Source organism: Roseateles saccharophilus, from assembly GCF_004342485.1.
Classification (GTDB): Bacteria; Pseudomonadota; Gammaproteobacteria; order Burkholderiales; family Burkholderiaceae_C; genus Pelomonas; species Pelomonas saccharophila.
Genome location: NZ_SMBU01000006.1, coordinates 165,477 through 213,057 on the forward strand (window position 1 = coordinate 165,477; position 47,581 = coordinate 213,057).

Genomic DNA, 47,581 nt, shown 5'->3' on the forward strand with positions numbered 1-47,581 from the left:
CGCTGGAGCCGCCGCGGCAGGCGGCAACCCCTTCAAGGCCACCACGCCCAATATGGGCGCCGGCGAAGGCAGCGAGTTGCGCACGCCGCTGCAGTTCGAGGAGGCGGCGCGGACCAACCCTCTGGCGGGCAGCCAGGTGCTGTTTTCCCGTTGCCGCCGCGCCCCGTTCGATGCCGCCGGGCTCTACCTGCCGCTGGCCGGCCAGGAGCACGACGCGATCGTCGGCGACACCCTCTTCGCCTACCCCGACGGCTCGACCTGCTTCAACCCGCAGAACGAGCAGAACATCGTCGTCGACCCGGCGAACGGCCGCCACCTGGTGACCTCGGCCAATGAATACCGGGCCAACGCGCATGTGGCCTATGTCTCGATGGACCGCGGCACGACCTGGGCCAATGTCGTGCTGCCGGGCTGGACGCGTGACACGGGCGGCGCTGGCCTGTTCGGCTTGCTCGACGTCTGCGGCGACCCGGTGCTGGCGTTCAGCCGCGACGGCGCGCGCCTCTACTACGCCGGGCTGGTCTGCAACATGGACAAGTACCCGCGGCAGATCTCCGGCGTGGCGGTGGCCGTGTCGACCGACGGCGGCATGCATTGGGACGCGCCGGTGATGGTCAGCGTCGCCGCCGCGGGCAACTTCTTCCAGGACAAGGAGTGGATAGGCGTCGGCAACGACGGCACGGTCTACGTCACCTGGACGCGCTTCTACCAGGGCCCCAAGGGCGCGGGCTATCTGCGCTCGCCCATCGTGATGGCCAGCTCCAGGACCGGCGGCAAGTCCTGGTCCGCGGTCAAGGAGGTGTCCGACGAGGCCCATCCCTACAACCAGGGCTCGCAGGTCGGCATGGCGCCGGACGGCACGCTCTACGTGGCCTACGAGGGGGCTTCGCCCGCCAGCGGCTTTGCGCAATCCGCGCTGGTCGTCGCCCGGTCGGTGGACGGCGGCACGATCTTCGCCAACACCGAAGTGGCGCGGGTCTTCGATGACGCCGACTGCTACCCGATCCAGCGGCCCGGCGCGCAAGACCGGCAGACGCTGTCCTTCATGCAGTTCCGCATCAACAGCTATCCGTCCATGGCGATCGACCCCAGCAACGGCACGGTCGCGATCGTCTGGGCCGACAACGAAGGCGCCGGCAACTGCGGCAGCGGCGCGGCGGCCTTCGCGGGCACGACGTCCAACCAGGTCAAGCTCGTCACCACGGGCAATGGCACGGCCTGGTCGGCGCCGCGCACGCTCACCACGGGCGCGGCCGACAAGGTCTACCCCTCCGTCGGCGCCAACGCCGGCCGCATCGTCGTGGGCTTCTACACGCGCGAGTATTCGCCGCTGCCGACCGCAGCCGATCGCCGCTGCGGCATCGCCGAGATCGACACCGCCACCGGCAGCGTCCTGCTGCCGACCGATCCGGCCCGGCGCGACGCGCCCGTGTGCATGGACTGGGCCGTCCGCTCGTCCAGCGACAACTTCGCCACGCAGACGCGCGTGTCGGCGCAGTCGTCCAACCCCTACATCCTGTTCGCGGGCTCCTTCATCGGCGACTACACCGGCACGGCGGTCGACGCCGCCGGCATGGCGGTGACCGTGTGGACCGACTTCCGCGGCAACCCGGGGATCACGAAACCGAACCAGGACGCGGTGCTCGGGATCGACTACTGATCGACCCCGGCATCAATCGCCGCCGCGCCGATGCGGCGGCGCTTCTCCGCGGCTCGTGCCGAGGACGATACTTCCCACGGGCAATCCGCCCGGAAGCAGAAGATCCTCATGATTCGCCGCCTGCCCCACATCGCCGCCTCGTTGTTCGCCGCAGTGGCCCTGTCGGGCTGCGGCTATCTGGGCAGCATCGCCACGGGCCATCTCGACATCGAGCAGGCCGAATTGCAGGCGCGCATCGCGCCGCGGTTTCCGGTGCGCAACTGCAAGCTCGTCATCGCCTGCCTGGACCTGTCCAACCCGGTGGTCGTGCTCAGGGAGGGCGAGGACCGCATCGGCCTCACGGCGGACGTGAGGCTGCTGCTGGGCACCCGCGAGAGGACGGGGCGCATCGGCCTGTCCGGCCGGCCGCGCTATGTGCAGGACGGTGGCCAGCTCTTCCTGGACGACCTGCAGATCAGCACGCTGGAGCTGGCCGGCTTCCCGGCCGAATACGCCGAACTCGTGAAGGCCAATGGCGCCGTGCTGGCCCGGCAGGCGATGCAGTCCCACCCCGTCTACACGCTGGACGCCAACACGGCCAAGGGGGCGTTCGCCAGGCAGGCCGTGCGCGACGTGAAGGTGGTCGACGGCAAGCTCAGGGTGAGCTTCGTCGGGGCGGGCGGCTAGGGCCTCACATCGCCTCAAGTCACCTCAGGTCACCTCACATATGGCTGTCGTGCAGGGCGCCGCCGCTCAGATCGGCCATGCTGGGCGTGACGGCGGAAAATTCCAGCGCCCTGCCGCCCCATTGCGCGGCGAAGTCCTGCGCCCCGCGCAAGGTGCCGAAGCTGGCGATCGTCGGTCCCATCGATCCCTGGCGCCTGCTCCCCACCACGTAGAAGCCCGTCTTCGCGGCTATCCAATGGCCGCGCGGCTGGTTCCAGTCGGCCTGGGCCATGTCCTGCACGAAGGCGGCGCTGATGCGTCGGACCTGTTCCGGCTTGAGCAGCAGGGCGAACATCTCCACGGTGTCGCAGCACCAGTGCGCCTGGGTGTCGCCTTCGAAATAGAGCTGAGCCTTGGGGCCGGTGTAGTCGGACAGCTGCATGCCGTCGAGGTCGCACAGCGCGCCGGAGTCGGGGTCGTGGGCGACGATTTGCGGCTTCGCGGCTTCGCCGCATGCGGCCAGCAAGGGCATCAGGGCGAAGGAGGTGAGCCAGTGGCGACGGGTCAGCATGACGAGGAACTCCTGAACTTCCAAGCGGCCAGCAGCAGCGGCGCGACGATCCAGCCCAGCATGGCGGCAGTCAGCACGCCGGGGCGCATGAGGGCGTCGGGCACGACGCTTGCCAGTCCGTACAGGCCGCGCATGTCCTCCATCGAGAACATGTTGAGGATACGGAACACATCGGTGGGATTGAGTAGCAGCACATAGCCCAGCACGTCGCCGGACAACCAGGCGCCGAGCTGGCCGCTGCTCGCGACGAGCAGGCCGAGCAGCAGCAGGTCGAAGACGAGGACGAAGCCGAACCACAGCACCATCGCGACGCCCGAGGCGCGCGCGCGTTCGCGCGCCACCACGGACAGGAGCATGGCCAGGCTCAGGAAGGCCAGGCCCAGCAGGGCCGAGCTCAGCATGAAGCCCAGGTAATGGAAAAGCCCGGCCCACGCAAAGGCACGGTAGACGAGCACCCCGACGATAGAGAAGCCCGCGAAGCTGGCGGCCAGCAGGGCCGCCGCCAGGCCCAGGTATTTGCCCAGCAGCAATTCCAGGCGTGTGATGGGCAGGGCAAGCAGCAGGTCGAGGGAGCCACGCTCGCGCTCGCCGACGATGGCGTCATAGCCCAGCAGCAAGGCCATCAGCGGCACCAGATAGATGGCGAGGCTGACCAGGCTGGTCACGGTGACCTCGACCGAGCGCAGGCCCACCTGTCCCTGCTGCGCCCCGCCGAAGTAGGCGATCGCCATCGAGAACACGGTGAACAGCAAGGCCGCCACCAGCGCCCAGCGGTTGCGCAGGCGGTCGCGGAACTCCTTGCCGGCCAGGGCGCCGATCATTTGCAAATGGATCATGTCAGGCCTCCACGCTCGAGAACGCCAGGGGCGCAGGTCCTGCCGCAACAGCCAGGGCGGCAGGGGACGACTCCCGCCGTGTACTGAAGAACATGTCTTCGAGCGAGGGTTCGTTCAGGCTGAGATCGTCCAGCCTGGACGCCAGCGGCGCCAGCAGGGCCAGGACCTCCATCTTGAGCGGCCTCGGACAGCGGATGGTGCAACCGTTCGCACCGCCAACGACCGTCACGCCGGCCAAGGGTGCCAGCAGCGTCCGCAGTGCCGGCTCGATATCGGCGCCCGCCCGGAGCTCGATCATCACCGGCAAGGCCAGTTGCTCGCGCAGGTCCTGCACGCTGCCGACCGCCTGCAGGCGGCCTTCGGCCATGATCGCGAGTCGATCGACGCGGGACTGCAACTCGCTCAGCACGTGCGAGGTGATGATCAGCGTGACGCCGCGCGCGCGCAGTTCACCGAGCTGGGCGAAGAAGTCGCGGCGCGCCGCCGGGTCCAGCCCGTTCGTCGGCTCGTCCAGGAAGAGCACATGGGGCTCGCCCAGCAGCGCCTGTGCGAAGCCCAGGCGCTGGCGCATGCCCTTGGAATATTCACGCACCGGGCGGTTCGCCGCCGCCGCCAGGCCCATCCGTTCCAGCAGGCCGGCGCAGGAGCGCAGATCGGCCTGCTTGAGGCGGGCGAAGAACTGCAGGGTCTCCAGGCCGCTCAGGTTGTCGTAGAGCACCAGGCTTTCGGGCAGGTAGCCGATATGGCGGCGCACTTCGCGAAACGCGCGCCCCGTGACCGCTTGCCCGGTGATGCGGATCGAGCCCGCGCTGGGCGTCAGCAGGCCCAGCATCATCTTGAACAAGGTGCTCTTGCCGGCGCCGTTGTGGCCGATGAGGGCGAAGAGCTCGCCCCGCTGCACCGTCAGGTCGATGCCATCGACCGCGCACAGGCGCCCGAAGCGTTTGCTGACGCCATTCAGGGCCACGGCCGCGGTGGCCCCGCTGTCATTGGAAGTGCCGGCCATTCCATTGCCTCCACGAAGGGTTGAACGGTTGCATCTGCGGGTGGGCGTCCACCACGCTGGGGACGCGCAACACCGGGAACTGGCGGCCCACCACGCGCAGCGCCTGCACCGCCGGGCTGCCCATCAGGATGCCGGTGGCGGGGTAACGCCACATCAATTGATCCACCATGTCATTGGCCTCGTAGGGCAGGTCGCCGACGCCGTCGCCGTCGCGATCCCAGCCCAGGTAATTGCTCCAGTGGTTGCCCTGGCCGGGCGCACCACCCCAGCGCTCGTCGCGCGCGCCGACATAGCGGACCTGCTCGCGGTTCGAGATGAAGTCGTTGCCCTGCACCACGTTGCGGGTGGAGCCGGCGGACAGGTGCACGCCCACGCGGTTGCCGACCACCAGGTTGCCCTTGAGGGTGATGTACTCCGCGTCGTAGATGAAGAAGCCGCGGTCGTTGCCGGCCACCACGTTGTTCTCGATCACCGAATCCTGGATGGTGCGCAGCATGATCCCGTGGTCCGAGTTGCCCCAGGTGCGGTTGTTGCGAACCACCTGGTTGCGCACCTCCATCAGGGCCAGGCCGCCGCGGTTGTAGTAGCTCTCGTTGTCCTCCCACAGGTTGTAGTAGGAGTTCATGTAGTGGGTGCCGTAGCGGCTGTGGTGCAGCCGATTGCCGCGGAATTCGGCGTGGTGGGAGACGTCCACGTAGAGGGCGTCGCGCACGAAGCTGATGTTGTTGCCGACGATGCGGGCGCCGTTCGTGTTGTAGAGCTGCACGCCGTTGCCGCGCTGCGAGGAGGCGTGGTCGCGCTTGCCGACGATCAGGTTGTGCTCGACGTGCACGTCGTTGGCTTTCTCTATCCACAGGCCGAACAGGTTGTAGACCAGATCGCAGTGCTGCACGACCGCCCGATGCGAGCCCGGCTCGATGTAGATGCCGGCGTTCTGCGCCTTCAGGTCATCCCCGGAGTCGCGCACGATCAGGCCGTCGAGCACCACATCCGTCGCGGCGACGCGCACGGTGTCCCCTTGCTGGCCGCCGCTGATCGTGGGGCGGTTCAATCCGCGCAGCGTGAGCGGCTTGCCGATGCGCAGGCCACCGGCATAGAGCCCGCGCTCGATCTCGATGACATCGCCAGGCGCCGCCTGGTCGATCGCCGCCTGCAAGGCCTCGCCCGGCTTGACCCGCCGGGTCGCGGCCTGGGCGACGCCGCAGGCCAGCAGGGCCAGGCAGAGGAGGATGGACCGGCGCCACATGGCGTTCACCCCAGCCAGCCCAGGGCCTTCAACCCCAGGAACAGCACCGCGCCCACCAGCAGGTTCTTGAAGCCGACATAGCAGAGCATGTCCATGTTCGTGGCGCGGCGGTAGTTGGCGCGCCACCAGGGGCCTTCCTTCACATAGCGGCGGCCGGACAGGCGGATCAGCACCTCGTAGACGCTCCAGCCGAACCACCAGGCGATGATGGCGCCCTGCGAGAGCCATCCCATCGCCGCCAGCACCCAGGCCACGCTGGCGGCCAGGGCCAGGGAGATGCCGGCCACCTGGAGTGCGCGCTGCGAATGCCAGCCCTCGGTGCTCCAGGGCCAGAAGTGGTCGCGCAACTCCATGACGATCCAGCGCAGGCCGCGCACATCCGTCTTGTGGGGCGGCTGCGCCGGCTCGGTCGCCATGCGCGGGTCCGGCCCATTCAGCACCGGCGCGGAGGCGGGCACGGGATGGATGGGAATGAAGTAGCCGTCGCGCCCGATCGGGGTCAGCGCCAGGCCGTCGCGCTCGCGGCGCTTGCGCTCCTTGGCCAGGGGCGGGCAACCCTTGGTGTCCGTGTACAGCACCATGCAGTCCAGGCAATGCAGGCATTCGCGATGGTCGATGCGGCCGTCCGCGTCGATGGCCTGCGCACCGCAGCCGACCGCGCAGGCCTTGCACTGGTTGCAGTCCGGCTTGCGGCGCAGCCCGAACCAGCGGAAGGTGCTGGGCATGGCCAGCGCAGCGCCCAGGGGGCAGAGATATTTGCAGTAGGGCCGCTCGATGAAGATCGATACGCCCAGCAGCAGCGCGACGAACAGGCCATAGGGCCAGGGGCGATGGCTGATGCCGACCAGGAAGGTGGTCTTGAACGGCTCGACCTCGGCCAGCTTCTCGGCCAGGCCCATGGAGAACATCGATACCGTCAGCAGGCTGAAGAAGAGCGCGTATTTCAGCCACTTGAGCCGGTGATGCCAGGCTTGCGGCAGGCGGCCCTGCCAGCGCTTCAGGCCGATGCGGCCGGAGACCTTGTAGATCGCTTCCGACAGGGAACCGAAGGGGCACAGCCAGCCGCAGAAGAGGCCGCGCCCGAACAGGAACACCGTGACGATGATGAAGATCCAGAACAGGAAGATGAAGGGGTCGCTCAGGAACAGGGACCAGGTCCACTGGAACAGCAGTGCATGGAACCAGGTCAGCACCTGGGTCACGCTGGGCTGGGCCAGCACGCCGAAGCCCACGAACACGATGCTCAAGGCCCAGGCCGAGTACTTGAACAGGTTGACGGGCCATTTGTTCTTGTGCGTGCTGCGGCGCGTCAGCGCGTCACGCATGCCGTAGACCACGCCCACGGCGACCAGCAGGCCGGCAAACAGCGCGATGGCGAGGCGTCGGCCCTGCCAGGCGCGCACCCAGGGCTCGTCGGCGTCCTTCACCTCCGGGCGGCCGCCCTGCAGCACTGCCGCCGGCAGCCAGTACTTGGCCTCGAACTTGGCGAAGCTGCGCTGGCCGGTGGCGCGGTCCACGCGGTTGCCCAGGAAGCCGAGCTTCCAGGGGTAGGCGGGTGAAAAGGCCTTGGACCGGATGATGAAGATCGCGGCCTCGGTATAGCTGGGAGCCCCTTCGGCCTGGATGCCGTAGAGGTTCAGCGCATCGAGGTCCCGGAAGGTGAAGGAGTCGCCGCCCTGCGTGACCTGCACGCGGTCGAAGATGCCGCCGCGCACGAAGCCGGAGCCCTTGAACGATTCCTGCCCGGCGGTGCGGATCACGAAGATCGCGTGTTCGCCGGGCTTGAGGCGGGCCTGCAGGCTGTCGAAGCCGGCGGCGCCCAGGATGCTGCGTGCCAGGTCGGGCTGGTTCAGGTCACCGAACCAGAGCTCGATGAAGGGCTCGCCACCGCGTGGAAGGCCGACCTGTTCGGGGCGAACCGTCAGCGCTTGAACCAGACCCTGCTTGACCAGTTCTGGCCAGCGCCAGTGCGCCCCGGTGACGGCGAAATGCGCTGGATCGCGCACGGTGGGCGCCAGGATGCCGACCTGGCGGGCGACGGCCGCGCCGGACATCGTCACCACCTGGTTCTGCGCAATCACGGTGACCGTGGCGCCCGAGATCGCATCGACGCCCACCACGCCTTCTTCCGGCCGGGAGGGGCCCACCTCGATCTTGTCGGCGACCGACTTGCCGACGTACTGCTGGTTGAAATTGAGCAGGGCCGACTCGGGAATGCCGAGCAGCAGGATGGGTTCGGAGTGCTTGAGCACCTTCAGTCCCACGAAGCGCCCGGCCAGGTCCAGCCCGATCAGCGTCACGACCGGCTTGCCCGAATAGGCAGGCGTGTCGGTGATGTCGGTGGACAGCATCACATAGCCCAGCAGCTGCCGCTTGCCCGCGACGGCCTCGCCATAGGCCTCCACATAGGGCGGGCTGCCGACGCGCTCGGAAAAGCTGCGGGCGCCCGGGAAGACGTCCCGGCAAGGCAGGAGGGCGCACATGTCCTTGGCCGTCGACAGCTCGGCCGGCAAGGCGGCTTCGTAAGACCCCGCCCACGCCGGCAACGCAGTGACCAGCCCGGCAAGGGTCAAAAAAAGCGCGGCCGCCAGGGCCGCGAAGTGTCGATGAATGGCTCGCATGCTTCTCCCTGCCGGAGCCGCCGGGGCTCGAGACCGGCGGCTCCGTTTACTGCTCAGTAACCCGCTCCACGACTGATGGGAGCTACACATTTCACTGACTCGCTGCCCCGTTCGCCGCCCCTGAACGCAGGAAGCGAGCCGAACCCGGCGGCACCCGGTGGCCAGGCGGAGCCTGATCCACGGGTGCGCCCCCTTGAGGGGGCCGGCGCAGCCGGTAGGGGGTGGGGTTAATTTCAGGCTTCAACAATCATTCGCGAACGCATCTCCAGATGCAGCGCGTGGCAGAAGTTGGTGCAGTACATCCAGAACACCCCAGGCTTGTCGGCCACGAAGTTCACCGACGCCGTCTCCAGCGGGTTCACGATGAACTGGATGTTGTATTTGGGGATGGCCACGCCGTGGGTCAGGTCCTCGACCTTGTCGAGGTTGGTGAGGATCAGCGTGACTTCGTCGCCCTTCTTCAGCTTGAACTCGCGCAGGCTGAAGGCCGGGGCCTGCGAGGTCAGCTTGACCACGACCTTCTTGCCGTTGCGGGTGACGCCGGAGTCCTTGGGGTCCTTCACCGCGAGCGGGAAGTCGTCCAGCGCATAGACCTGCTTGGGCGACAGCAGCTCGCGCTTGAAGATGATGAAGTCGTGCGGCTCGCCGCGCACCGGGTGGTCGGCCAGCAACTGCATCTTGTCGCCGGAGATGTCGATCAGCTGCTCGTTCTCGGGGTGCAGCGGGCCGACGGGCAGGAAGCGATCCTTGGAGAACTTGCAGCCCACCGCCAGGTATTTGCCGTCGGCGGCCTTGGTCTCCGACTGCGATGCGTTCAGGTGGCCGGGCTGGTATTGCACGTCGACGCGGTCCACCACGTACTTGACGCTCTTGTCGCCGGCGTGAAACTTGATCGCGGCGTCCACATTCCACTTGACGACCTGGCTGTCAAGGAACAGCGTCGTGTAGGCGTTGCCGCGGCCGTCGAAGGCCGTGTGCAAGGGGCCCAGGCCCAGCTCGACCTCGGCGACGATGGCGTCGTCGGTCTTGGCGAGCTTGCCCTCGAAGTAGTCGAGCATGCGGCTGAGTTCGATGACAGTCGCCGTCGGCGACAGCTTGCCCGCGCAGATGAAGTACTTGCCGTCGGGGCTCGCATTGACGCCGTGCGGGTTCTTGGGCACCGACACATAGGCCGTGAGTGCCGTCTTCGGGTCCTTGTTGGCCTCGTGCGTGCCGTCCACCACGGGCACCTTGGAGTCCCCATAGGTCTTGAACTTGCCGGCCTTCACCGCGGCCTCGATGCGCGCCACGTTGAAGAACAGGCAGGCGTCGCGCTCGGCGGACATCATGTCCTCGTAGTGCACGCCCATCTCGGTGTTGTACTGGTTGGTGGCGGCCAGCTTGCCGTCGTACGAGGTCGCGACGAGGTCGCAGTTACCGTCGATCAGCGCCTGCCAGCGCACTTCCATCGTTTCGGCGTCCACGCAGCTGAACAGCGAGCGGTACTTGCTGCCGTCTTCCGTGCCCACCGTATTGGGCAGGGGGGTGGCGAACTCGCCGCCGCAGAACACGCGGGTCGTGTGGTTGATCTTTTCATCCACCGGGTCGCGCTTGTCCGGGAAGATGCCGTGGAAGCCCTGGACGTTGGGCAGTTCGGTGATGTGATCGCAGATGAAATAGTCGAGCCGGATGCGTGCGAGCCGGCTGTTGATCTTGTCGTTGACCCAGGCATAGCGGCCGTCGTAGTTGCCGTCCTTGTAGGACGCGTGCACGTGGTGGGTATCCGCCACGGTGTAGCGCAGGCTGCCATCCGGCTTGGTGCCCATCACCTTCTTGGATTCGTTGGTGATGCCCCAGCCCACCAGCGCATCCGGGTTGAAGCAGGGGATGCGATGAATCTCGCGGCCCGAGGGCAGGCCGAGCACCCGGACGTCGCCGGTATGGCCACCGCTCCACAGGCCGTAATAGCTGTCCAGTTCACCGGGCTTCAGGTGGATGGCGTCTGATGCGGCATGCGCGGTGGCGCCCGTCGCCGCCGCCGGTGCGGCGGTGCCGCCGCCGGACTTGTCCGTGCAGGCCGCCAGGCCCGCCGCCAGACCGGCCAGGGCAGCGGAGTTCATGAACTTGCGGCGACCCAGTCCCGTGGCGAGCTCAGGGGTTTTTGCTTCATTGCTCATTGCGATTCCTCGGACGTTGTGTTGCCCCATGACCGGGGCGTTGCGCTTGCTTGTTGCGCGGTTTGCGATCAGCGGGCTGCATCGTCGGAATTTCCGGGTGCGGCGACTTTGATTGACATCAATAAAATACATTTGGAATGCATGTTTAAATGCCCGGCAACGATCAACCGGAGCCCAACGACATGTCCAAGCTGACCCTTTCCCTCTCTTCCCTTGTGCTCGTCGCGCTGCTGGGCGCATGCAGCAAGACCGGCGGGCCGGCTCCCGAGACCACCCCGGCGCCTGCTCCGGCCACTGTCGCCGAGACGGCCCCCGCAGCCAGCGCCGCGCCAACGCCGGCTGCCAACGAGAACGGCCTGGGCAAATCGGTGTTCGGCAAGGTGTGCTCGATGTGCCATGCGGCCGGTGTGGCGGGCGCCCCCAAGCCGGGTGACCATGACGATTGGGGCCCGCGCATCGCCCAGGGCAACGACGTCCTCTACAAGCACGCGCTGGGGGGCTTCAACGGCAGCAAGGGCAGCATGCCGGCCCGCGGCGGCAACCCCGGCCTGAAGGACGAGGAAGTGCGCGCCGCCGTCGACTACATGGTCTCGCTGTCCCGCTGAACGGTCGACCGCGACCTTCGCCTTGCCACCGATTCCCCTCAACAACAGGACGTATCCCGTGGATGTGCACCGCCGACGCTTAGCGGCCAGCTTGCCGCTCCTGGTCACGGCCTTGTACCTGAAGCCTGCGCTGGCCGACCCGTCGGTCCACCAGGCCAGCCGCAACCTGATGGGCACCCGGCTCGACATCACCGTGCAGGGGTCGGACCGCCGGGCGCTGGCCGCAGCCGCAGACGCCGCCTTCGCCACGATGGCACAGCTCAGCGACAGCCTGAGCCGCTTCAATCCGACCAGCCGCGTGAACGCCCTGCACCTGATGGCGGGCGTGCGCCCCCTGTCCGTCGACCCGGGCCTGATGTCCGTCCTGCAGCAGGCGCAGCACCTCGCGCAACTCAGCGAGGGCGCCTTCGACATCACGGTGGGCGCATATTCGCAGTGGAACTTCGAGCCCGGGCAGTTCCGCCTGCCGACGGCCGCTGAACTCACGGCGGAGGCTCGCCTGGTCGACCACCGTGACCTCATCCTCGACTCAAGGCAGGGCACGGCCTACCTGCGCCGTCGCGGCATGCGCCTGGACCTGGGCGGCATCGCCAAGCTGCCGATCCTGGAAGCCGGCCTGCAGACCCTGCGCCGGCACGGTGTCCGGCACGCCATGCTCAACGGCGGTGGCGACGTGCGCGTGATGGGCGGCCTGCTCGGCCGGCCCTGGCGAATCGGGCTGCGCGATCCGCGCTCACCCTCGCGCATGCTCGGCAGCGTGGCCCTGAGCGACGGCTGGGTGGCCGCCTCCGGGGATTACGAGCGCTGCTTCGACCGCGATGGCAGGCACTACCACCACATCCTGGATCCGCGCACCGGATGGCCCACCCGCGGGCCTCACGGCATCACCCTGGTGTCGCGCGACCTGCCCGACATCAACGGCATCGGCGCCGCCATGATGGTGGCCGGCTCGGCGTGGGCCAGGTCCAGCCTGGCCGCGCGTCCGGGGGTGGACGCGCTGATCGTGGACCGCAACCAAAGCGTCTGGACGAGCGGTGGCATGCCTGCGTTGCTGCATGCCTGAAAGCCCGCTTCGCTCGCGCACGCCTGCGCTCGTTGGCGTGGGTTCCTGCGGCCGAGGTGGTTCCAGGGCACGGCCATTGGCTGGCCAACTGAACCGAGACAACCCCATGAAGAAGCTTCACCGTGTCGCCGCCATGCTGGCGCCGCTCGCCCTCGCCCTGCCTTCGCTGTCCTGGGCCTGCTCCAGCTGTGGCTGCACCCTCAATTCGGACTGGGCCAGCCAGGGCTTCAAGGCCGAGGAAGGCCTGAGCCTCGACCTGCGCTTCGACACCTTCATCCAGAACGACATGCGTACCGGAACCGGCCGCGTCAACACCTCGGGCATCACGTTCCCGACCGACCAGGAAATCCAGCAAAGGACCACCAACCGGAACACGACGCTGGCCGCCGACTACGGCTTCAACGCGGACTGGGGCATGGCGGTGCTGCTGCCCTACTACGACCGCCCTCATTCGACCATCGCTCCGGGCGACACCGACATCTCGACTTCGCACTCGTCGAGCATCGGCGACCTGCGGGTGCTCGGGCGCTACCAGGGGTTCTCGCCCGAACGCGACTGGGGCGTGCAGTTCGGCCTGAAGCTGCCGACGGGGCGCACCGACGTGAACTTCAGCAACGGCCCGCAGGCCGGCCAACCCCTGGACCGGGGCCTGCAGCCGGGAACGGGGTCGACCGACCTGCTGCTGGGCATCTACCGCTTCGGCTCCATCAACGAGAACTTCGACTACTTCGCGCAGGCGCTGCTGCAGGTTCCGTTGACGTCCAAGGACGCCTTCAAGCCCGGCGTGGGAGCGAATCTGACGGCCGGCGTGCGCTACCTGACCGACGGCCCCGTGGTGCCGCATCTGCAGCTCAATGTGCGCACCGAGCGCAGGGAGACCGGGGCCAACGCCGACGCGGGGAACTCCGGGGCCACGCTGGTCTACTTGAGCCCCGTCGTGACGTGGAGCATCACCGAGAAGCTGAAGGCCTATGGCGTCGTGCAGCTGCCCCTCTACCAGCGCGTGACGGGCTACCAGCTCGAGCCGAAGTACAGCGTCTCGGTCGGCTTGCACCACGCCTTTTGAGCGCCGTTCAGCGTTGCCCTAAGCCACCGCGACACCCGAGTAGGCGATGCGCCGGATCGGCGTGAACAGCGCGCCCAGCGCCACCACCACCAGCAAGCAGCAGGCAGCGACCGTGAACAGCTGCGTCACGTCCAGTACGCGCAGCGCGGCGCCTGCCGTGGCCGAAGCCAGCGGGGCCAGGCCCATGACGATGAACATGAACAGCGCCATCGAGCGGCCCAGCATGGCGGGCGGGATGCGATTTTGCAGCCAGCTGTAGACGGCCACCTGCACGAAGCCGCCCAGCGCGCCCAGCGGCAGCAGCAGCAGCGCGCCCTGCCAGGCCGCCTGCACATGGCCGAAGACGAGGAAGACGCCGCCGGCGATGCTGTCGATCAGCAGCACCGTGCCGCCCAGCGTGGACAGCCGCCAGTGCGGCCTCAGCCCGGACACCGCCATGCCGGCCAGCGCGCCCAGGCCGTGGGCGGCGAGCATGACGCCCAGCGCCGCGGCACCGCCGGGCAGGCGCTCGCTGGCCAGCACCGGCAGCGCGACCTGGATGGGCCCGCCGACGAAGAAGGCGATGGCCGCGAAGTAGAGGAAGAGGGCGCGCAGCTCGCGGTCCTGCCAGCAGGCGCGCATGGACTCGGCGATGGCGGCGAGCACGGGCTGGGCGGCCTTGGGCTCGCGCGCCGTCGTCTGCACGCGTGCCAGCGTCCAGGCCGACACGGCGAAGCTGAAGGCGTCGAAGCCGAAGGCCCAGGCCAGGCCGCCGCGGCCCAGGCCGGGGGCGCCGCCGGTGGTGACCAGTAGGCCGGCCAGCACCGGCCCGAGCAGCAGCACGAGCTGGCGTGCGCCCATCAGCAGGCCGTTGGCCGGCTGGAGCAGCGCGGGCGGCACGGCCTGCGGCAGGATGGCACTGCCGGCGGGGTAGCTGAAGGCCGTGGCCAGGCCGATGGCCAGCGTCAGCGCATAGATGGTCGGGAGTGTGACGTCGCCGCTCGCCGTCAGGGCCGCCAGCGCGCCGAGCAGGGCCGCGTTGAGCCACTTGGTGAGCCACAGCATGCGCTTGGGCGAGTGGCGGTCCACCAGCGCACCGCCGACGAGGATGAAGAGCGCGCGCGGCAGGCTGCCCAGGGCCAGCACGGTGCCCAGCACCAGCGGGTCCTTGCTCAGCGTCAGCACCAGCCAGGGCAGGGCCAGCAGCGTGAACTGGTCGCCCAGCATGGACAGCAGGCCGCCGCCGAGCAGCCAACGGAAGTTGGTGTTGCGCAGCAGCGTGCGGCGCGGGTCGGGGGCGGACGCGGTATCGGTGGTGGTCATGCCTTTTCCTCAGGGGGCATCGTCGCGCGCGAGAGGCGCAGGTAGGCGAACAGCTCCGGTGTCACGCCGGACTGACGGGCCAGTTCGGGCTCGGCTTCGTACATGCGCTGCATCGTGTCCTTCATGCCGGGGGCCATGTCGAGGAAGCGCTTTTGCAGCACCAGCCAGCGCCGCACCAGGGCCTGGACCTCGGGCGCGCCGGGGTCGCGGCCGGCGTCCATCGCGGTGCGGGCGGCCTGGATCAGCTTCGGCCATTCCAGCTCGACGGCGTCGCGTTCCGCCTCGGGCATGGCCTCCCAGCGCTGGCGCAGCGCGCGCATCTGGTCCGGGCTGAACCAGCGCTCCTGCACGCGCCGGATCGCCATCGCGTCGAGCAGCACCTGCAGCGCATCGCCGCCGTCGCCGTGCAGCTCCAGCCGCTTGGCGGCATTGCGCAGCGTCTGCAGCAGCGTCTCCTGGGCCAGCAGCTGGGCCTCGATCTGCTCGATCTGGGTCTGCAGCACGGCGGCCAGCGGCTGCGGCGCCTCGCCGTCGAGCATCGGCGTTATCTCCTTCAGCGACAGGCCGGCGTCGCGCAGCGCCAGCACGCGGTGCAGGCGCAGCACGTCGGCCTCGCCGTAGCGGCGGTAGCCGGCCTCGCTGCGGCCCGAGGGGCGCAGCAGGCCGAGTTCTTCGTAGTGGTGCAGGGTTCGCACCGTCAGGCCGGCGCGCTTGGCCAGCTCTCCCACCGTGTAGTCCATGTCCGGCCCATGTTCAGGAATGGGCCGGATGATGAAGCCTGACGTGACGTGAGGGTCAAGCGCCGTGTGAACGGCGGGTTGGGTAGTCGCTCGGGATGCCTCCTCCTTACACCCTGTCCCTCGACCCGGTGACCGCGCACCCGGAACGGTCCGGCGATGTAAGAACCTGGCCTTCCAGCGGACCAAGCGCTGCACTTCGGCCCCGGGCCACGAAAGCGCCTCGCACCCATCAGGCCTGATTCACGACTCCTCGGGAGCTTCCATGAAACTGCAGCGATCTCTCCTTTCCACCCTTGTCGGCGCGACGCTTGCGGCGCTGGCCAGCGGTCCGGTCTTCGCGGCCGACGACGATGCCACGCACGGCCCCGTTCGCGCCACCCTGCTGGTGACCAGCACGAACAACGCGACCGCCAACAACGTCGTCGTGTTCCGGCTCGACACGAGCGGCGCGCCCGCGCTTTCGTATGTGACCTCGCTGGCGACCGGCGGCGCCGGCGGCGCTGGCGGCAATGCCGGCCTGGTGCAGTTCCACGACGGCCTGGGCGCGGTCGCCAACCACGGCTCGAACTCCGTGACCCAGCTGATCCGCGAGGGGGATTTCGTCTATGTGGGCAAGAGCATCGGCCTGGCGCCCGGCTGCACGGGCCCGGTCTCGGTGGCCCTGAAGCACGAGCACCTGTATGCGGTGGGCGCCAACTGCGCCGAGGCCCACGCCTGGCCGTCGGGCAAGCTGGACGGCTCGGCCGTCGCGCTGCCCGATGCCTCGTCGGCGCAGATCGTGGCGGGGCGCAGCTGGGCGGCCGTGACGATGAAGTCGGGCTCTGTCACCCAACTGCCGCTGACCCGGCAGGGCGGGCTGAGCGGCACGGCCAGCATGGTCGCGCTGCCGGCCGGCGCCAACGACACGCCCCTGGGCGCGGCCTTCTGGGGCGACGTGCTGGGCTTCAACCCCGCGCACAGCCCCAACAGCCTGGCCCTGGTCGACCGCGACCGCATGGTCTACCCCATTGCCGGCCCGACGCCGGCCTTCCCCAACGGCAATGCACCATGCTGGCTCGTCAAGGGCCCGGGCAACCTCTGGTATTCGGGCAACACGCCGGCGCATGCGATCTCGATCTTCTTCAGCGACGGCATGGGCGGAGCTTTCTACAAGTCGGTGCCGCTGCCGGGGGCGCCGACCGACCTGACGATCTCTGCGGACGGCAAGTGGCTGGCCGCCATCTACACCGCGGCGGACGGCGGCCATATCGCCGTGTTTTCGATCGACGCCTATGGCGACCTCAGGCCGGCGGCTACGACGGGTGCCATCGGCGTGCCCAGCTTCAACGGCGTGGCCTTCAGCCAGTAGCCCTGGCGCGAACGCCGCCCACCCGTCTCATTCGCGCCCGTTCGGGCGCGGAGGAGGCGGCGGCGTGCGCGCGCCCGCCGCGACATGGCGCGTGAGCAGCCTGCCCGCCGAGGATTTCCAGACGTCGACGACGAACTGCGTCGTTGCGCCGCGTCCCTGCCCCATGTCGAGCAGGAAGCTCACGACGGCGACATCGCCGTCCTCGGTCACGCTGAGGTCGCGCACCCGGCTCTCGCGCTTGCGGCCACCGAGCGCGCTCAGCAGCCAGGCATCGCGTTCGAGCACATCCGGGCCGGCCGATGAGCGCGCGGTGAAGCCATCGGCGAGCAGCGCCTCGACCGCCGCGCGGTTGCGCTGATCGAGTGCCGCCGCGAGTGCGCGCTCGCGCTCCAGGTAGAGGCTGACGCTGCGCGTGGCCGTGCCCCGCATCGGCCCGCCACCCGGCTGGGAGAACGCCAGCGCGGGCGCCAAGCCGGCCAAGCACAAGGCCCCGAGCAGGACGCCGCGCCGCATCATCAAGGGTGCCATACGTCAATGGCCATCCAGGCAACCCTTCTGGCCCGACGAGTTCGGGTATCCGGTCCCCGCCGTGAACGCGGCATTCGACCACTCACCCTGCAGCTTCCACTGGCTGCCGTTGCTGAAGGTGACGGACGGCACATTGAAGGTCCAGGCGCACTTGTCGCCGTTCTCCTGGCCTGAACCGTCGTACCAGGCGCCCGGGCTGGCCGGGTCGGTGCGCGCCTCGGACAGCTCGTGTGCGCTGACGTTGGCCAGCGCGGCCAGGCCCTGCGAATGCCCGGTCGTCGTGTCCGACGGGTCGCAGCCGGCATCGCCGTCGAGCTTGAAGAAGAACGCGAACTCCACGCGCTGCGCGCCGCAGGTGCCGGAGCTGTGCCAGGCGCAGTAGCCGGCGCTGCCGCGCGGCACGTCGGTGTAGACGGGGTAGTAGCCGTTGCCCGAGGTCTCCAGCGGTACCAGGCCGTTGGTGATCGCCTTGCACACCTCCGCGAGGATGGTGCTGGTGTTGTTGCCGCCGGAAGCTGCCGACCCATCGACGCGCGAGGGGGCCGAGCTCGTCGCCGCACCGACCTGCCCGCTCGTGTCGGTGTACTCGTCGCTGGTCTTGCTGTAGTTGCTGGCGCTGAAGCCCGCGTAGAACGAGTCGATGCCGGTGATCTTGTCGCCGCTGTAGCCGGGCCAGCTTGTGCCCCAGAAGATCGGGTGGATCTGGGCCGTCTGCATGATGACGCCGCCGTGGTAGCTCATGTTCGGCGAGCGGCGCGCGGCCTTCAGGTCGCGCTGGTAGTGCTGCAACGCGCCGCTCATCTCGCGCGACCAGTGGATGCCCTTCATCGGCGGCTGGTTGGGGGCCGTCAGGTCCTCGACATTGGGGTCGTAGGGGCTGATGTACTGGGCTTCGGTTGCGGCCCCGTGGGCAACGCCCACGAAACCGGCGATCACGCTCGTGACCAGAAATGTCTTTCTCAGCATGGGGCCTCCAGAAGTGGTGGAAGACGCGCGCCCTGCGCCGGACATTCCTCATCCCCGGCATGGTCAGGGGCGACCATCGAGGTTTGGGCAGGTCGGGCCAGCATACTGCCGCGCCTTCCGTCTGTGAGCCCCGTCCCTTTCCCTGGTTCGTGGGGGGGCGTCGCTGCGCTGCCTGGCCTACTGGCAGCCGGTCGCCGGGGCGCGGAAACCCGGGAAGGGGTTCAGGTCGCCCATCAGCGTGTAGCGGCCGATGTTGGCGCTCGCCGACTGCGTCGGTTCGGAGACCGTGTTCGGCGCGGTTCGCAGGAACCAGGGCAGGAAGACTTCGTCCTCCGGGTGGTAATAGCCGTCGGCGCTCTGCGTTCCGTTCGGGTTCGAGCCCTGCTGATAGGTGTTGACGCCCATGGCGAAGCCGATGCCCACCACCGGGTCGCCGGTCTCGAGCAGGGTGGTGCAGCCGTACTGCGGCGCCGTCGGTGTCAGCCAGGGTTGCACGGCGTTGTTCACGAACGGGTCGTCGGCCCATTCGGCGATCTCATGGCTGAGGGCATGGATGTCTTGCAGCGCCCAGCTGGTCCCGCCGTTCGGCCGTGCGAACAGGCCCGGCTGCACCCACGAGGCCCAGACGAAGGTCTGCACTTCGGCATTGCCGTTGCTGTTCGTGCTGCCGCCGCCGTTGCCGGTGGCCTTGGTGCCGTGGTAGCCGATCACGCAGCAGTTGGATGGGTTGTTGCCGTCGTAGAGCATCACGTTGTCGGTCAGGAACATCGCCAGGTGTGTCGGGTCGGCCTGGTTGCGCAGGTTGTTGATCTGCGATGACCACCAGCCGATGTCGACATCGGCGAAGACGACGCCGCGCCCGCTCTGCCGCAGCGTGCCCTGGTTGGCGGGAACGCTGATCGTCACCGCCGGCAGCACGTTGGGCAGCAGGATCAGGTGATAGCTCGACTGGCCGGCCTGATTGAATTGCGCCCGCATCGTGGCGTCCTGGAGCTGCAGCATCTGCCCGGCGTCACCCTGCGACAGCAGGCCGCCGGGGCCGCGCGGATGGTTGGCGGCACCCGCGGTTGCGAACAGCGTGGCGCCATAGTCGTTGCCCTGGAAGACCGGCGAGGCGAGGGTCGGCGCCAGCACGTCGCTGCCGCTGAAGCTAAGGCCGCCGATGTTGACGATGAGCGGGACGATGTCGACCTGGATCACCACGGTGCAATCCGGGCCGGCACAGCTGTAGGGGTTCGCGCCCACCATGTTGTAGCCATAGCTGGCACCGTTCGTCGGGTCGGTCATCGAGCCCCACCAGTGCGGGATGGTGCGCGTCGTCGGGAGCACCGTCGCGCCGCCGACCGCGACGCTGCGCGGCTTCAACGTCGAGTCGTCGACGATCTGCGGTTCTATCGCCGCCACGCCGGAGTAGGCATGGGCCGGGAAATGGAGGGCCGCCAGCATTGCAGCGCCTCCGATGAACCTGAACAGGTTGCTATGGGACATGGGCCACCTCTGCATTGAACAGTTGACGTCCACTTGCGCGGCGCTGAGCCGGCGGGCACTGAGGACGAATGACTCGTTCGGCGCGTCGGCTAAGGCTGAACAACATGCCAACACGTCGGCGAAAAATCAGTCTTGCATGAATCCCTTGACCCGAGTCACCCGGGTCAGGGGGCGGGCAAACCCAGAATTGACGGCGAACCGCCCATGCCGCGCGACGCTCTGCCCACAGCGCCACGAAGAGGCGCGCCGCCCAAGCCCGGCGCACGCTTGCGCCCTTTGTGCCCGCCGACGGGGCAGATGGCCGGGCGATGGCGGCGTTCGGGGCTGGCATGGGGTTTGCACCAGTGCAGTTGCCGAGGCGACCGGCCTCGGAGCACCCAAGGAGTACCCCACCATGAAGACCTGGACCTATCTGCGACCCCTCACCCTGTCGGCCGCCCTGCTCGCAAGCCTGACGCTCACCGCGCCCGCGAGTGCCCAGGAACCCACCGTGCCCGTCGGCGCCGAGCGCCTCATGCTGCGCAGCGCCCAGGGCGAATATGTGCTGGACGACGGTCGCACGCTGAGGGTCCATGTCGGCGTGCATCGCCTGGGCGTCAGCGTCGACGAGAGCCCGATGGAAACCTGGCGTGCCGAGGGCGCCGAGCTGCTCGTCAGCCCCGACGGCATGCGCCGCCTGCGCCTGTTCCGCAGCGGCGACGGCAGCGTCGACCGCGTCGCGCTGGAGACGGATCGCCTGCGTTAAACCATAGCGTCAGGGGCGCGGCCTGCCGTCCATCCAGGCGGCGCGGATGCCGCGCCCGCAGTCCACCGAGGCGATCGCCGGCTTGTCGCTGGGGTCGCCGCTCATCACGCCGTGGCGCTGCTCGCGCGCGACGATGCCGTAGAAGCGCTTGTCGGCGCTGATCCACGGGTAGAAGCCGAAGGCGCCGGGGCTGCTGAAGGCGCCGTCGCCGACCTGCGGGTCGTCCTCTACCCAGTGGCCGATGCTGTAGTGCCAGCTCTCGGTTTCGGGGATGGGCGTCTTCACGGCCTCGCGCGGACAGGGCTGCGGGTTGGTGCAGACCGCATGCTGGCCGAGCAGGCGGCCGATCTGCAGCTGCTCGCCCATGGCCGCGCGCAGGAAGCGGCCGTAGTCGGCCGCCGAGCTCCTGCCGCCGCCGGCCGGCTGGGCCTGGCTGTAGTCGAAGCGCCAGTCGCCGCCCAGCGCGGGCGCGAGCGTCTGCCGCACGGCCAGGGCCAGGCCATCGGGGCCGAAGGCGCCCAGGCCCATCAGCACCGCATGCTTCTGCATGTGGCCGCCGTTGTAGTCGAAGCGGCCCTCGGTGGCCGGGTTCTGGCGGCCGCGGCCGTTGATGAGGCTGTCCTGGCAGGCCGCCACGCTCTGGCTGGGCCGGCAGACGTGGAAATAGGTGTAGCCGGACTTGAAGTGCAGGAACTTCACGTCCTCGGCTGTCAGCTGGCCCTGGCGGCGCTCGGCGACGAAGCCGGCGTAGATCCACTTCGACGCCGAGGCGATGGCCATCTCGGTGCCGCGCTCGGGCGCGCCGTCGCCGGCCTTGCCGCCGGTGAGCGGCTGGCTGGCGTTGCCGACCTCCCAGTAGAAGGGCTGGGCCGCCACGCAGGCGGCCGACTTCTCGGCCGTGAGCCGCGCGGCGGTGGCGCGCTGCTGCGGCGTCGGCTCGGCGTGGGCGGCGAGCGGGGCGGCGGCGATCAGCAGGGCAAGGGCGGTGAGGCGCATGAAGGTCTCCGGGGTTGTGAGGGTGGACCCATGCTGCCCAGCCGCGACGCAGCAGAGGTTGCCACGGCCGTTGCAGTGCTTGCAGGCCCTGACGCGCCGGCCGCGCTTGCAACGGTTTGTCATTGTTTTCCAACGGCGCGATGTGCAGGGGCGTCCCTAACATGCCGGCATGAGCCGCATCCTGATCGCCGATGACGAGGCCGAGCTGCGCGGCCTGCTGCAGCGCTATCTGACCGAGCAGGGCCACGCGGTGCGCGCCGTGCCCGATGCGGCGGCCGCCGCCCAGCTGCTGGCGCGCGAGCGCTTCGACGTGCTGGTGCTGGACTGATGATGCCCGGCGAGGACGGCCTGGCGCTGTGCCGCCGCCTGCGCGCCCAGGGCGAGGCGCCAGCAGCAGCTCGGCGCCCACCTGGGGCCGGCCAGCGAGGCGGCGGTGCGCTTCGGCGCGTTCACGCTCTACCCCGTGCAGTGGCGGCTGGAGCGCGACGGCGCGGCGGTGGAGATCAGCACCGTCGAGTTCAAGCTGCTGCGCGCGCTGGCCAGCCAGCCCAACCGGCCGCTGGGCCGCGAGAAGCTGCTGGCGCTGGCCCATGGCGACGAGCATGGTGTCAGCGACCGCAGCCTGGACGTGCAGGTCATGCGCCTGCGCCGTCTCATCGAGGTCGACCCCGGCACGCCGCGCCACATCCAGACGGTCTGGGGCCTGGGCTATGTCTTCATTCCGGAGCCCGGCGCGAGATGAGGCTGATCCCGTCCACGCTGTTCGCGCGCAATCTGCTGCTCATCGCGGCCCTCGTCGTCGGCGGCCAGGTCGTCAACGCGCTGGCCTACCGCGAGCTCATCGCCAAGCCGCGGCTGGAGCAGTCGGCCGAGGCCACTGCGCGCAGCCTGCAGGCGGTGGCCGAGGGCCTGCGCCTGCTGCCCGAGGCGCAGCGCGCCAGCTTCGCGGCCCGTTTCAATGCGCGGGCCGGCTCCGGCCAGCCGGAAGCCATGCCCGAACGGCCCTCGCTGATGGAGCGTGCTTTCATCGACGAGCTGGCCGCCGACCTCGGCCTCGCGCCCACCGAGCTGGCCTGGCAGCGCGAGGCCGGCGGCCTGATCGCGGTGCGCCTGCCCGACCTGCCCTACTGGCTGGACGTGCCCTCGGTGCAGCCGGCCCGCCGCTTCGCGCGCACCTGGCTGATCGCCAGCGGCGTCAGCGCCGCGCTGGCCCTGCTCGGCGCCTGGCTGATCCAGCGCCGCATCAACCGGCCGTTGGAACGCCTGGTCGGTGCGGCCCAGGCCGTGGGCGCCGGCCAGCGCCGGCTGGCCCTGCCCACCGACGGCCCGGCCGAGACCGCGGCGCTGGCGCGCGGCTTCAACGACATGGCTGAGGCCCTGGCCCGCGACGAGGAGGAGCGCCTCTTGATGCTGGCCGGCCTGTCCCACGACCTGCGCACGCCGTTGGCCAAGATCCGCCTCGCCAGCGAGATGCTGCGCGATGCGGGGCAGGGCGACAAGGCCCTGCTCGACACGCTGGACCGCAGCCTGCACGGCCTGGACGGGCTGCTGACCCAGTTCCTCGACTACGCGCGCGCCTCGCATCCGGCGGAGCAGGAGCTGCCGGCGGTGGAAGTCGAGCTGCGCGAGTTCCTGGCCGAGACCGTGGCGCTGGCCCCGGGCCTGCCCCAGCCCCTGCGGGCCGGCGGCCCCGCCGTGTGGTGGCGCGCCCGGCCGCAGGCGCTGCGCCGCCTCGTGCTCAACCTCGTCGTCAATGCGCAGAACCACGGCGCGCCGCCCATCGAGCTGGACTGCGGCGAGGCTGCCGGCGCGGCCTGGATCGAAGTGCGCGACCGCGGCCCCGGCATCGTGCCAGGACGCGTCGACGAGCTGAAGCGCCCCTTCCGGCGCGGCGACGCGGCGCGCGGCGGCCAGCCGGGCTCGGGCCTGGGCCTGGCCATCGTCGAGCGCATTGCGCGCGCCCAAGGCGCGCGGCTGCAGCTGCTGGCGCGCGAGGGCGGCGGCCTCGTCGCGCGGGTGCAGTGGTGAGTCAGCACGCGGCGACGAAGCGGTATTCGTGGGGCGCGTCGCGCAGCACGCCAGGGTGAGACTCAGGACGCGCGGATCGTCACGACCCCATTGGCCGTCGTCGTCTGGCCGAGGTTGTCCTTCAGCGTAATGACGAGAGTGGTCTTGCCGGCCACCGGCTGGGCCCAGCCGACCGTGATGCCGCTGCTGCCGGCGTCAGGCGCCGGGTGGGGATGTCCGCGCGGGCCAGCGCGCGGTGGGGCGCGAAGCCGTTGTCGGGTTCGTCCAGCGCGACGGCGGCGGCCCTCCTGCCGTGGCGCTGCTGCGCTTTAGGCCGGAAGCTTTGCGTCCCCGCCTTTCAGCGGGTATGCACTCGGGTTGATCAACGATTGCAGTCTAGGGAAGACCCGCGGTTGGCGCCACCGCGGGCGGCTTGCCGCGTGTGAACTGCTGCGCGGAGTGGGGGCGTGGCAGACGGCTTTACGCGGCTTCGCAGGCGGGTGTGACTTCCACGGCCACGCCGCTGAGCACCGCGTTGCCGGAGAGCGGGTCGCGCGCGGCGTCGTCCAGCAGCGCGTTCATGTTGACGCCGGGCCGCTCGCGCGCAACGCTTAAGCAAACGCCGTCCAGGCCATGGCCCCAGCCGTGCGGCAGGCTGACGACGCCGGGGCTCATGTCGGCGCTGCGCTCGACGCGGGCGACCAGCTCGCCGACGGCGCTTTTCACCTTGGCGAACTCGGCCAGCCCGAGGCGCTCGGCGTCCCCGGGGTGGACGAGCAGCGTGCAGCGCTCCGGTCCCTTGGCCAGCACGGGCAGGTTGTGCATCCAGCTGTTGCCCGAGCGCGTGTCGCGGCGGCCGATGAGGCTGAAGGCCGGCGCCGGTCCGGCCTTCACCCGGGCCAGGTCGGCCAGGATGGACGGCGGTGCCAGCTCGATCCGGCCGCTGGGCGTGCGCAGCAGCTCGGGAATGCGCGGCACGAGGGCGCCGAGGTCCACGCCGCCGCCCTCGACGGTGCTGGCGGCCTTGACCCTGGCGAGGTTGAGGCCATCGGGCTTGCGGCCGAACTGGTCGCCGTAGGGGCCCACGCGCAGCTGCAGGTCGATGAGGCGCTCGGGGCCGCGCCAGGGCCGCAGCGCGGCCAGCACGGCCGGCGTCTGCTCGCCGGCGAAGCGCTTCACGTCGGCCTCGATGGCCTCGTCGTCGAGCTGCTGCACATCGACCCCCAGGCCGCGGCCTTCGAGCAGGGCACAGAGCCTGAGGATGGTCTGCCACTCCTGCGGCGTGCCGGCGGCGGCGTCGAACACCGGGCCGGAGAAGCGCGCGTGGTTGCGGTGGCTGAGCTGGGGGAAGGCGACATCGAAATGCAGGTCTTCCAGCGGCGACAGGCCGGGCAGGATGACGTCGGCATGGCGCGTCGTTTCGTTGATGTAGATGTCCAGGCTCAGCATGAAGTCCAGCTGCTCCAGCGCCTTGGCGATGCGCGGGCCGCCGGGCGCGGAAAGCACCGGGTTGCTGGCCACGGTGATCAGGGCCCTGACCTGGCCTTCGCCCGCTGTCTCGATCTCCTCGGCCATCACGGTGATGGGCAGTTCGCCGAAGACCTCGGGCGCGCCGGACACGCGGCTGCTGCGCCGGCCGGTGGCGATGCCCTTGCCGCTGCCCGGCTTGCCCTGGGTGTTGGGTGCGAACGCGGCGGCCTTCGCGAACATCGCGCCGCCCTCGCGGTCGAGGTTGCCGGTCAGCACGTTGATGAGGTCGACGAGCCAGGAGTTCACCGTGCCGAAGCGCGTCGTGCAGGTGCCGATGCGGCCGTAGACGGCGGCGCGCGGTGCAGCGGCCAGCTCGCGGGCGATACGGCGCTGCGTCTCGGCCGGGATGCCGCAGCCGGCGGCCGTGACCTCGGGCGCGAAGGGCTGCACGGCGGCGCGGGCTGCTTCGATGCCGTTGACGTGGTCGGCCAGGCGGCCGAGCTTCACGAGGCCTTCGGCGAACAGCGTGTGCGCGATGCCGGCCAGCAGCAGCGCGTCGCCGCCGGGGCGGATGGCAAGGTGCTCGTCGGCCGCCGCGGCCGTCTCGCTGCGGCGCGGGTCGACGACGACGATGCGCCCGCCGCGCGCGCGCATGGCCTTGGCCTTGCCGCGGTAGTCGGGCACGGTCCACAAGCTGCCGTTGCTGATCATCGGGTTGCCGCCGAGGATGAGCAGATAGTCGCAGCGCTCGATGTCGGGCAGCGGGATGCTGAGCCAGTGGCCGAACATCAGGCCGGCGCTGAGCTGCTTGGGCATCTGGTCCAGCGTCGAGGCGCTGTAGACGTTGCGCGTGCCCAGGGCCCGCACCAGGCGCGGTGTGTAGGCCAGCAGGCTGACCTTGTGCGCGGCCGGGTTGCCGATGGTGAGGGCCACCGCGTCCGCGCCCCGCTCGCGGTGGATCGGCAGCAGTCGGCGCTCGATCTCGGCGAAGGCCTCCTCCCAGCTCGCCTCGACGAACACGCCATCGTGCTTGATCAGCGGCGTGCGCAGGCGGTCGGGGTCCTCGTGCAGGTCCTTCAGGGACACACCCTTGGGGCAGAGGTAGCCGTGGCTGAAGACGTCGCTCTCCGCGCCGCGGATGGCGATGACGCGGGCGCGCTCGGTCTTCACCTCCAGGCCACAACAGGCCTCGCACAGGGGGCAGATGCGGTAATGACTTCGGGCCATGCTCGTCTCCGTTGGATGGCGCCGATTGTGGGGCGCCATCCAAGCCCCGGGCGGCACCTGGGTGACAGGCTCAGGGCTCCCGGCAGGGCAGGGTCTCGCGCTGCTCGGCGCGGCCGATGCGGCACAACTCCAGCCAGTAGCTGCGAATGAAGGCGGGGTGGCGGGCCGCGAAGGGCTTGCTGGCGGGTGAGTGGTACCAGGTGGTCAGCACGGGGGGCGGCAGGCGGTGCAGCTTCAGCGTCAGCTCGGGCGCCTGGGCCGCGATGGCGAGGTCGGGCAGGATGGCCGCCAGGTTGTGGCCCGACAGCAGCTTGGCCAGCGCGCTGGGCGTGTCCACGGCGCGGTCCACCGTCCAGCCCTTGTCGCGGCTCAGGTCGACCAGCGCCTGCACCGGCGCGATGCCGACGCTGAGATCGGCCGGACCACTGAGCTTGTCGCCGTCCCAGCCGATGCGGGTCTCTCCGGCCAGCACATAGAGCGAGTAGCTGGCGCGGTAGAAGCCCAGCATGGCGTCGGGCAGGCCTCGTGGCATCGGCAGCGCCCCCTGTTCGTACAGGCCGGCGTCGACCAGCGCGACGGCCCAGATGTCGATGTTGCCGCGCTCCAGCTCGACGCGGCCGCGCCGCACCGGCATGCGCTCGAAGCTCAGCGCCAGCGCGCAGCCGCTGCGCGAGACCGCCTGGCGCACCCAGTCGATCAGCAGCCCCTGCGCTGTGGCCGTGCGCTCGCCGGCCAGCAGCAGCGGGCGCAGTTCGTAGTCGATGACGCCGATGCGAAGCTGGGCCGGGCAGTCGCCGGCGACGGCCGGCGGCGCGCACAGGGCCAGCAGCAGTCCCAAGGCTGCCAGGCCCGGTGCGGTCGTGTTCCGGCAGCATCGTGTTTGCATGCGCCGGCGAGCGTAGCGCAACTTTCCTGCGCCTGGCCCCGAGGTCATTGCCCTTGCATGCCCAGCTCGCGCAGCCTGCCCAGCCAGCGCCGCACGCCGCTGTCGCCCAGGCCCTCGACGCCGCCGATCAGCAGCTCGTTGATGGGGCCGATGCCGACGAAGCCCAGGATGTTGCGCTCCAGCGCCTTCACGCTGTGGGCGCGGAAGTACCAGCGGTAGACCATGGCGGGCATGCCCATCGTGACGACGACGCGGGCCGAGCGGCCGGTCAGCAGCTTGCGGCCCAGCGGGTTGCCGGGCTCAGGCTCGAAGGCGAAGCCGCGCCGCGCGATCTGCTCGAGAAAGGCCTTCAGCAGGGCCGGCATGTCGCCCAGCCACAGCGGGAAGAAGATGACGAGGTGATCGGCCCAGCGGATCACGTCCTGGGCCGGGCGCAGCGTGGCGGGGACGCTGCCCTCGGCCCAGTCCTGCTGGGTGCGCAGCAGCGGGAAGTCGAGCCGGGCCACGTCGATCCACTGCACCTCGCGACCGGCCTTGCGGGCGCCGTCGGCATAGGCCTGGGCCAGCGCGTGGCAGAGATGGCCGCCGGCCGGGTCGGGGTGGGCCTGGATCAGGGCGATACGGTCGGGCATGGCGGGGCTCCTCGGTGCCGGCCGATCTTGGCCGTGGCGGCCTGCAGCGGCCTTGATGCCCATCAAGCCTGCGCCTGTCACACCCGCGGCATCCTGCGTGGCTAGGCTCGCCGCTCCGTCACTGCCGCCCCTGCCATGGCCGTCATCCACGGGCGCGGTGCCCTTTCCGACGCGACTCTGCAGCGCCTGCTCCGGTACATCGACGCGCGCCGCAAGGCACCGGTCTGGAATACCAACATCAACGTCTGGGACGCCTGCATCGTGCATAGGAGAGCGCCGGTCAGCGGCATGCGCAGGCGGTCGGGGTCCTCGTGCAGATCTTTCAGCGACACGCCCTTGGGGCAGAGGTAGCCGTGGCTGAAGGCATCGTTCTCCGCGCCGCGGATGGCGACGACGCGGGCGCCCTCGGTCTTCACCTCCAGGCCACAACAAGCCTCGCACAGCGGGCAGATGCGGTAGTGGCTGGTCGGCATGGTGTCTCCTTGGGGAAATTGGCCGGCAGCTTATCGGGGGGAGGGCTGGTGAGTTGAAGTCGCAGAGGCGACGGCGAGCTGCCATCGTGGCGACATGGAGGCTCTGCACACTGCGGGCGTCGCACACAGCTTTTTCGACCGCGGTCCATGCCCGGCTCCTTCGTCGTCTTCGATTCCTTCGCGCACCACCTCATCGGTTGGCTCGGTCCGCAGCGGGCCATCGACTTCGGAGCTGGCGCCGGCAAGTACGGCCGGATGCTGCGTGCTGCAGCACCGGGTTGCCATATCGTCGCCGTGGAGCCCGAGGCGAGCTATGCGGAGCGCTTTGGCCTGGCCGGGCTGTATGACGAGGTGCAGCCACTTACCGCCCACGACTGGATGGCTGCCAACCCCGAGGCGAGATTCGACCTTGCCATCCTTGGCGATTGCATCGAGCACATGCCCAAGAGCGTCGGCCTCGACCTGTTGAATGCGCTGGCCTACCGCGCGGCGTACACGCTGGTCGTGGCGCCGGAGTTCATCGTGCAGGGCGCTGTGGGCGGCGTGGAAGGCGAGACCCATGTGTCGGTGTGGAGCGAGCGCGACCTGCACTGGCACGACCTCTGGGCTTTCGACAACTGCCGGGCGACGTCCATCTTCTTGCTGCGTGGCTATCTGCCGGCGCCGGTGCCGCTGGCGGAACTGGTGCAGAGGGTGAATGCCGCCCAGTTGCCGGTGCACGACTTCCACGCCCCGGCCAGCTTCGTGCGGCCGGCGCGGTTGCGGCTGGTGGAGCAGCCGCGCGAGACGGCCTACCGACCGGCATGAGGCAGGCCTCCATGCCGCAGCCCGTCGATGGGCCGGACCGCATCTTCATCAGCATCGCGGCCTATTGCGACCCGATGCTGGCCTTCACCATCACGAGCGCGCTGACGCAGGCCAGCCGGCCGGAGCGCGTCAGCATCGGCCTGGTGGAGCAGCAGTGGCCCGAGGCCTGCGTCCGGCTGCCCGAGGCCTGGCAGGCGCAGCTGCGGCGGGTCCAGCTGCATCCCCTGGAGGCACGCGGCCCCTGCTGGGCGCGGGCGCTGGCGATGTCGCTGCACCAGGGCGAGGACTGGTTCCTGCAGGTCGACTCGCACATGTGGTTCGAGCCCGGCTGGGACGAGCGCCTGGTGTGCTGGGGCCGGCGCTGCGCGGTGCAGAACCCGCGCAGCCTGATCTCCACCTATCCCAATCCCTTCACGATGCGCGGTGGCGAGCCGGTGGCGCAGGTCGTGGGGGCGGAGCTGCTGGCCTTCGTGGTGCGCAACGGCCAGCAGTTCGGTGCGGACCATCCGGTGCTGATGTTCGAGGCCGTGCCGGTGGCGGGCCAGAACCCGCTGCCGGCGATGCATGTGGGCGCGGGCTGCTTCTTCGGCCCGGGGCGGCTGGTCAACGAACTGCCCTACGACCCCTTCCTGTACTTTCATGGCGAGGAGCAGGCCTTTGCGCTGCGGGCCTGGACGCGGGGCTGGGACCTGTTCCACATCCCCGGCATGCCGATCTACCACCAGTACGTGTCCGAGGACACCGCAAGGCCCATGCACTGGGCGCCCGAGCTGGATGCGCAGCGCCTGGTGCGCTCGGCGGCGTTGTCCGAAGCCGCCAACCGCCGCATGGCGGCGCTGCTGTGGGATGGGGCCGACCTGGGCATCTACGGCCTGGGCACGGCGCGCAGCCTGGCGGACTACGCGACCTTCAGCGGCATCGACTACGGTGCGCGGGCACTCGCCCCCCACGCCTTCAAGTCACGGTACGGGTACTGAGCCCGGACCGAGGACAGCACCTGCGTGCTGTCCGACGCCTGGCGAAGGCCTGGCGCCCTGCAAGGCGACAGGCATGAGCCCGGACCGAGGACAGCACCTGCGTGCTGTCCGACGCCTGGCGAAGGCCTGGCGCGCTGCAAGGCGACAGGCATGGGCCCGGACCGACGCCGGGATGTGACGAGCCTCAGGATCGCAGCCAGCCCTGCAGCCGCTGCAGCACCGCCGCATCGGTCTGCAGCGCGAGGTGGCCGAGGCCGGTGAAGAGGGCGGTGTCCGTGAAGGCCAGCCGGCGCGCCGCCTCGCGGTGCTGGCCGAGCGCGCTGGCCACGGGCACGAGGCCGTCGCCCAGCCAGCGGGCCGGAGACCCCGTGGGTTTGCCGGCCGTGGTGGCCGCGACCGCGTAGCAGGCCACGCCGGCTGGCAGTGGGATGCGGCTGGCGCGGTCGGCGTCGGCTTCGAGCAGGCTGGCGTGGCGCAGGTCGCGGATGCCGGCGCTGCGCCGCGCCGCCAGCGCCGCCAGCGGGCGCGAATAGGGGCTGACGGCCAGCAACTGCTGCAGCTGCTGGCCGCCGCGCTCCAGCGGCGCGCCCAGATGGGGCGTGCCCAGCGTGACGAGGCGGGCCAGCCGCCGTGGCCAGCGCCCGCGCCCGGCCTGGGCGATGGCGCTGCGCGCGACCAGGCCGCCCATGCTGTGGCCGAGCAGCGTGATCGGGCCCGGCAGCTCTTCCAGCAGCGCGGCAAGCTCCGCACCGTTGCGCCAGATCGCGCGGCCGCTGTTGTAGCGCAGGCCCAGCGGCCGGTAGCCCAGGGCCGCGAGCGCGCCGGGGAAGTCGGCGCCATCGCGCCGCCACTGCGCCTCGTTCATGCACAGGCCGTGCAGCAGCACCAGCGGCGGGCCGCTAGCGCCGGCCACCAGCGGGTGCAGGCCCATGGCCGTGGCCAGCGGGTTGGCGCTGGCCTCCAGGTAGTCACCCAGAAGGCCGTTCAGCGCGGCGACCAGCGCGTCGGACCGCGTCGACTCGGCCCGGTCCAGCAAGGGCGCCAGCGCGGCCAGCGACAGGTCCAGCCCGCCGCCCACCAGTCGCGTCACGCCGCGCACGCTGCCGTAGACGAGGCCGCTCAGCGGCACGCGGCCGATCTGGGCATGCATGGCCTCGACGAGGTCGGTGATGCCGGTGGTGGCGTCGATGGCGAGGCGGCTGGCGCCGCGGAGCTTGCTGGCGGAGGGCATGCCGGCATCATGCGCGCAGGCGTGGCCCCGCCGCGCGGGGCGCGCGCTACATCTGCCTGAACAGATGGGCGCAGCTCTCCGCCACCAGCAGCATCTCGCTGCCGTGCTTGAGCTTGATCTGCATGCGGCCGCGGAAGTCGCGGCTGACGCTGGCGATGGCGTTCACGTTGACGAGGGTGGAGCGGTGGATCTGCCAGAACTGCTGCGGGTCGAGCTCGTCGATGAGCTCCTTCAGCGGCTTGCGGATCAGCGCCTCGCCGTCCTTCAGCGCCAGCCGCGTGTACTTGTTGTCGCTCTGGAAGAACATGACCTCGTCGACGGTGATGAGGCGCAGCGTCTGGCCCACCGACGCGTTGATCCAGCGCAGCGGCGCGCGCGTGGCCGATGGCGCGGCCGCCGGGCGGGCGCCGAGCTGCTCCAGCACGCCGCCGAGCTGCACCGGCGCCTGGCCGAGCCGCGCCTTCAGCCGCGAGATGGCGGTGAAGAGCCGCGCGCCGGCCAGTGGTTTGAGCAGGTAGTCCACCGCGCCCTGGTCGAAGGCGGCGATGGCGTACTGGTCGTAGGCGGTCACGAAGACGACGTGCGCGCGGCCGTTCACCTGGCGGGCCACATCGATGCCGGTGGCGCCGGGCATCTCGATGTCGAGGAAGAGGATGTCGGGGCGGTGCTGGTCCAGCAGGCGCAGCGCCTCCAGGCCGTCGGCGGCCTCGCCGACGATGCTGAGCTCGGGCCAGAGCCTGTCCAGCTGCTCGACCAGTTCGCCGCGCAGCGCGGCTTCGTCCTCGGCGACGACGGCGGTGGGGGCGATCAGGCTCATGCTCATGCGAGGGCCAGTTCCAGCGTGAATTCCGTGCGGCCGTGGCCGCTGGTGCAGGCCAGCCTGGCACCCAGCACGTCCAGGCGCTCGCGCAGCGAGGCAAGGTCGGCATCGTCGCTGCACAGGCCGTCCTGGTCGAAGCCCAGCGTGACACCGGCGCCCGCCTTCAGCCAGCAGCGCCCGGGCCGACCCAGGCGCAGCGCGCGCTGCACCAGCGGCAGCAGCAGCATGGGCGGCAGCGGCGTGGCGCCACGCGGGCCGAGCTCGCAGTCGAACATGGGAGGCTGGCCGTTCAGGTCGCGCAGCAGGTCGAGGTAGCTGGCGATCAGCTCGGCCTCGCCGCCCAGCGTGGCGCCGGCATCGCGCAGCCGCGGCAGGGCCACGCGCAGGTGGCGGATCAGCCGCTCCAGCCGCGCACTGGCGCCGGGGTCCTGGCGGGCATAGGCCTGTTCGACGGCGACCAGCGCATCGAACAGCAGGGCCGGGTCGACCTGGGCCTGCAGCGCGGCCAGGCGCGCCGCCAGCGCATGGCGGCGCAGCTGGGCATGCTCGCGCAGCAGGTCCTGGGCGGCCTGCTCCTGGCGGCGCCGCAGGCCGCGGAACTCGAGCACGCCGACGATCATCAGCGCCGGCATGAAGATCCACAGCGTGTCGCCGATGACGGCAGTCATGCGGAACGCCGCGCACCTGGGCTTGCCGTGCGCCTGGGCATAGATGTCGCACAGCGACGGCCAGGGCAGGGCGGCGGCCAGCGGGTAGATGACGCCCATGGCCAGTGCCGAGCCGACCAGCGTGGCCGCCACGAGGCGCCGCCGCCGCCGCGGGTGGACCGGGCTGCTGCGCGTCGCCGGCAGCCAGCACAGCAGCAGCACAGCGCAGCTGACCAGGGGCAGGCTCAGATGGCGGGCCAACAGCAGGGGCAGCTGGTCGCCGACGTGCAGCTCCAGCAGCGAAGTCAGGTCTATTGCGGCGAACAGCAGGGCCGCGCTGACGAAGACCAGGGCTTCGCTCGGCCGCAGCGAGCGCCAGGAGTGCAGCACATGGCGCAGGACCTTCATGCCAGCGCCTCCGCCGGCAGGCGCACGCGGGCCACGACACCATGCGGCTGGACGGCCTCGAGCTCCAGCGCGGCCGTGTCGCCGAAGCGGGCCGCCAGCCGCGCCCGGGTGTTGGCCAGGCCCACGCCGGCGCCGCCGCTGGCCGTGCCGAAGCCCTGGCCGTTGTCGCTCACCTCGACGGTGAGGCTGCCGTCCGCCCCATGGCCGGCCCGGATCTCGATGCGCCCGCCCCCGGGCAGCGGCGACAGGCCATGCTTGATGGCGTTCTCGACCAGGGTCGGCAGCACCAGCGTCGGCAGGCGGGCGCCCAGCAGCTCGGGCGGCACGGCGATGCCGAAGGACAGGCGCTCGCCCATGCGCATCTGCAGGATGGCGAGGTAGTGGCGCACCAGGTCCAGCTCGTCGGCCAGCGTGGACTCGTGGCGCCGCATGCCGGGCAGGGCGGCGCGCAGGTAGGCGATCAGGGCCACCAGCATGTCGCGACCGCGCTCGGGCTGGGTCTCGTACAGGCGCTTGACGTTGGCCAGCGTGTTGAACAGGAAATGCGGCTCGATCTGGGCGTTCAGCGCCGACAGCTGGGCCTCGGTCTGCTGGGTCTTGAGCGCCTCGCGCTCGCGGAACAGCCGGGCCAGCTCGTCACGGCCCTCGCGCTGGGCGCGGCTGACGAGCAGCAACGCATAGGCCATGCCGCCGAGCAGGGCCCACAGCGCGATGGTGGAGATGACCCAGCCGGGCATCAGCTTGTTGCTGGGGTCGTCCAGGGATGCGACCACGTAGCGCAGCAGGGTGCCGAGCGCCGCGCCCAAGCCGACGGCCAGGGCCTGCACCGTCAGCGCGGCGGGCAGCTTCCAGCGCCGCCCGGCCAGCAAGGCCTCGGCCAGGGCCACCATGACGAGCAGCGACAGGCCCGTCAGCAGGCATTGGCGGCTGAAGCGGATCAGGTCGAAGAGGGCGTCGGCGAGGCCGCCGTCGCCCTCGCCGTACCAGCTCAGCGCGCGCGAGATGGCATAGAGCAGGCAGAAGTAGTAGACGCCCGCCAGCATGCGCAGATTGCACACGCGGCGAAAGGCCTGCAGTGGGGTCGTGTCCTCCATTGCCGGCATTGTCCGGTCGGAGCGGGTGGCCATGGCCCGGCTGCGACGAAACCCGTCTGGGCGGGCGCGAAGCCGGTTCTGGCGGGTTCGCGCCGGTCTAGGCGCTGCCTGCCGCGGCGATCAGCGCCTTGAGCTCGCGCTCCGAGGCCGACGGGTCGCCCAGATTCATCTCGATGAGGCGGCGCAGATGGGTGATGGATTCCAGGTCGATGCTGCGGCATTGCACGCCGGCATGGGCGCCCTCGACATGGGCCAGCTCGCCGGCCATCGCGATGACGAGGTCGCCCCCGCCATCGCCGAGCGGCAGCTTGACGAGGCAGGGCATGCCGGCCAGGGGCACATGCCCGGCGGGCAGCTGCAGCAGCACGCCCTTCAGCGAGATGTCGATGACCTGGCAGCGCAGATGGGCCTGGGTCGTGATCAGCTCGGCGCCGGAGGCAAAGGCGACGCGGGCGAATTGGCGGCGTTCGGTGCTGATGATGGTCTCCCGGGGCGGCTGTGCCGGTCGATGCTAGACGAAAGGCTCCAGCGTGGCGCTGCCACCGAAGACGGTGCTGTGTTCGATGGCCTGCTGCAGCCGCTCGGGCGCCAGCGCGGCCAGGCCCATGGCCTCGAGCATGAACCAGGCGGCGCGCAGGAAGGCGACGGTTTCCTCGCGCACGCCGTCGGGCGCGGCGGGCGGCGCGTCCCAGTCCCGCCCGGGCGACTCGCGCGGCGCGACGACGGCGGGCCGGTGGGCCCGCGCGACGCGGGCCAGCAGTTCGCGCGTGTCCACCGTCACGCTGGGCGCGTCAATCAGGCGTACCAGGTCGCCGAGCTGCTGCTCGGCCGCGGCCGCCAGCAGCCGCGCGGCCTGGTCGGCGCCGCCGGCCAGATAGAGGCCGGCCGCGAGGTCGACATATTCGAGGGCGGCGGACAGCCGCTGCAGGTCGGGGTTGGACGACATAGCGGGGAAGTCTAGGTTGTGCCGAGTAGCAACGGGCGGCCAAACTTCACGGTGCTTTGTTTATGCTGACCCTTCCCAAGGAGCCCGTCCATGATCGATCGTCGTAAGCATCTGCAACACCTCGCCGCCCTCGCCACCGCTTCTGCCCTGCCCGCCGTCGCTGCGGACGACAAGGGCGGCACCTATGACGAGGACTCCATCCTGAAGGCCGCCACCGACTTCTTCGGCCAGACGACCGAGGGCCTGGCCAAGGTCATCGAGAAGGCCTTCAAGGAGCAGGGCCGGCCCAATGCCTACATCAAGGGCGAGGAGGCCGGCGCGGCCATTACCGTCGGCCTGCGCTATGGCGACGGCGAACTGCTGATGAAGGGCGGCGGCGCCGCCAAGGTCTACTGGGCCGGCCCGTCCATCGGCTTCGACCTGGGCGCCAATGCGTCCAAGGTCTTCACGCTGGTCTACCACCTGCCCAACACGGCCGCCATCTACCAGCGCTTCCCCGGCGTGGACGGCAGCCTCTATTACGTCGGCGGCGCGGGCATCAACTACCAGCGCCTGAAGGGCATCACGCTGGCGCCCATCCGCCTGGGTGTGGGCCTGCGCGCGGGTGCCAGCGTGGGCTATATCCACTACCGCCGCGAGAAGAGCATCAACCCCTTCTGAGCGGTTGATGCGCCGCGTCAAAGACGGCGGCGAAAGCGGCCGGCAAGCTTGGCGCTTTCGTCGTGCAGTCGCAGGCGCCAAGTCGTAGACTGTTCTTTTATCCAGTATTGCGAGGCTGCCGTGAGCGCCATCATCGACCTTCCGCTCCAGGACATCAGCAGCGAAGTCCTCATCGAGAAATATGCCAAGGGCGGCGAACTGCATGCCGACGAGCTGCGCGAGCGCGTCGCCCGCGCGCTCAGCGCCGCCGAGAAGCCGGCCGAGCGCGCGCGCTGGACGGCCGTCTTCCTCGACGCCCAGCAGCGCGGCTTCGTGCCGGCCGGCCGCATCATGTCGGCCGCCGGCACCGAGCTGTCGGCCACCCTCATCAACTGCTTCGTGCAGCCGGTGGGCGACAGCATCGCCACGGCCGAGGACGGCGTGCCCGGCATCTACACCGCGCTGACCGAGGCCGCCGAGACCATGCGCCGCGGCGGCGGCGTGGGCTATGACTTCAGCCGCATCCGCCCGGCCGGCGCCTGGGTCGGTTCCACGCGCAGTCATGCCTCCGGCCCGATCAGCTATATGCGCGTCTTCGACCGCAGCTGCGAGACGGTCGAGAGCGCCGGCAGCCGCCGCGGCGCCCAGATGGGCGTGCTGCGCTGCGATCACCCCGACATCGAGGCCTTCATCCACGCCAAGGACGAGGGCGACCTGCGCAACTTCAACATCTCCATCGGCGTGACCGACGCCTTCATGGAGGCCGTGCAGGCCGACGGCCTGGTCGAGCTGGCGCACCGGGCCCAGCCCAGCGCCGAGCAGATCGAGGCCGGCGCCTACCAGCGCGGCGATGGCCAGTGGGTCTACCGCAAGGTGCGCGCCCGCGAGCTCTGGGACCAGGTCATGCGCTCCACCTACGACCACGCCGAACCCGGCGTGCTCTTCCTGGACCGCATCAACGCCGACAACAACCTGCATTACTGCGAGACGATTGCGGCGACCAACCCCTGCGTGGCGGCGGACACCTGGACGATGACGAGCGAGGGCCCGCGCCAGGTGCGTGAGCTGATCGGCCAGCCCTTCTGTGCCATCGTCGATGGCAAGGCCTATGCAAGCGAGTCGGCAGGCTTCTTCGCCACCGGAGTGAAGCCGGTGCTGAAGCTGTCCACGCGTGAAGGGCATGCGCTGCGCCTGACCGGGGATCACCCGGTACGCCGGGTCACGCGCAAGACCCGCTACCTCGTCGAGGCCGAATGGGTGCCGGCTGCGGACGTGAAGCCCGGCGACGAGCTGATGCTGCACGACCACCGCGCGCTGCAAGGCTGGGATGGTCCGCACAGCGAGGCCGAGGGGTATCTGCTCGGCCTGCTGATCGGTGACGGCACGCTGAAGGCCGACAAGGCCGTTCTGTCATTCTGGGCGCCCGAGCTGAAGGCCGTGGGCAGTGACCTGACCTACAGGCAGGCCAGCATCGAGGGGGTCATGCGCGCGGCCGAGACGGCCATGCACGCCGCCATCGTCAGCCGAGCCGATTTCCAGGGCTGGCAGCGTCCCGTCGCCGGGCGCGGCGAATTCCGGCTTGCCTCTACGGGGCTGCGCGATCTGGCGGGGGCTCTGGGCGCGACGCCTGGCAGCAAGCGGATCACGCCGGCAATGGAGGCGACGTCCGCAGATTTCCATCGTGGGTTGCTGCGCGGGCTGTTCGATGCCGATGGTTCGGTGCAGGGGACGCAGGACAAAGGCGTCAGCGTGCGCTTGACGCAGGCGGACCTTGCGCAATTGCAGACCGCCCAACGCATGCTGGCGAGGCTGGGCGTCATGTCGACGATTTGTCGCGAGCGCCAGCCCGCGGGGCTGCAGCGAATGCCCGATGGGCGTGGCGGCGAGCGCGACTATGAACGGCGTGCGGTGCACGAGCTGGTCATCAGCGGCGACAACCTGCGCCGGTACGCCGAGCAGGTGGGCTTTGAGGACGGTGCCAAGCAGGCGCGGCTGAACGAGTTGCTGAGCGCCTACCGACGCGAGTTGAACCGTGAGCGTTTCATCGCCACGGTCGAGGCCATCGAACCCGATGGCGTCGAAGAGGTCTACGACGTGACGATCGAACATGTCCATGCCTTCGATGCCAATGGGCTCTATGTGCACAACTGCGCTGAACAGCCCCTTCCGCCCTATGGCTGCTGCTGCCTCGGCTCCATCGACCTGACGCGCTTCGTGAGCGACCCGTTCAGCGCCCGGCCCGAGTTCGATGAAGCCGGCTTCGCCGAGGTCGTGGCCGTGGCCACGCGCATGCTGGACAACGTGCTCGACGTGACGCCGTGGCCGCTGCCCGCGCAGGCCCAGGAGGCGGGCAACAAGCGCCGCGTCGGTCTGGGCTTCACCGGCCTGGGCGATGCCCTCGTCATGCTCAACCTGCGCTACGACACGCAGGCCGCGCGCGACATGGCCAGCCACATCAGCGAAGTGATGCGCGACGCGGCCTACTCGGCGTCCAGCGACCTCGCCGCCGAGCGCGGCAGCTTCCCGCTGTTCAACGCCGACCTCTATCTCTCCGGCGGCAGCTTCGCGTCGCGCCTGCCGCAGGAGCTGAAGGACAAGATCCGCGAGCAGGGCCTGCGGAACTCCCACCTGCTGTCCATCGCACCCACCGGCACCATCAGCCTGGCCTTTGCCGACAACGCGAGCAACGGCATCGAGCCGGCCTTCTCCTGGACCTACACGCGCAAGAAGCGCCTGCCGCAGAGCGAGGGCGGCGGCTTCAAGGAATACGCCGTCGAGGACCATGCCTGGCGCCTGTACCGCCACCTGTTCGGCGCCGACGCAGCGCTGTCCGACGCCTTCGTCACGGCGCTGGAGCTGAGCGCGGCCGACCATGCGGCCATGGTCGCCGCCGTCGCGCCCTATGTCGACACGTCGATCAGCAAGACCGTCAACGTGCCGGCCGACTACCCCTACGAAGACTTCCAGGACCTCTACATCCAGGCCTGGCAGAGCAAGCTCAAGGGCCTGGCCACCTACCGGCCCAACAGCGTGCTGGGCTCGGTGCTCAGCGTGACGCCCGAAGTCAAGCAGCCGGAGCCGCTGCGTGCCGAGGTGGACGGCACCAACCAGCGCCTGAAGGTGGAACGCCTGCCCCAGGCCGTCGTCGCGTCGCTGCGCTGGCCCAGCCGCCCCGACATGCCCGGCGGCAACCCGGCCTGGAGCTATCTGATCCAGCATCCGCATGGCGATTTCGCCCTCTTCATCGGCGAGCTGCCGCTGGACGGCCCCGACGGCGGCCTGTTCGGCCGCAACCTGCCCTTCGAGGTCTGGGTCAACGGCGCCGAGCAGCCGCGCGGCCTGGCCGCGCTGGCCAAGACCCTGTCCACCGACCTGCGCACCAACGACGCCGCCTGGCTGCGCCTCAAGCTCGACGCGCTGGCCACGGTGGCCGAGGAGCGCGCCTTCGAGATGCCCATGCCGCCCAGCGGCGAGAAACGCCTCTTCCCCGGTGTCGTCGCCGCGACGGCGGCCGTCATCCGCTGGCGTTGCGAACAGCTCGGTGCGTTGACCGAGGGCGGCGCTACGCCGGTGGTGGACGCCATGTTCAGCCGCAACGAGCCGCGCACGGGCGTGTCCGGCACGCTGGCCTGGGCGGTGGACGTGGACAACCCGGCCACCAACGAGCAGTTCACGCTGACGCTGAAGGAGGTCGTGCTGCCCACGCCGGACGGCGGCAGCGTCACGCGGCCCTGCGCGATGGGCTTCTCGGGCAACTACCCCAAGGCACTCGACGGCCTGGCGCGGCTGCTGAGCCTGGACATGCGCGTGATGGACCCGGGCTGGATCGCGATGAAGCTGCGCAAGCTGCTCAACGTGGGCGAGCCGCTGGGCCATTTCATGGCACCGGTGCCCAGCCTGAACGGCGAGCGCCGCCAGCAGGTCTGGCCGTCCACCGTGGCCTATGTGGCCCGCCTCGTCATCCACCGCTACGCGATGCTGGGCATCCTCGACGAGCAGGGCCAGCCGCTGGTCGACATGGGCCTGTTGCAGACGCCGGCGCCCAAGCTCGGCGCGCCGGCCGGTGCGCTGCGGCTCCAGGCCGGCCGGCCCTGCCCGGAATGCGGCAACGCGACGATGATCCACAAGGACGGCTGCGATTTCTGCACGGCCTGCGGCTATGTGGGGCAGTGCGGCTGAGGTGTGCGCTGCACCTGTTGATGAAAGCAGTGTTCATCATTTGAAGCGGCTTGGCCGCCTCGGAAAGCTGCCGGCCCGAGCCGGGTGCCCAGGTCATTGACACGGCGGGCACCGTGAAATCACCATCTGGCCATTCCGTCCCCCCCAACTGACCGGAGCGCTCATGACGAACCTGACCGACAAGCTGGCCCCCTGGAGCGACCTCCTCGGTCGCGTGTTGATGGCCGCGATCTTCGTGACGGCCGGCGCCGGCAAGATCGGCGGCTATGCCGCCACGCAGGGCTATATGGCCTCGATGGGCGTGCCGGGCGGCCTGCTGCCGCTGGTCATCCTGACCGAACTCGGCGGCGGCCTGCTGATCGTGCTCGGCCTGTTCACGCGCCCCGCGGCCTTCGCCCTGGCTGGCTTCAGCGTCGTGTCGGCCCTGCTGTTCCATGGCAACCTTGCCGACCAGGGCCAGCAGATCCATTTCATGAAGAACCTTGCGATGGCCGGCGGCTTCCTGTTGCTGGTCGGGCACGGCGCCGGCCCGCTCAGCCTCGACGCGAAGTGGCGCGGCCGTGCCTAGGCCGAGTCGATCAGCCGCCGCAGCCAGGGCCGCAGCGTGAACATCAGTGCGCCGGTGGCGAGGCTGCCGACCGCCAGCTGCGTGAACAGCGTCGCGTAGGCCGGGTTCGTCGCCAGCGCCGAGCCGTCCACCGGCTGGGCGACGACGCCGGAGAAGTCGCCGGCGAACAGCGAGGCCAGGCCGGTGACCAGCATCCAGCTGCCCATCATGATGCCCTGGTACTGGCGCGGCGCGATGCGGCCGATCATCGCGTAGCCCACCGGCGAGATCAGCAGCTCGCCGATGCTCTGCAGCACATAGCTGAGGAAGAGCCAGAAGAAGTCGGCGCGGCCGCTGGCCGGGTCGGCGAGCTGTATGCCCAGCGGCAGGGCCAGGAAGCCCAGGCCCATCAGCACCAGCGACGCCGAGAACTGCATCGGGATGTCCACCGGCCAGCCCTTGGTTCGCCAGCGCGCGAACACCGCGGCCAGCCAGGGGCCGCCGATGACGATGACGACGGTGTTGATGTTCTGCACCCACTGCGGCGCGACGGTCACGCCCCAGACGTTCAGCCAGACATTGCCCACCGCATAGAGCTGCAGGCCGCTGGGCGCCATCTGGTAGAGCGACCAGAACACCAGCGAGCCCAGCGTCAGCACCAGATAGGCCTGCATGCGGCGCTTCTCGGCCGGCACCGGGTGGCGCAGCGTCAGCACCAGCAGCGCCACGCCGACCGCGCCGCACAGCGCTTTCATGCCGATGGCGGTGTCGCCGGGGTGCTGCAGCAGCCAGGCCAGCAGCGGCACGAGGCCGGTCAGCACGGCCACGCCGACCGCGAAACGGCCCCAGAAGTCGGTGCCGCGGCGCTGCGACAGCGGCGTGTCGCGGTCGGCCAGCGTGCGCCAGAACACCAGGGCCAGCAGGATGGCCATCGCATTGCCCACCGTCGCGAACCAGAACAGCGAACCGTAGCGCTCGTCGAGCTGGAAGTGGCCCGCCACCGTGAAGCCGACGAAAAAGCCCACGTTCATGCCGGCGTAGTTCCACAGGAAGGCGCCTTCGCGGCGGTCGTCCTCGGGCGCGAAGCGCTGCGTCAGCATCATGTTCAGGCAGGTCACGTTCAGGCCGCTGCCGGTCAGGAACAGTGCCATGCCCCAGTACAGCCCGGCCAGCGTGCCGCCGGCGATGGCGCCGCAGCCCAGCACCTGCAGCAGCATGCCGCCGACGAAGAGGTTGCGGTTGCTCAGGAAGCGCCCGCCCAGGTAGCCGCCGAACAGGTGCAGCCCGTAGTTGAAGGCGCCGAACAGGCCCATCATCAGCGCCGCCTGCTCGCTGCTGAAACCGAGCCGGTGCGTGGCGTACAGCACCAGCGTGGACTGCAGCACCGCGAAGCCCAGCGTCGCGAACATCTGCACCATGAAGAGGACGGCCGAGCCTTCCGGCACGCGGTCCCAATGTTGTTTGAGGGATTTCATGGGGCGGCGATTGTCCGGGCGCGAAGCGAGGCTTCGCCTGGGTGTCATCCCGCGGACAGGGCTTCACCGGGCCGCCGACTAGGATGCCCGCGCCACTTTTCCCCGCTGCCCATGTCCGCTTCGCCGCCGCCCGCCTTCACGAAAGTTTTCGTTGCCAACCGCGGCGAGGTGGCGCTGCGGGTGTTGCGGGCGCTGCGCGAGCTCGGCATCGCCAGCGTCGCCGTGCATGCGGCCGACGACAGCGCCTCGGCCCATGTCGGCGCAGCGGACGAGACCGTGGCGCTGACGGGCAGCGGGCCGGCGGCCTATCTCGATGTCGGCGGCCTCGTGGCGCTGGCGAAACAGCGTGGCTGCGACGCCATCCACCCCGGCTACGGATTCCTCAGCGAGCGCGCCGACTTTGCCCGCGCCTGCGCGGCGGCCGGCCTGGTCTTCATCGGCGCGACGCCGGAGCAGCTCGAAGGCTTCGGCGATAAGGCCCGCGCACGGGCGCTGGCCCGGCAGTGCGGCGTGCCGGTGCTCGCCGGCAGCGCGGGCGCGGTGACGCTGGACGAGGCGCGCGCCTTCCTGGCCGAGCATGGCAGCCTGATGCTGAAGGCCATCGCCGGCGGCGGCGGGCGCGGCATGCGGGCGGTGGTGGGCGCCGACGAGTTGCCTGGCGCCTACGAGCGCTGCCGCTCGGAGGCGCGCGCGGCCTTCGGCGTCGATGGTGTCTACGCCGAGCGGCTGATGCCGGGCGCGCGTCACATCGAGGTGCAGCTGCTGGGCGACGGGCGGCAGGTCGTGGCCCTCGGCGAGCGCGACTGCACGCTGCAGCGGCGCTTCCAGAAGCTGGTCGAGATCGCGCCCAGCCCGGCGCTGGACGAGGCCCTGCGCGAGCAGCTGCAGGAGGCCGCGCTGCGCCTGGCCCGCGCCGTCGCCTATCAGGGGTTGGGCACCTTCGAATTCCTCGTCGACATCGCGCGGCGCGACTTCGTCTTCATCGAGGCCAACCCGCGGCTGCAGGTCGAGCACACCATCACCGAGGAGGTGACGGGGCTGGACCTCGTGCAGCTGCAGGTGCAGGTCGCCGCTGGCGGCACGCTGGCCGGGCTGGGCCTGGCCGTGCCGCCCCGGCCGCAGGGCTTTGCCGTGCAGTGGCGCGTGAACGCCGAGGCCGGCGGCGGCCGGCTCGACCGCTTCGACCTGCCCGCCGGGCCCGGCGTGCGCGTGGACACGCATGGTCGCCCGGGCGCGGTGGCCTCGCCGCACTACGACAGCCTGCTTGCCAAGCTCGTCGTGCGCGGCCCGCGGCTGCAGGACGTGCTGCGGCGCTCGCAGCGGGCGCTGGCCGAATGCCGTATCGAGGGCGTGGCGACCAACCTCGGCCTGTTGCGCGCGCTGGCGGTGCGGCCCGAGCTGGCCGGCCCCGAGTTGCACACCGGCTGGCTGGAGGCCCATCTGACCGAGCTGCAGCCGGCCCCGGACGCGGCGGCGGCCGACGCCCGCGAGCTGCGCGCGCCGAGCGCGGGCCGGCTGCTGCAGTTCGGCGTGGCCGTCGGCGACCAGGTCGCGGCCGGCGCCGAGCTGGCCGTGCTGGATGCGATGAAGATGGAGCATGTGCTGGCCGCGCCGCTGGCCGGCCGCGTCGTGGCGCTGGCCGTGGAGCCCGGCCGCGTTGTCGGCGCCGGCCAGTTGCTGCTGACGCTGGAGGCGGCCGGGGATGCGGCGGCGCCGGCAGCCGCGCCGGGCGCGGCCGACCCCGACCGCATCCGCCCCGACCTGCAGCGCCTGCTGGACCGCAGCGCCTTCACGTTCGATGCTGCCCGCCCCGAGGTCATCGCCCGGCGCCATGCGCTGGGCCTGCGCAGCGCGCGCGAGAACATCGCCGACCTCTGCGACCCGGGCAGCTTCATCGAGTACGGCGCGCTGGCCGTCGCGGCCCAGTCGCGCCGGCGCACGCCCGAAGACCTGATCGCCAACACGCCGGCCGACGGCCTCGTCAGCGGCATCGGCGCCGTCAACGGCCGCGAGTTCGGCGAGCAGAGGTCGCGCACCGTCGTGATGGCCTATGACGCGACCGTGCTGGCCGGCACCCAGGGCGCGCGAAACCACGCCAAGACCGACCGCATGCTGGGCATCGCGGCCGAGCAGAAGTTGCCGCTGGTGCTGTTCGCCGAGGGCGGCGGCGGCCGGCCGGGCGACACCGACATGCCCGTCGTCGCGGGCCTGCATGTGCCCACCTTCGCCAGCCATGCGGCGCTGTCCGGCCGCGTGCCCGTCGTCGGCATCGCGGCCGGGCGCTGCTTCGCCGGCAACGCGGCGCTGCTGGGCTGCAGCGACGTCGTCATCGCCACGCGTGCCAGCAACATCGGCATGGGCGGGCCGGCCATGGTCGAGGGCGGCGGGCTGGGCGTCTTCAAGGCCGAGCAGATCGGCCCGGCCGAGGTGCAGCAGGCCAACGGCGTCATCGACCTGCTCGTCGACGACGAGGCCGCCGCGGTGCTGGCGGCCCGGCATTACCTGTCGTTCTTCCAGGGCCGCATGGGCGCCTGGACGGCGCCCGACGCGCGGGTGCTGCGCGAGGTCGTGCCCGAGAACCGGCTGCGTGCCTACGACAGCTGCGCGGTGCTGCCGGCGCTGTTCGACGCGGGCAGCGTGCTCCTGCTGCGCGCCGGTTTCGGCGCGGCCGTCCACACGGCGCTGGCGTGCATCGAGGGCCGGCCGGTCGGCGTGCTGGCCAGCAACCCGCTGCATCTGGGCGGCGCCATCGACGCCGACGCGGCCGACAAGGCGGCGCGCTTCATGCAGCTGTGCAATGCGCATGGCCTGCCGCTGGTCAGCCTCATCGACACGCCCGGCTTCATGGTCGGGCCGGATACGGAGGCGAAGGCCCAGGTGCGGCATGCGAGCCGGCTGTTCGTGACGGCCGGCGCGCTGCGCGTGCCCGTCTTCGCCGTCGTGCTGCGCAAGAGCTATGGCCTGGGCGCGATGGCGCTCGCGGCCGGCGGCCTGCACAGGCCGGTGTTCAGCATCGCCTGGCCCACCGGCGAGTTCGGCGCGATGGGGCTGGAGGGCGCGGTGCGCCTGGGCTTCCGCAAGGAACTCGAGGCGCTGCCGGAAGGGGCGGAGCGCGAGGTACTGTTCAAGCGCCTCGTCGCCCAGCAGTACGCGGGCGGCGAGGCCCTCAATCTCGCGGCGACGCTGGAGATCGATGCCGTCATCGACCCGGCCGAGACGCGCGCCTGGCTGGCCCGCGGCCTGGCGTCGGCGATCATCCGGCCCTTCGACAGCCACCGCTTCGTGGACACCTGGTGATGCCCGACAAGTTCGAACTGGTGCGCGCCTACCTGGCCGCCTACGCCGCGCGCGACCTGGCGGCCATCGCGCCGCTGCTGGCCGATGCGGTCACGCTGCGCGACTGGAAGATCCGCGTCGCCGGCAAGGCCGCGGCCCTGGCCGAGACGCGCGCGAACTTCGAGGCCGTGAGCCGGCTGGAGATCGAGGTGCTGGCCCTGTACGCACGCGAGCAGGGCATCGCGGCGGAGCTGAGGATCGATGTGGACGGCCGCGACACGATCTACGTCGTCGACCTGTTCGACATCGACGCCCACGGCCGCATCGCCGCGATCCGCGCCTTCATCGGCCGCGGCGACGACGACACGGCGAGTGCCTGACTGACTCAGCGCGCCCTGGCGCCGTCCTCGCCGCCGGGCGTGTAGCTCACGCCGTGGGCGGCCAGGTATTCGCGGATCAGGCGCCTCACCACCTGCGAGGGCGTCACGTCCTGCTGCGCGCACAGGGTCTCGAAGGCCTTTTTCTTGTCCGGGTCGATCAACACCGTCAAGCGGGCGGTCTTTTGCTCCATGCCGGCTCCTTATGTTAATCAAATGATAATTGCAATCGCATAGGAATCACATTAAATTCGCGGCGTGACCCTCAGCTTCCTGCACCGCCTCACCGGCAGGCACCGTACGCGGTCGGCCAACCGGCAGCTCGGCGCGGTGCTGGCCTTCGTGGCCGGGGCGGTCAACGCGGGCGGCTTCCTGGCCGTGCGGCGCTACACCTCGCACATGACGGGCGTGATCTCCGGCGTGGCCGACGACCTGGCCATCGGCGAGCTGGCGCTGGCCCTGGCAGGGCTGGCCTCGCTGCTGGCCTTCATCGCCGGCGCGGCCTGCACGGCGCTGCTCATCAACTGGGCGCGGCGGCGCCAGATGCACAGCAAGTACGCGCTGGCCCTGTTGCTGGAAGCCGGCCTGCTGCTGCTGTTCGGCCTGGTGGGCGCCCATCTGAAGACGCTGGCCCATCTGCTGGTGCCCACGGCCGTGCTGCTGCTGTGTTTCATCATGGGCCTGCAGAACGCCATCGTCACCAAGATCTCGCAGGCCGAGATCCGCACCACCCACATGACCGGCGTCGTGACCGACCTCGGCATCGAGCTCGGCCGCCTGCTGTACTGGAACCGCTCCACCGTGTCCGACCCGGCCCACTATGTGCGCGCCAACCGCGACAAGCTCTTCATCCACGGCGTCGTGCTGGGCCTGTTCTTCGTCGGCGGCGTCGTCGGCGCGCTGGCCTTCAAGCATTTCGGCTTCACGGCCACGCTGCCCATCGCGCTGCTGCTGGTGCTGATGGCTTCGCCACCGCTGATCGTCGACCTGCAGCGCGACTAGCTCCCTCCGCACCCATGCCCGATACCGCCGACCCCTCGCAATTCGTCAAGCCCTTCGTCTACGAGACCCTGGGCACCAAGGCCCTGCATTTCTCGATCTGCGAGATCCAGAGCCGCATGCAGATCCAGCGCCCGCATGCGCTGGACCTGGATTACACGCGCACGATGATGGCCTTCCTGCTGTTCGTGCCGCCGCCCGGGCTGATGGGCATGATCGGCCTGGGCGGCGGTTCGCTGGCCAAGTTCTGCCACCACTATCTGCCCGACACGCGCATCAAGGTCGTCGAGATCAACCCCCACGTCATCGCGCTGCGCGAGCAGTTCAAGGTGCCGCCCGACGACGAGCGCCTGCAGGTGCGTCGCGGCGACGGGGCCGACTTCGTCCGCGACACCCGCGACCGGCTGGACGTGCTGCTGGTGGATGGCTTCGACCATGACGGCCAGCCGCCCGAGCTGTGCTCGCAGGCTTTCTACGACGACTGCCGGGCCGCACTGCGCGCGGACGGCATGCTGGTGGTTAACCTGCACACCGCGCATCCCGAGTTCGCGCTGCACGTGGCGCGCATCGAGCGCGCCTTCGACGGCGACGCGCTGTTCGTCGGCGACGGCGAATGCAGCAACACCATCGCCTTCGCCGGCAAGGGCCTGGGCGCCGGCCAGCCCCGCCCCGGCGTGCTGCGCAAGCCCCGGCCGCTCGACCGCCAGGCCTGGCACGAGCTGATGCCGGCCTTCGGGCGCGTGGCCGGCGCTGCCCGGCAGCAGCATGAAGATGCCTAGTCTTACTGTGTCACAAGCGTAGCCTTGCGTTTGCGCGCAGGCAGCACGGACATCGGGGTAGTGTCTTGAGCAAGGCTGCGGCGATAAGCAGCCGCAA

General features: G+C 70.2%; 43 protein-coding genes and 1 riboswitch (1 of these 44 running past the window's edge). Of the genes, 19 read left to right on the forward strand and 24 right to left on the reverse strand.

All coding sequences use genetic code 11. The features are described 5' to 3' along the window. Together EV671_RS07495 and EV671_RS07500 are read left to right on the forward strand one after the other, a co-directional pair. Window positions 1-1,660, forward strand: partial view of a sialidase family protein gene (locus EV671_RS07495; RefSeq protein WP_132570673.1) — the 3' portion only. 68 nt of this gene lie to the left of the window's left edge; only the last 1,660 of its 1,728 coding nucleotides appear in the window; its start codon lies beyond the left edge, outside the window; it ends in the stop codon at window positions 1,658-1,660. A 108-nt stretch (window positions 1,661-1,768) separates the two neighbouring features. After that, window positions 1,769-2,326 carry a DUF1439 domain-containing protein gene (locus EV671_RS07500; RefSeq protein ID WP_165917497.1) on the forward strand — a complete coding sequence of 186 codons (558 nt, stop codon included), beginning with the start codon at window positions 1,769-1,771 and terminating at the stop codon, window positions 2,324-2,326. 34 nt (window positions 2,327-2,360) lie between these two features. Here EV671_RS07500 and EV671_RS07505 read toward each other — a convergent pair whose 3' ends face one another. The 6 genes from EV671_RS07505 to nosZ all read right to left on the reverse strand — a co-directional run bounded on the left by EV671_RS07505 (window position 2,361) and on the right by nosZ (window position 10,741). After that, window positions 2,361-2,876: a nitrous oxide reductase accessory protein NosL gene (locus tag EV671_RS07505; protein WP_132570675.1), complete on the reverse strand. Its 516-nt coding sequence runs from the start codon at window positions 2,874-2,876 to the stop codon at window positions 2,361-2,363. After that, window positions 2,870-3,712, reverse strand: a complete 843-nt coding sequence (locus EV671_RS07510; RefSeq protein WP_132570676.1) for an ABC transporter permease — start codon at window positions 3,710-3,712, stop codon at window positions 2,870-2,872. The genes EV671_RS07505 and EV671_RS07510 overlap by 7 nt, the downstream gene beginning before the upstream one ends. Window position 3,713: 1 nt before the next feature. Next, window positions 3,714-4,718: an ABC transporter ATP-binding protein gene (locus tag EV671_RS07515; protein WP_132570677.1), complete on the reverse strand. Its 1,005-nt coding sequence runs from the start codon at window positions 4,716-4,718 to the stop codon at window positions 3,714-3,716. Then, window positions 4,699-5,964 (reverse strand): nitrous oxide reductase family maturation protein NosD, encoded by a 1,266-nt coding sequence (locus EV671_RS07520; protein WP_132570678.1) that lies wholly within the window; start codon window positions 5,962-5,964, stop codon window positions 4,699-4,701. Before EV671_RS07520 ends, EV671_RS07515 begins: the two co-directional genes overlap by 20 nt. A gap of 5 nt (window positions 5,965-5,969) precedes the next feature. After that, complete coding sequence (locus EV671_RS07525) at window positions 5,970-8,585, reverse strand: NosR/NirI family protein (protein ID WP_132570679.1); 2,616 nt, start codon at window positions 8,583-8,585, stop codon at window positions 5,970-5,972. A gap of 233 nt (window positions 8,586-8,818) precedes the next feature. After that, complete coding sequence (gene nosZ / locus EV671_RS07530) at window positions 8,819-10,741, reverse strand: TAT-dependent nitrous-oxide reductase (protein WP_132570680.1); 1,923 nt, start codon at window positions 10,739-10,741, stop codon at window positions 8,819-8,821. Between the two features lie 182 nt (window positions 10,742-10,923). Here nosZ and EV671_RS07535 point away from each other — a divergent pair, with 182 nt between their 5' ends. The 3 genes from EV671_RS07535 (at window position 10,924) to EV671_RS07545 (ending at window position 13,475) form a co-directional block, all read left to right on the forward strand. Beyond that, entirely contained in the window at window positions 10,924-11,346 is a 423-nt protein-coding gene (locus tag EV671_RS07535; protein WP_132570681.1) for a c-type cytochrome, read from the forward strand. Window positions 11,347-11,368: 22 nt separating this feature from the next. Further along, window positions 11,369-12,409: an FAD:protein FMN transferase gene (locus tag EV671_RS07540; RefSeq protein ID WP_415840371.1), complete on the forward strand. Its 1,041-nt coding sequence runs from the start codon at window positions 11,369-11,371 to the stop codon at window positions 12,407-12,409. A 106-nt stretch (window positions 12,410-12,515) separates the two neighbouring features. Continuing rightward, a complete protein-coding gene (locus EV671_RS07545; RefSeq protein WP_132570683.1) occupies window positions 12,516-13,475 on the forward strand; it encodes a hypothetical protein in 960 nt (319 codons plus the stop codon). Between the two features lie 18 nt (window positions 13,476-13,493). Here the strand turns inward: EV671_RS07545 and EV671_RS07550 are convergent, their stop codons facing one another. Both EV671_RS07550 and EV671_RS07555 read right to left on the reverse strand, forming a co-directional pair. Beyond that, window positions 13,494-14,777: an MFS transporter gene (locus EV671_RS07550; protein ID WP_132570684.1), complete on the reverse strand. Its 1,284-nt coding sequence runs from the start codon at window positions 14,775-14,777 to the stop codon at window positions 13,494-13,496. Then, complete coding sequence (locus tag EV671_RS07555) at window positions 14,774-15,517, reverse strand: MerR family transcriptional regulator (protein ID WP_132570685.1); 744 nt, start codon at window positions 15,515-15,517, stop codon at window positions 14,774-14,776. Before EV671_RS07555 ends, EV671_RS07550 begins: the two co-directional genes overlap by 4 nt. A gap of 262 nt (window positions 15,518-15,779) precedes the next feature. On the opposite strand from EV671_RS07555, the gene EV671_RS07560 reads away from it, so the two are divergent. Continuing rightward, window positions 15,780-16,865 carry a lactonase family protein gene (locus tag EV671_RS07560; RefSeq protein WP_132570686.1) on the forward strand — a complete coding sequence of 362 codons (1,086 nt, stop codon included), beginning with the start codon at window positions 15,780-15,782 and terminating at the stop codon, window positions 16,863-16,865. 27 nt (window positions 16,866-16,892) lie between these two features. Here the strand turns inward: EV671_RS07560 and EV671_RS07565 are convergent, their stop codons facing one another. The 3 genes from EV671_RS07565 to EV671_RS07575 form a co-directional block, all read right to left on the reverse strand. Continuing rightward, window positions 16,893-17,381: a nuclear transport factor 2 family protein gene (locus EV671_RS07565; RefSeq protein WP_243655631.1), complete on the reverse strand. Its 489-nt coding sequence runs from the start codon at window positions 17,379-17,381 to the stop codon at window positions 16,893-16,895. A 15-nt stretch (window positions 17,382-17,396) separates the two neighbouring features. Next, window positions 17,397-18,359 carry a hypothetical protein gene (locus tag EV671_RS07570; RefSeq protein ID WP_207911106.1) on the reverse strand — a complete coding sequence of 321 codons (963 nt, stop codon included), beginning with the start codon at window positions 18,357-18,359 and terminating at the stop codon, window positions 17,397-17,399. Between the two features lie 177 nt (window positions 18,360-18,536). Beyond that, window positions 18,537-19,847 carry a hypothetical protein gene (locus tag EV671_RS07575; RefSeq protein WP_132570688.1) on the reverse strand — a complete coding sequence of 437 codons (1,311 nt, stop codon included), beginning with the start codon at window positions 19,845-19,847 and terminating at the stop codon, window positions 18,537-18,539. Window positions 19,848-20,241: 394 nt separating this feature from the next. Between EV671_RS07575 and EV671_RS07580 the strand changes: the two genes are divergently transcribed. Further along, complete coding sequence (locus EV671_RS07580; protein ID WP_132570689.1) at window positions 20,242-20,592, forward strand: hypothetical protein; 351 nt, start codon at window positions 20,242-20,244, stop codon at window positions 20,590-20,592. Between the two features lie 9 nt (window positions 20,593-20,601). On the opposite strand, the gene EV671_RS07585 is transcribed toward EV671_RS07580, so the two are convergent. Beyond that, entirely contained in the window at window positions 20,602-21,588 is a 987-nt protein-coding gene (locus tag EV671_RS07585) for a serine hydrolase domain-containing protein (RefSeq protein WP_132570690.1), read from the reverse strand. A gap of 169 nt (window positions 21,589-21,757) precedes the next feature. Between EV671_RS07585 and EV671_RS27280 the strand changes: the two genes are divergently transcribed. The 3 genes from EV671_RS27280 to EV671_RS07595 all read left to right on the forward strand — a co-directional run bounded on the left by EV671_RS27280 (window position 21,758) and on the right by EV671_RS07595 (window position 23,616). Beyond that, window positions 21,758-21,916 (forward strand): response regulator, encoded by a 159-nt coding sequence (locus EV671_RS27280; RefSeq protein WP_243655627.1) that lies wholly within the window; start codon window positions 21,758-21,760, stop codon window positions 21,914-21,916. Between the two features lie 105 nt (window positions 21,917-22,021). Beyond that, complete coding sequence (locus EV671_RS27285) at window positions 22,022-22,330, forward strand: winged helix-turn-helix domain-containing protein (protein WP_243655628.1); 309 nt, start codon at window positions 22,022-22,024, stop codon at window positions 22,328-22,330. Next, entirely contained in the window at window positions 22,327-23,616 is a 1,290-nt protein-coding gene (locus tag EV671_RS07595) for an ATP-binding protein (RefSeq protein WP_132570691.1), read from the forward strand. The genes EV671_RS27285 and EV671_RS07595 overlap by 4 nt, the downstream gene beginning before the upstream one ends. A gap of 274 nt (window positions 23,617-23,890) precedes the next feature. Next, a riboswitch (cyclic di-GMP riboswitch) is annotated at window positions 23,891-23,977 on the reverse strand. Between the two features lie 98 nt (window positions 23,978-24,075). Here EV671_RS07595 and EV671_RS07600 read toward each other — a convergent pair. The 4 genes from EV671_RS07600 to EV671_RS07615 all read right to left on the reverse strand — a co-directional run bounded on the left by EV671_RS07600 (window position 24,076) and on the right by EV671_RS07615 (window position 28,283). Then, window positions 24,076-26,292 carry a molybdopterin-dependent oxidoreductase gene (locus tag EV671_RS07600; RefSeq protein WP_132570692.1) on the reverse strand — a complete coding sequence of 739 codons (2,217 nt, stop codon included), beginning with the start codon at window positions 26,290-26,292 and terminating at the stop codon, window positions 24,076-24,078. A gap of 70 nt (window positions 26,293-26,362) precedes the next feature. Continuing rightward, the gene (locus EV671_RS07605) at window positions 26,363-27,130 is read right to left on the reverse strand and encodes a hypothetical protein (protein ID WP_132570693.1); all 768 of its coding nucleotides are present in this window, start codon (window positions 27,128-27,130) and stop codon (window positions 26,363-26,365) included. A gap of 92 nt (window positions 27,131-27,222) precedes the next feature. Beyond that, a complete protein-coding gene (locus tag EV671_RS07610) occupies window positions 27,223-27,810 on the reverse strand; it encodes an NAD(P)H-dependent oxidoreductase (RefSeq protein WP_132570694.1) in 588 nt (195 codons plus the stop codon). Window positions 27,811-27,911: 101 nt separating this feature from the next. Continuing rightward, complete coding sequence (locus EV671_RS07615; protein WP_132570695.1) at window positions 27,912-28,283, reverse strand: hypothetical protein; 372 nt, start codon at window positions 28,281-28,283, stop codon at window positions 27,912-27,914. Window positions 28,284-28,430: 147 nt separating this feature from the next. Here EV671_RS07615 and EV671_RS07620 point away from each other — a divergent pair, with 147 nt between their 5' ends. Together EV671_RS07620 and EV671_RS07625 are read left to right on the forward strand one after the other, a co-directional pair. Next, window positions 28,431-29,090, forward strand: coding sequence for a class I SAM-dependent methyltransferase (locus tag EV671_RS07620; protein WP_132570696.1), 660 nt, complete (start codon window positions 28,431-28,433; stop codon window positions 29,088-29,090). After that, window positions 29,087-30,067: a GlcNAc-transferase family protein gene (locus tag EV671_RS07625; RefSeq protein WP_132570697.1), complete on the forward strand. Its 981-nt coding sequence runs from the start codon at window positions 29,087-29,089 to the stop codon at window positions 30,065-30,067. The genes EV671_RS07620 and EV671_RS07625 overlap by 4 nt, the downstream gene beginning before the upstream one ends. Window positions 30,068-30,251: 184 nt before the next feature. Here EV671_RS07625 and EV671_RS07630 read toward each other — a convergent pair whose 3' ends face one another. From EV671_RS07630 to EV671_RS07655, 6 genes are all read right to left on the reverse strand, one after another. After that, window positions 30,252-31,298 (reverse strand): alpha/beta hydrolase, encoded by a 1,047-nt coding sequence (locus EV671_RS07630; protein ID WP_132570698.1) that lies wholly within the window; start codon window positions 31,296-31,298, stop codon window positions 30,252-30,254. 46 nt (window positions 31,299-31,344) lie between these two features. Beyond that, the gene (locus EV671_RS07635) at window positions 31,345-32,121 is read right to left on the reverse strand and encodes a LytR/AlgR family response regulator transcription factor (protein ID WP_341540501.1); all 777 of its coding nucleotides are present in this window, start codon (window positions 32,119-32,121) and stop codon (window positions 31,345-31,347) included. Beyond that, entirely contained in the window at window positions 32,118-33,173 is a 1,056-nt protein-coding gene (locus EV671_RS07640) for a histidine kinase (protein WP_132570700.1), read from the reverse strand. The genes EV671_RS07635 and EV671_RS07640 overlap by 4 nt, the downstream gene beginning before the upstream one ends. Next, a complete protein-coding gene (locus EV671_RS07645) occupies window positions 33,170-34,267 on the reverse strand; it encodes a sensor histidine kinase (RefSeq protein WP_132570701.1) in 1,098 nt (365 codons plus the stop codon). Before EV671_RS07645 ends, EV671_RS07640 begins: the two co-directional genes overlap by 4 nt. Window positions 34,268-34,364: 97 nt before the next feature. Continuing rightward, window positions 34,365-34,748 carry a PilZ domain-containing protein gene (locus tag EV671_RS07650; RefSeq protein ID WP_341540502.1) on the reverse strand — a complete coding sequence of 128 codons (384 nt, stop codon included), beginning with the start codon at window positions 34,746-34,748 and terminating at the stop codon, window positions 34,365-34,367. A 30-nt stretch (window positions 34,749-34,778) separates the two neighbouring features. Further along, window positions 34,779-35,213, reverse strand: a complete 435-nt coding sequence (locus tag EV671_RS07655) for a hypothetical protein (RefSeq protein ID WP_132570703.1) — start codon at window positions 35,211-35,213, stop codon at window positions 34,779-34,781. 90 nt (window positions 35,214-35,303) lie between these two features. On the opposite strand from EV671_RS07655, the gene EV671_RS07660 reads away from it, so the two are divergent. From EV671_RS07660 to EV671_RS07670, 3 genes are all read left to right on the forward strand, one after another. Next, the gene (locus tag EV671_RS07660; RefSeq protein ID WP_132570704.1) at window positions 35,304-35,873 is read left to right on the forward strand and encodes a DUF1134 domain-containing protein; all 570 of its coding nucleotides are present in this window, start codon (window positions 35,304-35,306) and stop codon (window positions 35,871-35,873) included. A gap of 120 nt (window positions 35,874-35,993) precedes the next feature. After that, the gene (locus tag EV671_RS07665; RefSeq protein WP_243655629.1) at window positions 35,994-40,031 is read left to right on the forward strand and encodes an LAGLIDADG family homing endonuclease; all 4,038 of its coding nucleotides are present in this window, start codon (window positions 35,994-35,996) and stop codon (window positions 40,029-40,031) included. A 163-nt stretch (window positions 40,032-40,194) separates the two neighbouring features. Beyond that, complete coding sequence (locus tag EV671_RS07670) at window positions 40,195-40,599, forward strand: DoxX family protein (RefSeq protein ID WP_132570705.1); 405 nt, start codon at window positions 40,195-40,197, stop codon at window positions 40,597-40,599. Here the strand turns inward: EV671_RS07670 and EV671_RS07675 are convergent. Beyond that, on the reverse strand, window positions 40,596-42,053 hold the full coding sequence (locus EV671_RS07675; protein WP_132570706.1) for a peptide MFS transporter: 1,458 nt from the start codon (window positions 42,051-42,053) through the stop codon (window positions 40,596-40,598). The two genes, EV671_RS07670 and EV671_RS07675, sit on opposite strands and share 4 nt — an antisense overlap. Window positions 42,054-42,164: 111 nt before the next feature. Between EV671_RS07675 and EV671_RS07680 the strand changes: the two genes are divergently transcribed. Continuing rightward, entirely contained in the window at window positions 42,165-45,350 is a 3,186-nt protein-coding gene (locus EV671_RS07680) for a carboxyl transferase domain-containing protein (protein WP_132570707.1), read from the forward strand. After that, window positions 45,350-45,709, forward strand: coding sequence for a nuclear transport factor 2 family protein (locus EV671_RS07685; RefSeq protein WP_132570708.1), 360 nt, complete (start codon window positions 45,350-45,352; stop codon window positions 45,707-45,709). The genes EV671_RS07680 and EV671_RS07685 overlap by 1 nt, the downstream gene beginning before the upstream one ends. A 5-nt stretch (window positions 45,710-45,714) precedes the next feature. Here EV671_RS07685 and EV671_RS07690 read toward each other — a convergent pair whose 3' ends face one another. Continuing rightward, the gene (locus EV671_RS07690) at window positions 45,715-45,900 is read right to left on the reverse strand and encodes a ribbon-helix-helix protein, CopG family (protein WP_132570709.1); all 186 of its coding nucleotides are present in this window, start codon (window positions 45,898-45,900) and stop codon (window positions 45,715-45,717) included. Between the two features lie 64 nt (window positions 45,901-45,964). Between EV671_RS07690 and EV671_RS07695 the strand changes: the two genes are divergently transcribed. Both EV671_RS07695 and EV671_RS07700 read left to right on the forward strand, forming a co-directional pair. Next, window positions 45,965-46,708: a YoaK family protein gene (locus EV671_RS07695; protein ID WP_132570710.1), complete on the forward strand. Its 744-nt coding sequence runs from the start codon at window positions 45,965-45,967 to the stop codon at window positions 46,706-46,708. A 14-nt stretch (window positions 46,709-46,722) separates the two neighbouring features. Then, window positions 46,723-47,484, forward strand: coding sequence for a spermine/spermidine synthase domain-containing protein (locus tag EV671_RS07700; protein ID WP_132570711.1), 762 nt, complete (start codon window positions 46,723-46,725; stop codon window positions 47,482-47,484). Window positions 47,485-47,581 lie beyond the last annotated feature (97 nt).

What these genes read in the sequence shown, in the direction of transcription:
- EV671_RS07570 (WP_207911106.1), bottom strand. Translation starts at nt 18,359, where the DNA reads ATGCTGAGAAAGACATTTCTGGTCACGAGCGTGATCGCCGGTTTCGTG.
- EV671_RS07600 (WP_132570692.1), bottom strand. Translation starts at nt 26,292, where the DNA reads ATGGCCCGAAGTCATTACCGCATCTGCCCCCTGTGCGAGGCCTGTTGT.
- EV671_RS07630 (WP_132570698.1), bottom strand. Translation starts at nt 31,298, where the DNA reads ATGCCCTCCGCCAGCAAGCTCCGCGGCGCCAGCCGCCTCGCCATCGAC.
- EV671_RS07580 (WP_132570689.1), top strand. Translation starts at nt 20,242, where the DNA reads ATGAAGACCTGGACCTATCTGCGACCCCTCACCCTGTCGGCCGCCCTG.
- EV671_RS07625 (WP_132570697.1), top strand. Translation starts at nt 29,087, where the DNA reads ATGAGGCAGGCCTCCATGCCGCAGCCCGTCGATGGGCCGGACCGCATC.
- EV671_RS07585 (WP_132570690.1), bottom strand. Translation starts at nt 21,588, where the DNA reads ATGCGCCTCACCGCCCTTGCCCTGCTGATCGCCGCCGCCCCGCTCGCC.
- EV671_RS07505 (WP_132570675.1), bottom strand. Translation starts at nt 2,876, where the DNA reads ATGCTGACCCGTCGCCACTGGCTCACCTCCTTCGCCCTGATGCCCTTG.
- EV671_RS07500 (WP_165917497.1), top strand. Translation starts at nt 1,769, where the DNA reads ATGATTCGCCGCCTGCCCCACATCGCCGCCTCGTTGTTCGCCGCAGTG.
- EV671_RS07525 (WP_132570679.1), bottom strand. Translation starts at nt 8,585, where the DNA reads ATGCGAGCCATTCATCGACACTTCGCGGCCCTGGCGGCCGCGCTTTTT.
- EV671_RS07510 (WP_132570676.1), bottom strand. Translation starts at nt 3,712, where the DNA reads ATGATCCATTTGCAAATGATCGGCGCCCTGGCCGGCAAGGAGTTCCGC.
- EV671_RS07655 (WP_132570703.1), bottom strand. Translation starts at nt 35,213, where the DNA reads ATGTCGTCCAACCCCGACCTGCAGCGGCTGTCCGCCGCCCTCGAATAT.
- EV671_RS07555 (WP_132570685.1), bottom strand. Translation starts at nt 15,517, where the DNA reads ATGGACTACACGGTGGGAGAGCTGGCCAAGCGCGCCGGCCTGACGGTG.
- EV671_RS07565 (WP_243655631.1), bottom strand. Translation starts at nt 17,381, where the DNA reads ATGATGCGGCGCGGCGTCCTGCTCGGGGCCTTGTGCTTGGCCGGCTTG.
- EV671_RS07535 (WP_132570681.1), top strand. Translation starts at nt 10,924, where the DNA reads ATGTCCAAGCTGACCCTTTCCCTCTCTTCCCTTGTGCTCGTCGCGCTG.
- EV671_RS07550 (WP_132570684.1), bottom strand. Translation starts at nt 14,777, where the DNA reads ATGACCACCACCGATACCGCGTCCGCCCCCGACCCGCGCCGCACGCTG.
- EV671_RS07690 (WP_132570709.1), bottom strand. Translation starts at nt 45,900, where the DNA reads ATGGAGCAAAAGACCGCCCGCTTGACGGTGTTGATCGACCCGGACAAG.
- EV671_RS07635 (WP_341540501.1), bottom strand. Translation starts at nt 32,121, where the DNA reads ATGAGCATGAGCCTGATCGCCCCCACCGCCGTCGTCGCCGAGGACGAA.
- EV671_RS07680 (WP_132570707.1), top strand. Translation starts at nt 42,165, where the DNA reads ATGTCCGCTTCGCCGCCGCCCGCCTTCACGAAAGTTTTCGTTGCCAAC.
- EV671_RS07675 (WP_132570706.1), bottom strand. Translation starts at nt 42,053, where the DNA reads ATGAAATCCCTCAAACAACATTGGGACCGCGTGCCGGAAGGCTCGGCC.
- EV671_RS07645 (WP_132570701.1), bottom strand. Translation starts at nt 34,267, where the DNA reads ATGGAGGACACGACCCCACTGCAGGCCTTTCGCCGCGTGTGCAATCTG.
- EV671_RS07545 (WP_132570683.1), top strand. Translation starts at nt 12,516, where the DNA reads ATGAAGAAGCTTCACCGTGTCGCCGCCATGCTGGCGCCGCTCGCCCTC.
- EV671_RS07620 (WP_132570696.1), top strand. Translation starts at nt 28,431, where the DNA reads ATGCCCGGCTCCTTCGTCGTCTTCGATTCCTTCGCGCACCACCTCATC.
- EV671_RS07515 (WP_132570677.1), bottom strand. Translation starts at nt 4,718, where the DNA reads ATGGCCGGCACTTCCAATGACAGCGGGGCCACCGCGGCCGTGGCCCTG.
- EV671_RS07560 (WP_132570686.1), top strand. Translation starts at nt 15,780, where the DNA reads ATGAAACTGCAGCGATCTCTCCTTTCCACCCTTGTCGGCGCGACGCTT.
- EV671_RS07700 (WP_132570711.1), top strand. Translation starts at nt 46,723, where the DNA reads ATGCCCGATACCGCCGACCCCTCGCAATTCGTCAAGCCCTTCGTCTAC.
- EV671_RS27280 (WP_243655627.1), top strand. Translation starts at nt 21,758, where the DNA reads ATGAGCCGCATCCTGATCGCCGATGACGAGGCCGAGCTGCGCGGCCTG.
- EV671_RS07640 (WP_132570700.1), bottom strand. Translation starts at nt 33,173, where the DNA reads ATGAAGGTCCTGCGCCATGTGCTGCACTCCTGGCGCTCGCTGCGGCCG.
- EV671_RS07615 (WP_132570695.1), bottom strand. Translation starts at nt 28,283, where the DNA reads ATGCCGACCAGCCACTACCGCATCTGCCCGCTGTGCGAGGCTTGTTGT.
- EV671_RS07660 (WP_132570704.1), top strand. Translation starts at nt 35,304, where the DNA reads ATGATCGATCGTCGTAAGCATCTGCAACACCTCGCCGCCCTCGCCACC.
- EV671_RS07595 (WP_132570691.1), top strand. Translation starts at nt 22,327, where the DNA reads ATGAGGCTGATCCCGTCCACGCTGTTCGCGCGCAATCTGCTGCTCATC.
- EV671_RS07670 (WP_132570705.1), top strand. Translation starts at nt 40,195, where the DNA reads ATGACGAACCTGACCGACAAGCTGGCCCCCTGGAGCGACCTCCTCGGT.
- EV671_RS07520 (WP_132570678.1), bottom strand. Translation starts at nt 5,964, where the DNA reads ATGTGGCGCCGGTCCATCCTCCTCTGCCTGGCCCTGCTGGCCTGCGGC.
- nosZ (WP_132570680.1), bottom strand. Translation starts at nt 10,741, where the DNA reads ATGAGCAATGAAGCAAAAACCCCTGAGCTCGCCACGGGACTGGGTCGC.
- EV671_RS07685 (WP_132570708.1), top strand. Translation starts at nt 45,350, where the DNA reads ATGCCCGACAAGTTCGAACTGGTGCGCGCCTACCTGGCCGCCTACGCC.
- EV671_RS07610 (WP_132570694.1), bottom strand. Translation starts at nt 27,810, where the DNA reads ATGCCCGACCGTATCGCCCTGATCCAGGCCCACCCCGACCCGGCCGGC.
- EV671_RS07575 (WP_132570688.1), bottom strand. Translation starts at nt 19,847, where the DNA reads ATGTCCCATAGCAACCTGTTCAGGTTCATCGGAGGCGCTGCAATGCTG.